The 56,746-nt window shown below is 55.3% G+C and carries 44 protein-coding genes; 8 read left to right on the top strand and 36 right to left on the bottom strand.

What is annotated here, in order from left to right; translation table 11 throughout:
- The 3 genes from HU811_RS04360 to kdpF form a co-directional block, all read right to left on the bottom strand.
- Positions 1-1,105: HAD-IC family P-type ATPase (locus HU811_RS04360; protein ID WP_186654243.1), on the bottom strand; the 1,105-nt coding region annotated here is incomplete at its 3' end.
- A gap of 10 nt (positions 1,106-1,115) precedes the next feature.
- Positions 1,116-2,810, bottom strand: coding sequence for a potassium-transporting ATPase subunit KdpA (kdpA, locus tag HU811_RS04355; RefSeq protein WP_186654241.1), 1,695 nt, complete (start codon positions 2,808-2,810; stop codon positions 1,116-1,118).
- An 8-nt stretch (positions 2,811-2,818) separates the two neighbouring features.
- Positions 2,819-2,908 (bottom strand): K(+)-transporting ATPase subunit F, encoded by a 90-nt coding sequence (kdpF, locus tag HU811_RS04350; protein WP_092397685.1) that lies wholly within the window; start codon positions 2,906-2,908, stop codon positions 2,819-2,821.
- A 405-nt stretch (positions 2,909-3,313) separates the two neighbouring features.
- Here kdpF and eat point away from each other — a divergent pair, with 405 nt between their 5' ends.
- Positions 3,314-4,678 (top strand): ethanolamine permease, encoded by a 1,365-nt coding sequence (gene eat, locus HU811_RS04345; protein WP_186654238.1) that lies wholly within the window; start codon positions 3,314-3,316, stop codon positions 4,676-4,678.
- Between the two features lie 119 nt (positions 4,679-4,797).
- On the top strand, positions 4,798-4,965 hold the full coding sequence (locus HU811_RS04340; protein ID WP_014337248.1) for a DUF2897 family protein: 168 nt from the start codon (positions 4,798-4,800) through the stop codon (positions 4,963-4,965).
- A 183-nt stretch (positions 4,966-5,148) separates the two neighbouring features.
- Here the strand turns inward: HU811_RS04340 and HU811_RS04335 are convergent, their stop codons facing one another.
- The 28 genes from HU811_RS04335 to mtnA form a co-directional block, all read right to left on the bottom strand.
- The gene (locus HU811_RS04335) at positions 5,149-6,000 is read right to left on the bottom strand and encodes an urea carboxylase-associated family protein (protein ID WP_186654237.1); all 852 of its coding nucleotides are present in this window, start codon (positions 5,998-6,000) and stop codon (positions 5,149-5,151) included.
- Positions 6,001-6,254: 254 nt separating this feature from the next.
- A complete protein-coding gene (locus HU811_RS04330; protein WP_186654234.1) occupies positions 6,255-8,177 on the bottom strand; it encodes an acyltransferase family protein in 1,923 nt (640 codons plus the stop codon).
- Positions 8,178-8,414: 237 nt separating this feature from the next.
- Entirely contained in the window at positions 8,415-8,750 is a 336-nt protein-coding gene (locus tag HU811_RS04325; RefSeq protein WP_186654233.1) for a ComEA family DNA-binding protein, read from the bottom strand.
- Positions 8,751-8,864: 114 nt separating this feature from the next.
- Positions 8,865-10,859: a polysaccharide biosynthesis protein gene (locus tag HU811_RS04320; protein WP_186654230.1), complete on the bottom strand. Its 1,995-nt coding sequence runs from the start codon at positions 10,857-10,859 to the stop codon at positions 8,865-8,867.
- Between the two features lie 116 nt (positions 10,860-10,975).
- Positions 10,976-11,995: an MraY family glycosyltransferase gene (locus HU811_RS04315; protein WP_186654228.1), complete on the bottom strand. Its 1,020-nt coding sequence runs from the start codon at positions 11,993-11,995 to the stop codon at positions 10,976-10,978.
- Between the two features lie 48 nt (positions 11,996-12,043).
- Entirely contained in the window at positions 12,044-13,003 is a 960-nt protein-coding gene (locus HU811_RS04310) for a UDP-glucose 4-epimerase family protein (RefSeq protein ID WP_186654225.1), read from the bottom strand.
- On the bottom strand, positions 12,996-14,138 hold the full coding sequence (locus tag HU811_RS04305) for a glycosyltransferase family 4 protein (RefSeq protein WP_186654221.1): 1,143 nt from the start codon (positions 14,136-14,138) through the stop codon (positions 12,996-12,998). The genes HU811_RS04310 and HU811_RS04305 overlap by 8 nt, the downstream gene beginning before the upstream one ends.
- Before the next feature lie 198 nt (positions 14,139-14,336).
- Positions 14,337-15,473: a glycosyltransferase family 4 protein gene (locus HU811_RS04300; protein ID WP_186654218.1), complete on the bottom strand. Its 1,137-nt coding sequence runs from the start codon at positions 15,471-15,473 to the stop codon at positions 14,337-14,339.
- Positions 15,474-15,528: 55 nt separating this feature from the next.
- Positions 15,529-16,518: an EpsG family protein gene (locus HU811_RS04295; RefSeq protein WP_186654216.1), complete on the bottom strand. Its 990-nt coding sequence runs from the start codon at positions 16,516-16,518 to the stop codon at positions 15,529-15,531.
- 47 nt (positions 16,519-16,565) lie between these two features.
- Positions 16,566-17,852: a glycosyltransferase family protein gene (locus HU811_RS04290; protein WP_186654213.1), complete on the bottom strand. Its 1,287-nt coding sequence runs from the start codon at positions 17,850-17,852 to the stop codon at positions 16,566-16,568.
- A complete protein-coding gene (locus HU811_RS04285) occupies positions 17,853-19,259 on the bottom strand; it encodes a lipopolysaccharide biosynthesis protein (RefSeq protein ID WP_186654211.1) in 1,407 nt (468 codons plus the stop codon). It lies immediately after the preceding gene.
- On the bottom strand, positions 19,256-20,386 hold the full coding sequence (rffA, locus tag HU811_RS04280) for a dTDP-4-amino-4,6-dideoxygalactose transaminase (protein ID WP_186654208.1): 1,131 nt from the start codon (positions 20,384-20,386) through the stop codon (positions 19,256-19,258). Before rffA ends, HU811_RS04285 begins: the two co-directional genes overlap by 4 nt.
- 88 nt (positions 20,387-20,474) lie before the next feature.
- Complete coding sequence (locus HU811_RS04275) at positions 20,475-21,044, bottom strand: acyltransferase (protein WP_186654206.1); 570 nt, start codon at positions 21,042-21,044, stop codon at positions 20,475-20,477.
- 22 nt (positions 21,045-21,066) lie between these two features.
- Complete coding sequence (locus tag HU811_RS04270; protein ID WP_186654203.1) at positions 21,067-22,092, bottom strand: NAD-dependent epimerase/dehydratase family protein; 1,026 nt, start codon at positions 22,090-22,092, stop codon at positions 21,067-21,069.
- Positions 22,093-22,163: 71 nt separating this feature from the next.
- Positions 22,164-23,441, bottom strand: a complete 1,278-nt coding sequence (tviB, locus tag HU811_RS04265) for a Vi polysaccharide biosynthesis UDP-N-acetylglucosamine C-6 dehydrogenase TviB (RefSeq protein WP_186654201.1) — start codon at positions 23,439-23,441, stop codon at positions 22,164-22,166.
- Between the two features lie 151 nt (positions 23,442-23,592).
- Complete coding sequence (locus tag HU811_RS04260) at positions 23,593-23,988, bottom strand: transcriptional activator RfaH (protein WP_186654199.1); 396 nt, start codon at positions 23,986-23,988, stop codon at positions 23,593-23,595.
- Between the two features lie 572 nt (positions 23,989-24,560).
- Positions 24,561-25,625, bottom strand: a complete 1,065-nt coding sequence (locus tag HU811_RS04255; RefSeq protein ID WP_186654198.1) for an LPS O-antigen chain length determinant protein WzzB — start codon at positions 25,623-25,625, stop codon at positions 24,561-24,563.
- 180 nt (positions 25,626-25,805) lie between these two features.
- Positions 25,806-26,030: a LapA family protein gene (locus tag HU811_RS04250; RefSeq protein ID WP_186654197.1), complete on the bottom strand. Its 225-nt coding sequence runs from the start codon at positions 26,028-26,030 to the stop codon at positions 25,806-25,808.
- Positions 26,031-26,056: 26 nt separating this feature from the next.
- Complete coding sequence (ihfB, locus tag HU811_RS04245) at positions 26,057-26,353, bottom strand: integration host factor subunit beta (protein WP_003199243.1); 297 nt, start codon at positions 26,351-26,353, stop codon at positions 26,057-26,059.
- A 146-nt stretch (positions 26,354-26,499) separates the two neighbouring features.
- Positions 26,500-26,778, bottom strand: a complete 279-nt coding sequence (locus tag HU811_RS04240) for a hypothetical protein (RefSeq protein WP_186654195.1) — start codon at positions 26,776-26,778, stop codon at positions 26,500-26,502.
- Positions 26,779-27,057: 279 nt separating this feature from the next.
- Entirely contained in the window at positions 27,058-28,752 is a 1,695-nt protein-coding gene (gene rpsA / locus HU811_RS04235) for a 30S ribosomal protein S1 (RefSeq protein WP_014337228.1), read from the bottom strand.
- A 120-nt stretch (positions 28,753-28,872) separates the two neighbouring features.
- Complete coding sequence (gene cmk / locus HU811_RS04230) at positions 28,873-29,562, bottom strand: (d)CMP kinase (RefSeq protein WP_186654193.1); 690 nt, start codon at positions 29,560-29,562, stop codon at positions 28,873-28,875.
- The gene (locus tag HU811_RS04225; RefSeq protein WP_047226310.1) at positions 29,559-31,766 is read right to left on the bottom strand and encodes a bifunctional prephenate dehydrogenase/3-phosphoshikimate 1-carboxyvinyltransferase; all 2,208 of its coding nucleotides are present in this window, start codon (positions 31,764-31,766) and stop codon (positions 29,559-29,561) included. The genes cmk and HU811_RS04225 overlap by 4 nt, the downstream gene beginning before the upstream one ends.
- A gap of 28 nt (positions 31,767-31,794) precedes the next feature.
- Positions 31,795-32,907: a histidinol-phosphate transaminase gene (gene hisC / locus HU811_RS04220; protein ID WP_186654189.1), complete on the bottom strand. Its 1,113-nt coding sequence runs from the start codon at positions 32,905-32,907 to the stop codon at positions 31,795-31,797.
- A gap of 13 nt (positions 32,908-32,920) precedes the next feature.
- Positions 32,921-34,015, bottom strand: coding sequence for a prephenate dehydratase (pheA, locus tag HU811_RS04215; RefSeq protein WP_003199233.1), 1,095 nt, complete (start codon positions 34,013-34,015; stop codon positions 32,921-32,923).
- Positions 34,015-35,100 (bottom strand): 3-phosphoserine/phosphohydroxythreonine transaminase, encoded by a 1,086-nt coding sequence (serC, locus tag HU811_RS04210; protein ID WP_076385786.1) that lies wholly within the window; start codon positions 35,098-35,100, stop codon positions 34,015-34,017. Before serC ends, pheA begins: the two co-directional genes overlap by 1 nt.
- A gap of 233 nt (positions 35,101-35,333) precedes the next feature.
- Positions 35,334-37,997, bottom strand: a complete 2,664-nt coding sequence (gene gyrA, locus HU811_RS04205) for a DNA gyrase subunit A (RefSeq protein WP_047226307.1) — start codon at positions 37,995-37,997, stop codon at positions 35,334-35,336.
- Positions 37,998-38,443: 446 nt separating this feature from the next.
- Positions 38,444-39,520: an S-methyl-5-thioribose-1-phosphate isomerase gene (mtnA, locus tag HU811_RS04200; protein WP_092397633.1), complete on the bottom strand. Its 1,077-nt coding sequence runs from the start codon at positions 39,518-39,520 to the stop codon at positions 38,444-38,446.
- Between the two features lie 106 nt (positions 39,521-39,626).
- Here mtnA and HU811_RS04195 point away from each other — a divergent pair, with 106 nt between their 5' ends.
- The 5 genes from HU811_RS04195 (at position 39,627) to HU811_RS04175 (ending at position 44,616) form a co-directional block, all read left to right on the top strand.
- Entirely contained in the window at positions 39,627-40,958 is a 1,332-nt protein-coding gene (locus HU811_RS04195) for a TRZ/ATZ family hydrolase (RefSeq protein ID WP_186654186.1), read from the top strand.
- Positions 40,959-41,019: 61 nt separating this feature from the next.
- Positions 41,020-41,718 (top strand): bifunctional 2-polyprenyl-6-hydroxyphenol methylase/3-demethylubiquinol 3-O-methyltransferase UbiG, encoded by a 699-nt coding sequence (gene ubiG / locus HU811_RS04190; protein WP_047226304.1) that lies wholly within the window; start codon positions 41,020-41,022, stop codon positions 41,716-41,718.
- A 4-nt stretch (positions 41,719-41,722) separates the two neighbouring features.
- Positions 41,723-42,394 (top strand): N-acetylmuramic acid 6-phosphate phosphatase MupP, encoded by a 672-nt coding sequence (gene mupP, locus HU811_RS04185; protein ID WP_047226303.1) that lies wholly within the window; start codon positions 41,723-41,725, stop codon positions 42,392-42,394.
- A gap of 192 nt (positions 42,395-42,586) precedes the next feature.
- A complete protein-coding gene (locus HU811_RS04180) occupies positions 42,587-43,327 on the top strand; it encodes a YciK family oxidoreductase (RefSeq protein ID WP_186654184.1) in 741 nt (246 codons plus the stop codon).
- Between the two features lie 362 nt (positions 43,328-43,689).
- Complete coding sequence (locus tag HU811_RS04175; RefSeq protein ID WP_092397627.1) at positions 43,690-44,616, top strand: GGDEF domain-containing protein; 927 nt, start codon at positions 43,690-43,692, stop codon at positions 44,614-44,616.
- Positions 44,617-44,894: 278 nt separating this feature from the next.
- On the opposite strand, the gene HU811_RS04170 is transcribed toward HU811_RS04175, so the two are convergent.
- Together HU811_RS04170 and HU811_RS04165 are read right to left on the bottom strand one after the other, a co-directional pair.
- Complete coding sequence (locus HU811_RS04170) at positions 44,895-45,665, bottom strand: iron-containing redox enzyme family protein (protein WP_189673988.1); 771 nt, start codon at positions 45,663-45,665, stop codon at positions 44,895-44,897.
- A 79-nt stretch (positions 45,666-45,744) separates the two neighbouring features.
- The gene (locus tag HU811_RS04165) at positions 45,745-48,204 is read right to left on the bottom strand and encodes an EAL domain-containing protein (protein WP_186654246.1); all 2,460 of its coding nucleotides are present in this window, start codon (positions 48,202-48,204) and stop codon (positions 45,745-45,747) included.
- Positions 48,205-48,504: 300 nt separating this feature from the next.
- Here HU811_RS04165 and HU811_RS04160 point away from each other — a divergent pair, with 300 nt between their 5' ends.
- The gene (locus HU811_RS04160; protein ID WP_186654178.1) at positions 48,505-53,169 is read left to right on the top strand and encodes a deaminase domain-containing protein; all 4,665 of its coding nucleotides are present in this window, start codon (positions 48,505-48,507) and stop codon (positions 53,167-53,169) included.
- Between the two features lie 10 nt (positions 53,170-53,179).
- Here the strand turns inward: HU811_RS04160 and HU811_RS04155 are convergent, their stop codons facing one another.
- Genes HU811_RS04155 through trhO form a run of 3 tightly spaced genes read right to left on the bottom strand, consistent with a single transcriptional unit; the run spans position 53,180 to position 56,570 of the window.
- Positions 53,180-54,997: an ABC transporter ATP-binding protein gene (locus HU811_RS04155; protein WP_186654175.1), complete on the bottom strand. Its 1,818-nt coding sequence runs from the start codon at positions 54,995-54,997 to the stop codon at positions 53,180-53,182.
- Positions 54,990-55,592, bottom strand: coding sequence for a DsbA family protein (locus tag HU811_RS04150; RefSeq protein WP_171061403.1), 603 nt, complete (start codon positions 55,590-55,592; stop codon positions 54,990-54,992). The genes HU811_RS04155 and HU811_RS04150 overlap by 8 nt, the downstream gene beginning before the upstream one ends.
- Positions 55,593-55,628: 36 nt before the next feature.
- On the bottom strand, positions 55,629-56,570 hold the full coding sequence (gene trhO / locus HU811_RS04145; RefSeq protein ID WP_092458466.1) for an oxygen-dependent tRNA uridine(34) hydroxylase TrhO: 942 nt from the start codon (positions 56,568-56,570) through the stop codon (positions 55,629-55,631).
- Between the last annotated feature and the right edge of the window lie 176 nt (positions 56,571-56,746).

The raw sequence follows: 56,746 nt of genomic DNA, 5'->3' as shown, positions 1-56,746 counted from the left end.
GCTCGGGTTGCGAATGCAACCCCCGCAGGTACTCGACAATGGACTTGCCCTCCGCCGTGTCGTCGGCCAACGAAGCGAATAGCGCACCTTCGCTCAACGCCTCGACGCTCACACCAGGCGCGGCGTGAACCGCGGCACAGCGACGATTGCCGAAGGTGATGGTGCCGGTCTTGTCCAGCATCAGCACATGCACGTCCCCCGCCGCTTCCACGGCGCGGCCAGACTTGGCGATCACGTTCAGGCGCACCAGTCGATCCATCCCGGCGATGCCGATGGCCGACAACAGCCCGCCGATGGTGGTGGGAATCAACGTCACCAACAGCGCCACCAGAAACACCAGCGGCAGATTACCGTTGGCGAAATGCGCGAACGGCTGCAGCGTCACCACCACCAACAGGAAGATCAGCGTCAGGCCGATCAGCAGAATATCCAGCGCCACTTCGTTGGGTGTCTTCTGGCGTTTGGCGCCTTCGACGAGGGCAATCATGCGGTCCAGGGTGGATTCGCCGGGGTTACTGGTGACGCGCACCAGCAGCCAGTCGGAGACCAGGCGCGTGTTGCCGGTCACGGCTGAACGGTCGCCGCCGGATTCGCGGATGACCGGGGCCGATTCGCCCGTAATCGCCGCCTCGTTCACTGCTGCGATGCCTTCGATCACTTCGCCGTCACCGGGGATCATCTCCCCTGCTTCGACGCGTACCACGTCGCCCTTTCGCAGGCTGGTGGCGGGTATGACCTCAAAGCCGTTGGCCGTCTGGCGGCGTGCGCTCAGGCCCTCGCTACCGGCCTTGAGGCTGTCTGCCCGGGCCTTGCCGCGACCTTCGGCCAGGGCTTCAGCAAAGTTGGCGAACAGCACCGTGAACCATAGCCACAGGGCAATTTGCGCGGCGACAAAAGTCGGCACGCTGCTGTCCGGAACGAAACACAACACCGTGGTGAGAATCGCGGTCAGCTCCACCACCAGCATCACCGGGGCGCGGTGCAACTGACGCGGATCGAGCTTGACGAAGGCTTGCACCAGCGCCGGCCGCCACAAGGCCGAGATCGCGGTTTTCGGTTGCTCCGGCGCCTTGGCGACGACGGTTTTGCTCATTGGCATATTCATCATCAGATCCTCAGAAACCCAGGCTCAGGTGTTCGGCAATCGGCCCAAGGGCCAGGGTCGGCAGGAAAGTCAGGCCGCCCACCAACAGGATGGTCACGGTGAGCAGTGTCACGAACAGCGGGCCGTGGGTCGGAAAGCTGTTCGGGCCGATCGGCGCGGTTTTCCTCAGCGCCAGGCTACCGGCCAAGGCCAGCACCGGCAGGATGTAGCCGAAACGACCGATCAACATGCCCAGGCCCAGCATCAGATTGTGAAAGGGTGTGTTGGCACCAAAACCGGCGAAGGCCGAACCGTTGTTCGCACCCGCCGAGGTGTAGGCATACAACAACTGGCTGAAGCCATGGGCGCCAGGGTTGCTCACCGCTGCAGCAGGCCCGGGCAGGCTAGCAGCAATGGCCCCCAGCCCCAGCACACTCACCGGCATGACCAACAGGGTCACCACCAGCAGTTGCACTTCCCTGGCAGCGAGCTTCTTGCCCAGGTATTCCGGGGTACGACCGATCATCAATCCAGCCAGGAACACCGCGATCAGCACGTTCAGCAGCATCCCGTAGAGTCCCGCGCCGACGCCGCCGAAAATGACTTCGCCAACCATCATGTTCACCAGCGAGACCATGCCGCTCAGAGGATTGAGGCTGTCATGCATGCCATTGACCGAGCCGTTGGATGCCGCCGTGGTGGTGACGGACCACAGCACCGTGGCCGTGGTGCCAAAACGCGCCTCCTTGCCCTCCAGTGGCGCGGTCTGCTCCACGGCCACATTGTTCAGCGCCGGGTTGGGTTGGGATTCGGCCCACAACGACGTGGCGCCGCCGATCAGAAACAGTGCGAGCATGCAGGCGATGATCGCCCGACTCTGGCGCAGGTCCTTGACGTAGTGGCCGAAGGTGAACACCAGCGCGGCAGGAATCAGGATGATCGACGCGACTTCGAACAGGTTGCTCCAGGCCGTCGGGTTCTCGAAGGGATGCGCCGAATTGACGCCGAAGAAGCCGCCGCCATTGGTGCCCAGTTGCTTGATCGCGATCTGGCTGGCGGCCGGGCCCAATGGAATCACCTGGTCCGCGCCCTGCATCGTCACCCCGTGCACATAGTGCGCGAAGGTTTGCGGCACGCCCTGCCACACCAGGAACAGGGCCAGCAACAGGCACAGTGGTAACAATCCGTAGAGGGTGGCGCGGGTCATGTCGACCCAGAAGTTACCCAGTGTCGCGGCGGATTTGCGCCCGATCCCGCGACACAGCGCCACCAGCACGGCCAGGCCGGTGGCAGCGCTGACAAAGTTCTGCACGGCCAGGCCAAGCATCTGGCTCAGGTAACTCAACGACGCTTCGCCGCTGTAGGACTGCCAGTTGGTATTGGTGGTGAAACTCACCGCCGTGTTGAATGCCTGGGTCCATTCCATACCCGGCACTTTTTCGGGGTTGAGTGGCAAATGCCCCTGTAACAGCAGGATGGCGAACAACAATGAAAAACCGGCCAGGTTGAAGGCGAGCAGAGCCAGGGTGTATTTCTGCCAGCTCTGCTCCACTGCCGGATCGACGCCAGCCAAGCGATAGCAACCACGCTCAACCGGGCCAATAATGGGTGAAAGCCAGGTGCGCTGCCCCTCCATCACCCGATAGTAAAAACGCCCCAGAAACGGTGCAGGCATCAACACCAGCGCAAAGAAGGCGAGGATCAGCCCGTAGTCATAACCGTGCATAACCACTCCTAGTTCCGATCCGCGCGCAACAGCGCAACCAGTAGATAAATGAACAGCGCCGCTGCCAACAGCAGCGACACCCCGTCCAGAAGGCTCATGGGATTTCTCCGTGGTACGGCGTCATGCCGTGTGTGGAGTGATTGTCGGCAGGGAGGGTGTAAAGGAACGAGATCGAGAGAGGGGTTGGGAGATAAAGAATGTGTAAAAAAGAGGTTTGTGGTTGGCTGGGCGGGCCTCATCGCGAGCAGGCTCGCTCCCACATTTGATCTGTTGTGAATAGCGAATTTGCCTCCACTGACGATCCCCTGTGGGAGCGAGCCTGCTCGCGATGAGGCCCGCCCCGGCGCTGACGCTCCGAACTGGAGCACAAAATCAGGCCATCAGGCAGCGAACATCCCCGATACGACACAATTTCACCCATTACGACCACAGCCGCCACACTGGCACGCCCACTGCACTGCCCCACCCCAGCGCTTTTGCTATGGATCGAGGGGGAGCCACCGATGAACACACAACTCAAACCCACCCTGGGCACCCTGCATTTATGGGGCATTGCTGTCGGGCTGGTGATCTCCGGCGAGTATTTTGGCTGGAGCTACGGCTGGGGCGTTGCCGGAACACTGGGCTTTCTGGTGACATCATTCATGGTCGCGGCCATGTACACCTGCTTCATCTTCAGCTTCACCGAGCTGACCACCGCCATCCCCCACGCTGGCGGACCGTTCGCCTATAGCCGCCGGGCCTTTGGAGAGAAAGGTGGGTTAATCGCGGGCCTGGCCACACTGATCGAATTCGTCTTCGCACCACCGGCCATCGCCCTGGCCATCGGTGCCTACCTGAACGTGCAATTCCCGGCCCTGGACCCGAAACACGCGGCGGTCGGTGCCTATATCGTGTTCATGACCCTGAACATCCTTGGGGTAAAACTGGCGGCAACCTTCGAGCTGATCGTCTGTGTGCTGGCGGTGGCAGAGCTGCTGGTGTTCATGGGCGTGGTCGCCCCGGCGTTCAGCTTCAGCAGCTTCGCCTTGAACGGCTGGGCCGGTTCCGACGTGTTCGGCGCGCCGGCCATCGCCGGAATGTTCGCCGCCATCCCCTTCGCCATCTGGTTCTTCCTGGCCATTGAAGGCGCCGCCATGGCCGCCGAAGAAGCCAAGGACCCGAAACGCACAATTCCCAAGGCCTACATCAGCGGCATCCTGACCCTGGTGTTCCTGGCCATGGGCGTGATGTTCTTCGCCGGAGGCGTGGGCGACTGGCGCACCCTGTCCAACATCAACGACCCGCTGCCCCAAGCCATGAAAACCGTAGTCGGCGAAAGCTCCGGCTGGTTGCACATGCTGGTATGGATCGGCCTGTTCGGTCTGGTGGCGAGCTTCCACGGCATCATCCTCGGCTACTCGCGGCAGTTCTTCGCCCTCGCCCGCGCCGGCTACCTGCCCGCCTCCCTCGCCAAACTGTCGCGCTTCCAGACCCCGCACCGCGCCATCATCGCCGGCGGCCTGATCGGCATCGCGGCGATCTACAGCGACGGCCTGATCAACCTCGGCGGCATGACCCTGACCGCCGCCATGATCACCATGGCGGTGTTCGGCGCCATCGTCATGTACATCATGAGCATGCTCAGCCTGTTCAAACTACGTAAAACCGAACCCAACCTGGAACGCACCTTCCGCGCCCCGGGCTACCCGATCATCCCCGGTATCGCCCTGGTACTGGCAGTGGTGTGCCTGGTGGCGATGGCCTGGTTCAACGCGCTGATCGGGCTGATCTTCCTTGGCTTCATGGCAGTGGGCTTCCTGTACTTCATGCTCACCGCGCAACTGCGCGCCGATGCCCCGGCCGATGCCATGCTCACCGGGCTTTGAGGTGAATCCGGCACAACGGGCGTAGTATGGAACCACTGCGAACAACTTTCGCTCATAAGTGGTAGGGGCGATGGACAGGCGAAATCTTCGCCGTCCCTCGCCCCCTCAAGGAGAACCCTATGCCCTGGTATGCCTGGTTAATTCTGATCGTTGCAATCGGCTCGATCGTGGGTGGCTTGATGATGCTGCGCGACACCGCCCACAAGGTCGAACTGACAGACGAACAGCGCAAGCGAGTTGCCGAACGCAATGCCGAGATGGATGCGAAAGAGGCCAAGGACCGTTGAGCTGCACGCCGCTTTTGTGGCTGTTGGGCCTGCCGTGTAGGAGCTTGTCGAGTGCAACGAGGCTGCGATCTTCCCCCTCTCAATTGAGTCTGGAGCGAAGATCAAAAGATCGCAGGCTTCGCCAGCTCCTACAAAGTCCAGCGGGAGCAAGCTCCCTCGCCACAAAAACCAGCACTTGCTACATCACTGTTCCCAATCCGCCTTGGCAATCTGCAAGCCATGCAGCCCCTTGTACGCGGCCCGCTCAGGCTGGCTCCAGCCCGCCAGCAATGAATCCTCCAATCGATAGATCTCCACCCCCAGCGGACGACAGACGCTAAGGGGGTCCTGCGCATCCGGCCCCCACATCGCCAGCGACAGATCGCCGCCGGGGCAAGTGGACAAGGCACACAGCAAATCGATCTCGGCAAAAAACTCCAGATAATCGCCCTTCTTCGCCGGACAGGCCTTCATGAAGTACATGTCGTCATGATTGAGCCCAGTACATTGGAAAATATTCAGCACGTCATGCACATCGAACTCGGTCAGGCCATGGGGCAATACCGCACGGGTCAGGTTCGAGTGGCAATGGTGATGGAAGTCTTCGCCAGTGAGCATTTTGTTCACGTACGGGTCGCAACGTGTCCCCAGCAGATCATGCAACCGCCCGCCATGCTCGTCGATGCCGTAGCCGGCCAAGCTGTCATCAGTGATGGTCACCAGCGGCCGCAGGAACGGCAGGTTCGACCACAGCCGATCATGAGTGCTGACGTGGGCGCCCTGAAGCTGGCGCGTGCGCGCAGCCCAAAGGCGTTCCCGTGGATCGTGGGCATTCCACACGTTGAAGTCCCCCACCTGCGGGCCCACCGGAGTCGTAACGCGAAACACATGACCGGCGGGGACGTGCCAAGCGCGACCGGTGCGGATGGGTACCTCGAATTGCTCGATCAGGGTGCGCTTGTCCTGCTGCGTGCGGATGCGGTCGTAGAAGGGTTTGTCCACTTGCAGGGCTGTGCCTTTGCTGACTTGGTAGGCGGCGGGGTAGTTTTTGTGCATGGGGTGGGTCCTTGATCGATGGCGGGTCTCAGGGAATCAAAACTACAAACTAACCACTCGGAATCGTCGAGATAAAAACTCATCACGTCACATCCTACGCCCTGATCCGCGGTTGGCCACGCAGGGACGGCGACCCAAGCGCAACCGTGCAATGCCTGCTCCTGATGGTTTGAAGCACGAAGGTGCGCCGTCCTCAGGTTGGGTAGATACCTACATCAAATATACTCAACTCGCAAAATCATCACTGACTTTATTCACATGCTCAGTATTATATCCAACATGGGTTTCGCAGAAATCAAAGAACCATCAAGAGAAAGATGGGTAGCGTCAGAATATAGAATTTTTCCATCCCTAACGGTCTCGCATACACCATCACGACAAAGTGCGGAGGCAGCATCAATATAGAAAGTATTGGGGTGCATACTAGCGAATTTTTTCAGAGTCTTATTTATTTGGAAAGAGGAAGATTCTTCGAGACTGAATTTAAGCAATGCCTCACAACCTTGCACTACATACCTTGGACGCAGGAGACAGGAGGCAACATTAACTTTTTCATACAAAAATGGTTGACTGCCGACAATGAAAAATGGTCGATCACCTATATCCATTCGCGCCCGAAGAAGGATATCCTCAATCACTTCTGAATATTCCCTTTTACCATCACGCTCTATGTTTTTCCCTTCATGGTCGGCAATTTTATTGCTGTACCCACCCCAGCTTAGCGCAAGTATGAAAGGTAGATCATTGCCCTCCAACTTCGACAACGCCTTGGCGTAAGTATCTTTGCAATCCTGCCTAGGGACATTATTTAGGATCCTTGTATATTCCTTCGACAGAATACATCCATGTCTAAATACTCCACTGACCGCTAGGCCCCTGCCTTTTAGTTCGTTATCTATCCCACTGGCATACTGCAGCGCATAGCTATCGCCTGCCATGACGCCCACTTGCCGGCCTTTTGCATCGCCGAGTATTGGCTCCAGACTGTAGCCGTAACCACCATAGTTTTTTGTATGGAAATTGACCGGATCGGCTGCGAACCTCAAGTACTCTGCCGGTATGCGGGACGTAATACCGGACCGTTCAATAACCAGTACGGATCCGAAGGCAAGCGTAGCTACCGATGCCGCGACAGCAGTCAAACCAATCGGTTTCATGTATTTCCACTTACCCATGAACAATCGTTCAACGCTAAGGTACAGAATTGCACCCACGAGAATCGAAGCCGCTAGCAACACCAGCTTCTCCGGGAGCGTTATCAATCTAAAAACGTAATATTTGTAGAAAACGACTATTGGCCAATGAACAAGATAGACTGAATATGAAATAAGCCCTATCGCCACCAATGCCCGAGTACGAAGTAAAGCGCCCGTTGCCGACCTTCCTGCGTAGATGAACGCGGCAGCACCAAGGCACGGAATCAGCGCTCGCAGTCCCGGGAAAGGCGAGCTTGAGTCTAGAAAAAATGCTGAAAAGACAATGAGAACAATACCTAAACCAGCGATAACTGACTCAATATTGGAGTCAAGACGGTGCTTCGAGACGAATACCAACAGAGCACCGATCGACAGTTCGAACACTCTGAAGGGCATCATAAAATAGGCAGCAGAAGAGTCGTATCCCAGCATAATTTGCGATGCGGCGAGGGACCCGATAGTCATCACCGCCAACAGCAGCGCAAGGAATTTGTCTGATACCTTCAAGGCTGCCCATAGAATAAATGGCCAAACTACGTAAAATTGCCATTCAGCAGCTAGTGACCATGTATGCAACAGTGGCTGCGTTTGTGCGGAGGCATCAAAGTAACCTTGGTTTAGCCAAAAATAGAAGTTAGAAGCGGAGAAAATCGCGTACTTTGCGGAGTCTGCGAGACTGATGAATGCTGCCGGATCCATCAATACATACCCGGCCCCCATAGCGCCTCCAACAGTGACAACGAGCGCGGGGTGCAATCTAAGTAAACGGCGGGCATAGAAATCAAAGAATGAAAACCGGCCAGCGCCTATTGCATTGCGAATGACTTCGGTAATCAGATAACCCGAAATGACGAAAAATACATCAACACCAACAAAACCACCTGGCACGCCTAAATCGAAGTGGAACAGCAATACAAGAATAACCGCTAATGCGCGAAGTCCATCAATATCAGGTCTGTAATTTGTATTTTTGCTATGCATGAATCCCTTTCTCCGGGCTCACCGGGGTCAAATTTGATGACGGGCGGATTCTACAAGCGAATGACCTTCGTGTCAGGATCAAACTACCAAGTCCTTATCCCGCCCAACCGATTGAACGACAGTTCGGCCGGTCTTTATAGGCCAAAATCATTCTGTTCGCGGTAGCCACCTTGAGTCCAGGCCCCCACAGTGTAAAAAGGCCAGTCATCTCGACCGGCCCCTTTTCACCGTTACATCTCAGTTCACTTCCAGCTTCTCTCGATTCCTGTCGAGAATCGCCTTGCCAATCCCCTTGACCTCCAGCAGCTCTTCCACCGATGAGAAGGAGCCATTACTCTCACGATACGCAACAATCGCCTCAGCCTTGGCCCTGCCTATCCCCGCCAACTCGCGTTGCAGCGTAGCGGCATCCGCCCCGTTAAGATCCACCTTGACGCTTTGCAGTTTAGCCGAAATGTCCAATGCCTGCGGGGTAGCCGTCGTCTCGGGCTTGACCGTAGGCGCAGCGATAACAGCTATAGAAGCGCTGGTCAGAAGGGCAAAAACCAGAGAGTAGAAATAGCCTGTACGCATAAATGACGCTCCATGACATCGTTAAGAGAGAAGCAGCTTTTCCGAAGCTGCTTCTCAAACTTAGGCGACGATAGGGGACTGTCAAAAGTGTGTACGTTACAGAGTGTGTAACAATCAGGGTTCGAGGCGGCGCTGCTGATAGATCCAGTCGACGATCTCACCGTCCGGGGCGTAGCCACTGACGGTATCGCGCAGCAACTGACGGACTCTCGCGTAGTCATCGTGTTCTATGGCAACCAGCAGCTCCGCCAGGCGGGCCTTGAGCACATCCCAGGGCAGGTGATCTTCGTTGGCACTCATGATCATAGGGTGCGAGGTTGCAACGACGTTATCGCCAATCAGCAACTCCTCGTATAGCTTCTCGCCAGGACGCAGACCTGTGAACTCGACTGAAATGTCACCATGAGGGTTCTTTTCCGAACGTACACTCAAGCCGGACAGGTGAATCATCTTCTCCGCCAGCTCGACAATCTTCACCGGCTCGCCCATGTCCAGTACGAATACATCCCCACCCAAGCCCATGGAACCCGCCTGAATCACCAACTGAGCGGCCTCGGGAATGGTCATGAAATAACGCGTGATCTTGGGGTGCGTAACGGTTAATGGGCCGCCGGACTTGATCTGCTTATGAAACAGCGGGATAACCGACCCTGACGAGCCCAGTACATTGCCGAACCGGACCATGGTGAAGCGGGTTTTATTAACCCGCGAGACATTGGATTTATCGCCAAACAGCACTGGCGCCAGTTCACGGCTCAAGGCTTGCAAGGTCAGCTCTGCAAGGCGCTTGGTGCTGCCCATTACATTGGTCGGGCGCACCGCTTTATCCGTAGAGATCAGCACGAAATTCGATACGCCTGCCTGCAACGCAGCCTGTGCCGTATTCAACGTGCCTATCACATTGTTCAAGACGCCTTCGGCGATGTTGTGTTCGACCATCGGCACATGCTTATAGGCGGCGGCGTGATAGACCGTGTCGACATTCCAGGTCTTCATCACGTCCAGTAACTTATCCTGGTCCCGTACCGATCCAAGAATGGGTAACAAACGAAGAGATAACGACTCCCGAATAATTCGAGGTTCAAGTTCGGACAGAATGCTGTAGAGATTGAATTCGCTATGGTCGAAAAGCAACAGCGTGGTTGGCTTGAGCGCCAGTATCTGCCGACAAAGCTCAGAGCCAATCGACCCTCCTGCCCCTGTAACCAAAACCGACTGACCTGTAATGCAATGCTCCAGCAATTCGTCTTGTGCTGGAACCGGGTCTCGTCCCAGCAGATCTGCAATATCCACTTCCTGAATATCATCGACCTTAACCCGCCCGCTGGCCAGATCCATGAATCCAGGAACACTTCGCACGTGTAAAGGAAAACCTTCAAGCAGCGTCAGTATCTCCCGACGTCGCCCTCGAGAGGAGGAAGGAACTGCGAGCAAAATTTCTTGCGCGCCGGTAGTATCGATCATTTGCTGGATATGCTTAGGCTTATAGACTTGCAACCCGGCGATTACACGGTCAGCAATGCTACTATCGTCGTCAATGAACGCAACAGGTCGCATCACCCGGCCCATGCGCAGCGCAGCGACTAGCTGATTGCCGGCGGAACCCGCACCGTAGATAGCTACCTTGGGCAAACCATCGTCGCGATTGGTGAAAGGAACATGCTGTGCGGCGCTGAACCAATCTCCCAGGAAATACTGACGCATCATCAAACGCAAACCACCAATCATGATCATGCTCAACCACCAGTAGTTGAAGATAATCGATCGTGGTACCACGGTTTTGTGGTTGCTGTACCAGAACACCACCAATGCCAGCAGCAAGGCCGAGAGACTGACGGCCTTGCAGATGGTAATCAGCGCATCGTTACCGAAATAACGCATCACGGCGCGATACATGCCAAAGCGGATGAAAATCGGAATGGCGATGACTGGAGCAAACGCGAACAGCCAAAGATGGGTTTCAATCGGACTGGTCAATGCTTCGATCCCCAGTCGCACGACGAACGCCAGCCATAAGGCAAGCCATACCAGAACAATATCGGCGGCTACCTGGATTGCCCGCTTATGACGCCTAGGCAAGCCCAGCATGGTTGTTCTTAATTTACCCATAGACCTTTCGCGCACCTTCGCCAGCTCCTAAAAACAATTTGGTTCTTATTGCCGTTGCTACGCCATCCAGCATTCGACAACTAAATTAACCGAAAACGCGATTTTTTGACCGACAGTCAGGAATCCTCAAGTTTACCTGCATGGAATTTGATGGCCACTATAACTAGAGGAACATAAGCCACCACCAACGCCAACGCCCCATCCAGGTCCAGCAACGCCACGCAAGCAGCAACAGGCAACAGCCAAAGAAGATTGATCGCTACCACCGCCAATGTCACAGGCAGGTGGCGACCGTACCGGCGCGATGCAAACTGATAGGCATGACTGCGATGAGCCTCATACACCCTATCACCTCGCAACAAGCGCCGTATCAACGTGCAGGTGGCATCGACAATGAAAACGCCAAGCAGGATTAGCCATACCCAAAACAGTTTAGGTGAAAACCAAGCTGCTTGTAACGAAAGCAACCCCAAGGTGATCCCAAGAAAGCCGCTACCCGCATCACCCATGAAAATTCGCGCAGGAGGAAAGTTCCAATACAGAAACCCTGTCACAGCTGCCGCGAGAGCCATAGGAGCGACCATCAAGCTGTCAAAGCCGGAAAGCCAATACAAAAAACATGCCCCAAGACACACGCAAATAGCCTCGACGCTAGCAATACCGTCGATACCATCCATGAAATTATAGAGGTTGAGCATCCAGACCAAATAAAAGGCCGCGACGATATGGCCCGCCCATCGTAGATTCACCACTATCCCAGCCACGTCGATAGCCGGAAGTCCACCTAACCAGAACAACGCCCACATAGCCGCACAAAAATGCCCCAGCAGTCGCCATCGTGCTGCGATATGACCATGATCATCAAGAAAACCGAGTATCGCGACCCCGCCCCCCGCACCAAGCACCGCGAACATAAAGTCCATTGACAACTCGCCCGCCCCCCAGAAAAGAGGGACTGTCATCAGGAAACTCAACACAATCGCCACCCCACCTCCCCGGGGAGTTGGCACTGAATGCGAGCTTCTGGCATTCGGGACATCAATCAAACTGCGGCTCAATGCATAGCGCCGTAATATCCACGTTAAAAAAAGCGAGATGAATGCGATAGCGAACATCGACCAAAGCAGAAACGTCATTAAAAAACTCCCTTCGTCGGCCCCTTTTTTCGGGGCTTCAACGCAAAACTAATCGGAACCTGATCTAAAAGCTTCTGCAGTCTTCGCTAAGCCTTCATCAAGGGTTGTACTCGGGCTCCAGCCAAGCAACTCTCGGGTCTTACGAATATCAACCTGAAGAGAGCCACTCAGTCGCTGAGCTATATCTTTCCGCCCCACTAGCCCAGCTCCGATATCCAGAAGAATAGAGGGTACTGATATTAGCCGAGCGGGCTTACCCAGAGCCTTGCCCATACGTATTAACAACTCAGTAGTCGATACATCCTCACCATCACTTACCATAAACGTCTGATTAGCCGCACCTGGATGATCCAAACAAATAATAATTAAATCGATTAAATTATCCAAGGACACCAAGCTACGCTTATTATGGATAGCACCAAATGGTAGAGGAACACCCTTATTCAACCAACTCATCATACTGTGGAAATTAGCCTTTACGCCTGGTCCGTAGACTATAACAGGGCGAATGATTACCACCTCGATTCCGAGTTCCTCCGCAATACCTCTTAAGCCTTGTTCAGCCTCCATTTTAGAGATGCCGTACGGATCCTTTGGTGCGGGAATATCATCGGCCTGATAGGGGCGACCAAGAGGAGTGCACTCTCCATTAACCTTTATCGAACTTATAAATATAAAACGTTTTACGCCTGATTCAGCAGCCTTTCGCGCCAACGCCAGAGTAAAATCTACATTCACTTCACGAAAATCAGCCAGCGGATCTACTGAGGTGTCTTTCATCACGTGAACACGCGCCGCGCAATGAACAATTGAGCTCACATTATCAAGAGATAACTCCGCTACCGCGTTCCTCTCAGAAACAGTCGAAACTGAAACTTCTGGAGGAAAGCTCACATTTTTCTGTCGAACAACCGCAATAACCTGCTTACTCTGACAAGTCAAAAGACGCGAAACTAACGCAGCCCCAACGAATCCGGTAGCGCCTGTAACAAGAACTCTTTCATTCATGATTAGACGCTCGCTCCAGCTTTGAATAAATATCCAGATGTTGCTGCACTACTTTTCTCAGGTCGAATTCGCCCTCGGCTAATGCGCGTCCTGCTGCCCCCATACTTTGCCGCAGGACAGAGTTTTCGATCAACAACTGTAGACCGTCTGCCAACGCTAAGGCATTGCCCATAGGAACCAATAAACCTGTGACATCAGGTTCAATCGCATCACGGCAACCAGGTACGTCGGTGGTGACGACAGCACGCCCACAAGCCGCGGCCTCAACCAAGACCTTCGGAAGGCCTTCACGATAGGAAGGTAATGTTACCAAATTGACATCGGTGAACAGTTTTGCAATGTCTTTACGGTATCCCAATAATTCGATCAACCCCTCCTCGCGCCAAGTAGAAATTTCAGCTTCGGTAATAGTAGTGGGGTTGCCTGGGTCAATGTCACCAATTAACTGAAAACGTGCTTTGACCCCTCTTTGATAAAGAATACGTACAGCCTCAACAAACTCCAGCACACCTTTGTCTCGCAAAAGACGGGCGGCGAGACAGACCACAGGGAGCGAATCCAGTCGCTCTGGTTCAAACGAATATAAACTAAGGTCTACACCGGACCCTCGAACCATCTCGACCTTGTCGGGGTCCAAGACACCGAGACCAATTAACAGGTCGCGATCATCCGGGTTTTGGAAAATAACGCGCAGGTTTCTCTTACCTAATGCTACCTTATAAAAAAAACTCACAACCTTGCGCAGCAAAGTTGCTTTACTCCCCTTCGATAGGAATAAATACCCTAATCCTGACACAGCAGCCACTACGCCTCTCACCGGCGCCAATCGAGCAGCTATTCCACCATATATAACTGGCTTGATTGTTACTAAATGCAAAATATCCGGCCTGAGACGCCACAGCAACCGCCAAATACAAAACAGCGCAAAAAACTCAAAAAAAGGATTACTTCCACTTCGAGATAAAGGTAGCAAGTGATGGGTAAAACCCTCGTCAGTAATAAGCTTTACGGCCTCTCCATCCATAGTTGCAATGTGTACTTTGTACCCTGCTTTCCTTGCACCCTGGGCAACGGCTAAACGATGCGAAATAAAAAAGGCTGGATCATTCACAATCATCAAAAATATATGTGTCATCAGTACACACCTAGCCAAGCTTTAAACATCAGTACGCCTCATAAATGATGCTACGATTCAAGGAGTCTCTGGAAAATTGTCTTCCGGCCTCATAAAACCTGAATAGATACGGTAGTGCACCCGACAAAGCTTGTATTCTTCGACCATGTCTCGGCTACTCTATTACCCTGATAACCTATCGAACGAAGCATTCCAACCTCAGTCACTCTCCGGGCAGATTTGCTCGTAGACCACCTTGAAACGACACTTGGCAGAGCTCAGAGTGAAGTTTTCGTAAACCCGTCTTTGCGCCTTTTCACCCAAGTCCAAACGGTACGCTGCTTCGGCCGAAACCAACTGCCTCAATCCATCAGCTAAGGCTTGCGGGTTTCGCGGCTCCACCACCACTCCGGTATCCCCAATCAGAAACGCCGCATCTCCTACATCAGTGGTCACGCAGGGCAATCCCATGGCCATCGCTTCACCCAGAACGTTTGGAAATCCTTCCGTTCGAGAATGCAGGCAAAACACGTCCATCGCTTTCAAACAACAAGCTACGTCCTGCCGCTCGCCCAACAAAACAAAACGGTCAGAATATCCGGTGCCTTCAATTTGCTCCATTATCACCTTATTTTGCGGATCAAGGTCACGGCCAACCAGCAAAAACCTCAAATCTGGGTAGTCCGCTCCCAACAATGACGCCGCAGCAATAAAGTTCTCATGATCTTTGGCTGGATTGTATCGACCAAGGCTCCCGATGACCAAATCAGTAGGAGAAAAACCACAAGCCATACGAATGGCTGCCCGTTGATCCATTGAGGCTACCAACACTTCGGGATCGAACCCGTTAGGTATAACCATCATTCGTTTACTATCATAGCCAATTTGCACATGTGCTTTTCTTGAGGCGTCAGCAGCGCAAACGATTAACTTAGGAATCGAGTAGGACAGAATAGCGCACACCCTACGAATTCCCCTAGTCGCTTTACTCACTCCACTACTGATATTCGTACTTCGAATGCCCCATATTACATTCCTGATACCAGATAGACGAGCAGCTATTCCACCGATTAAATCGGCATGATACATCCACGTTTGAACAATATCGGGTTTTAGCTTACGAAAAATACGACAAAGGCTGAAAAGCACCCTCGGAAAATCGAGCATCCCTTTCATTTCCAAAGTGGTGACCTGCACCCCGCTGTCTCGAATCATCGGTCCGAGTTTACCAATATCAGTTAATGAGATGATGGAGTGCATCTGTTTTTCGTCATCTTTAAATGATTTTGAAAGCCGGAAAAGCATAAGCTCTGCCCCCCCGACATTTAACCCTATTATTACATGTACCACTTTCATAAGACCCGCACCTTTAGTCCCCTCCGCTTGCCATTTAAATCAAGCAAGCGCTAGGCTACATATAATTTTCTACACCCCAACCAAATCCAGGTAAAGAGAGCCTTGGAAGCCACTGCATGACAAAGTAAAAACAAAAAAGCAGATAATAAAAAGCCCGCCGCCAAGACGTTAGACGAAGACCAGATACCAAGACCAAAATTAGCGCACTTTCAAATATACGACCTGATACAGGTAGAAAAAAATAAACAGCCAAATAGAAAACCAGCATTCCTACCTGAAAACTATTTTCCTTTAAAAAGGTCTTCCCTTGCAAAAAATAAACTGCGGCGATCGCGGACCAATATATAAAACCTAATCCGCTAACCTCTAAATTATTCTCACCATAAACCTCCGCTTGGCGCGCTCCTAAACTGGAGGCTAGCCAAAGAGCAGAAAAAGCAGCGGTGCCACCCACTAATACAAAAAGAGCGACTCGCAAACCGGATGAAAATCTGAGCAGCGCAAACACCACACTGCAATAATATATCACCACAACAAAAAAGAATGATGCATGTATAAAAGGGGTCAAAAGAATCAGCACATTACGCGCAGCTCCGCCTCTGGAGAACCACCCAAGTAAAAAAACGGCGACGGCCAAGCCTTGACGAAGATGAATGACATAATTCTTTAGAACTTGAGGAAGAATTAAAAAAAGCAACAAAATAAAAAAGAACTTACTATCAACTCTCAACAATAGATAAGCAGACAAAAGAGCCGATATAAATACAACAATCCTCACTACATCTTCGTCCTCACAGAAGAACGAAAGCATTACATTGATCAGCAGCCAGACTGGTTCATTTGTAAAAATGTAAGCAGGTCCCTCCCCGAATCCTCGAGCGAAAATTTCCGCTGCGCTAGAGGCATAACGTAGATAGTTTTCTCTATCAACAAAAGCATCGACAGGGAGGGACGCCAGAGCGAATGCAAATATCAGCGCCAGAATCAAGCAGCCCCAAGCATAACGAGGCGTAGAGTTAAACTTATATATATTTGCATCCCCCACAGTAAAAACACCCTCTAACAAATAACAATATTTATAATAGTGATTAATCAGTCAACAGACCTCACCACCTGACTTAACTTACGCCCCTTAATCCTCCAAAACAGGGAAAAAAGAACTACGCTGCTAGTATATAAAAAACGGAAGAAGGGCGAAGATTTTCTACATAATGGTGAGTTCAGCATAGCAGAAGGCTTGACCTGCTCGAAATTTTCCACGCACGTATCTACAGAGAACATCTCTGCCTTTTTCACATGCGCCTCACTCAAAATCATCTTATCAGTTTCATTATATGAACTAAAATCAACAAATATATCCACCGCACTTCTCTTTGGATAGAGGCCGTCTTCATTGTAAGAGAAGCCCGGAATCTCACTCAAAAATCCGTACGTGGTCGCTTCATTAGAGTTCTCGATCCCAATAATTGATGGAACACCTAACCCCGCCGCTTCAATCAATGCAGTACCCGACCCGACAAATATATCGAACTCAGATACAACTTTAGAAAACTCAGAATAATCAAGACTCCCTCTCAGGAAAACAATATCTTCGAGGTGTAGATTTCTTATTTTCTCAGCTATAATCTCCTCTGTCGGCCCATACCCATAGATATCATACCTGACAGTAAGACCTAACCTCCTAAGTTCATTAACAACATCCAGCATCCATAAATTGTAAGTTTTAAAATCCACAAGTCGCCCGACAGAACCTAAGTTGAGAAACGGACTAAAGCGCTTGATTGGCAACGTTGAAAGCCCTTCCACAACCCCCAGCGGAAACAAGCCGACATTACTAAAGTCTTTTCCTGAGAGTTTCGAATATAAATCTACCATCTTTTCATTAAAGAACATCAAGGCTTGTGCGGCGTGTAAATAATAGAAAATCTCACGATTACTTCTTTCAAATAAAGGTAACCGGGGAAGACGCGCTCCCCAAGAGAACTCCATCGAGTGATAAAGCCCCATTGTGAGACCTAAATCGACTTTCAAGACCGACGCCAAGCGCAGCACCATGTGTGCACAAAAGCCGTTTGAGACATGGGCACAGTTAATTCCGTTAAAAATCTCTTGCACCACTGAGCGTCTTAACGGATAAATCAAAGAAAACTGATAGATAATTGCACTAGAGGGAAGCCTGAAGGGAGATCGTATTATCTCATCGAGGAAATATACTTCTGCACATGCCTTAGCTCGACTCACAAGCTCAGGATGACTTTTACTCTCAGCTGAAAGTATTAGAAACTTAGTTACCAGCCCGCGTTTTTTTCTACCTTGAGCCATTCTTACATAAAAAGTTTCAACACCACCGAGCGCTAAGGAACCGTGCACAAATAACATTTATATTCGACCTCTTATAAAACCGTACAACAATCTCACCTGCGCCTTGTACCCCAGCATACACAAACACAATACTGCTACCCAAGCGATATAAAGTCCATAACCCAAGGCATCACCAATCAGCGCACTTATAACACACAGTGCGACAACGAAAGAGGAGAAAACATAAAACTTCGCATTTGAAAAAGAGACCCATACTCTATTAGACACCTCCGTCTTGAGTACTAGATATAGAGAAAAAGCAAGAGCAGTGGATGCTGCTGCTCCTCCAGCACCAAATACCGGTATCAAATAATAGTTGAAACCCAAGTTCACCAGAACACAGACAAGAGTAATAACCGGGAGAAACTTAGTTCTCTTTGAGATACTTATTCCAATACCAGAGACCTCTGTTATCATTATATACAGCGGAGGAATCATACAAGCGGGAAGCATGAATCTAGCTGAAACGTACGCTTCTGGAAGCACGTAGACTACAACAAACGAACACAGCGCAATTAGGCAAATCAGAACAAGTGAAAATAGCTGAACAGATTCACTTATATTCTTCAATTTTACTTCGGCAGCGCCCTCGGAAACCCACTTGTAAATTACCGGATGCCACATCGTAGTGAATATCTGTTGAAACAATATGGCAGCCCCCGCCAAAGTTGACGCCACGGCATAAACGCCTAACTCAGACAATGACGAAAGTTCTTTAAGCATTATTCGATCTAGAAAGTTAAGCCCCCAAAAGGCAATGCCATTCAACATCAACGGAAAACCAAAATAGAGGAGCTCTCGCGTAGCCCTGAACTCAAAAACAAACTTCCTATCTTTTAAGTATTCATTTTTCAGATAGCCCAGCATAATCAACACAACCAACAACCAGCAGAGGCTCTGCATACCGGCTAGAAGAACAAAGCTTTTCTGGGCCGGGAACAAAAAAATACCAAAAACAAATATCAGAAATAATAGCTTAGGAAATACTCGAGTCAAACTGTACGCGAATGACAACTCTTTCATTCTAATAAAAACGGAGAAAAAACGTTCTAGATATAAAACAACAACAGCGAACGAAAATATCCCGTAAAGCAATAAACTATCCAAATCGAACAACCAGTAAGACAACTGCTTTGCATACATACCGGCCAGGGCCATACTTATTAATAATGCAAAAAAACCCGGCATCATACAGACTCGAGCGAGATTTACCTTATCATCTACCTCATTAAAATTTCGAACATATGATTGATCAAGACCGAAGGAAAAAAACACTACTATCAGCGACAATGAGAGCTGAAACAAGGAAACTCTACCCACATCTTCAGGCGGAAATAGCCATGCAAGTATAGGTAAAGTAATAAGACTTAATGCAGCTCCAAGAGCAATCCCTACCGCATAAACAGAGACCGTTCGGAAGTTCAACGAAAGAACCTCTGAATAGCACCAATCACTTGGGCTACATCGCTCTCAGAGATGCCGTACCAGATAGGTAAGCGAATAAGTTGCTCGCTCCCTTGTGTGGTATGCACATCTTCTCCATGAAAACGACTGTAACGTTCCCCGCAAATGGCTGAATGAAGAGGAACATAATGGAAAACCGCATGAACACCTTGCTTCGCAAGATACTCTAGAAGATTGGTCCTGACTTCCAGATCAGCTACTTTCAAGTAAAACATATGAGCATTATGCTCGCATCCAAGAGGAATCACTGGAAGAGAGATTTTACCTTCCACTGCTAGGGATTGAAGCCCTGCGCTGTACTGAGCCCACGTCGTCAATCGATTTTCTTTAATAGCAATAGATTTTTCCAACTGCCCCCAGAGAAACGCCGCTTGGATATCTGAAGGCAAATAACTACTTCCGATATCTACCCAGCTATATTTATCAACCATTCCGCGGAAAAACTGGCTTCTATTTGTACCCTTCTCGCGAATGATTTCAGCACGACTGACGAACTGCTGATCGTTGATTATCAACAGCCCTCCCTCGCCACCACTTGTATAGTTTTTTGTCTCATGAAAGCTGTACGCTCCCAAATGACCAATACTTCCGAGTGCTCGACCTTTATAGGTAGATCCTTGACCTTGAGCCGCGTCTTCAATAACGTAAAGGTTATGCCGCGCGGCGATATCCATAATGGTGTCCATTTCGCAAGATACGCCGGCATAATGAACGGGCACTATTGCTCTTGTTTTTTCTGTGATAGCACATTCAATGAGACGCTCATCGATATTCATGGTATCTGGTCTGATATCCACAAATACTATCGTTGCCCCTCTCAAAGCAAAGGCATTTGCTGTGCTGACAAATGTATAGCTAGGCATTATCACTTCGTCGCCCGGCTGGATCCCCACGAGTATTGCGGCCATTTCCAATGCATGGGTGCAGGACGGAGTCAACAAAGCCTTCGCACAAGAAAGTTCTTTCTCGAACCATTGGTGGCATAGACCGCTATAATGGCCATCTCCTGAAATTTTAGTGCTACGCATAGCGGTCAATACGTGCTTCTCTTCATTTCCGGTATAGGGAGGCTTATTAAACGGAATCATACTTTGCCCATTAATTAATTTAAATTAGCTATCAGCAACATTAAAAAATACACAACGGATTGTTTGACAGGCAAACAAATCCGCCATTTCAAGATTGCAAATCAGTCTCTGAAACGAATATTTTTTCCAACATTAAAAGATCGCGCTTTCTTTCCTTGATTCGCCTGGCAGGGGCGCCAACATAAATACCCCACGCGTCTGTGCTCTTGGTGATCAGAGTCATAGCGCCTATCGAGCAACCTTCTTGGACGGTTACTCCTGGAAAAATCACAGAGTTAGCACCAACAATCACATGTTTCTTCAACTGGACCGCATCAAATTTTTCATTTTTGAACTTCTTGGGTATCAAAGAATTAGTCAATGTTTCGCCGCTGTAGTCATCGGACTGTGCAAAAATTTTCACACCATAGGCCAACGTGCAAAAGTCTTCTAAGATAACCCCCGGCTCCCCTCCGGCGATCAAGCACATTGGGGTAATGTGGTTATACCTGCCTATGACGACATTGCCAGAGATAACGCAGAAATCATCAATACGCGAGTAATCACCAACTTCTATACTTTCCGCATTATAGATAGAGGCCTTGTCACTAATTTTTACATCTTTACCAACTCGCTTGAATCCCAGCGCCTGCAATTCAACAGAATTAAGATAAGCCATGATAATAATCTTTAGCTAATGATCACTTTAAAAAACTGATATACCAAGGCATGGCATGCGCGACACCTCGTTCAATATCAAATTCTGGTTGATAACCCAATAAACCGGTGATTTTACTAATATCCGCTTGAGAATGCCGTACATCGCCCTCACGAAAATCGCGATATATTGCATTCTTACTGTAATTTACATCATTTTTTTTCAGTTCACTTTGAAGTACAGTGAATAGCATATTCAGATCGGTACGCCCACTAACAGCAACGTTATACACTTGATTTAATGCATCTTTATTAGCAGTGGTTGCTGCCAACAAATTGGCTTGGACTGTATTTTCTATAAAGCAAAAGTCACGACTGGTTTTCCCGTCACCGTTGATAAAAACATCGTCATTTCTTATCATCGACGACGTCCACTTCGGAATTACTGCCGCGTAAGCGCCCGCCGGATCTTGGCGCTTTCCGAATACATTAAAATAACGTAGACCGATGCTGTTGAACCCATAGCAACGTGCAAAAACGTCGGCATACAGTTCATTCACATACTTAGTCACGGCGTAAGGTGACAACGGTTTGCCAATCACATCCTCAATCTTAGGTAGACCTGGATGATCACCATAAGTAGAACTGCTTGCGGCATAGGTAAAACTCTCAACCTTAGCGTCTCTGGCTGCCACCAGCATATTTAAGAAGCCATCTATATTAGTGGCATTGGTAGTAATGGGGTCGTTTAGCGAACGAGGTACCGACCCAAGAGCAGCTTGATGCAGTACATAGTCCACACCGGAACAGGCCTGCTCACAGCTCTTAAGATCCCGTATGTCTCCCTCAACAAATCTGAACCGCTCCCATTGCTGAGCCGTTACTTCACGCTTAACTTCATCAAGGTTGTGCTGATGGCCGGTTGCAAAATTATCCAGACCGATCACACGCTGATCAAGTTTTAGTAGTGTTTCCAGCAGGTTTGATCCGATGAATCCGGCAACCCCCGTAATCAGCCATTGCTTTGGAGATAACGGGAGAGTTTTCAGCAAGGTTTCATAGCGAGTCATAAAATTCTATTCATAGTTAGAAAGTGTACAACACCCGAGTAACCCCGGGCATTGGCCTATTTGAATTTTATTTAAAGGCGAATATCGGAATCCGAGCTAGCCAGCAAATACTTAAGGTCATATAGAACATGTTCTGCCTTACCAAAACTGCGAATGGTTTCAGCCCCCATATCCCGAAACTCATTATGTGCGACCGCAACAACAATACCATCGTAAGTGTTAGTTATCGGTTCGGATACTGGGGTGATTGCATATTCATGCTCAGCTTCAGCAACGCTGACCCACGGATCATAGACATCTACTGCAATATTGTACTCGGCCAGTTCAGCAACGATATCGACGATACGCGTATTGCGCAGATCCGGGCAGTTCTCCTTAAATGTCAAGCCCATGATCAAAACACGGGCACCATCCACATGAATTCGGCGTTTTACCATCGCTTTCACCAGTTGGGAAACAACATATGCTCCCATACTGTCGTTGAGTCGACGGCCAGCAAGAATGATTTCAGGGTGATAGCCAATAGCTTGAGCCTTATGTGTCAAGTAGTACGGGTCGACACCAATGCAGTGCCCCCCCACTAGACCCGGCCGGAAAGGTAGGAAATTCCATTTAGTACCGGCAGCTTGAAGAACGGCCTCTGTGTCAATCCCCATTTTATTGAAGATAATTGCAAGTTCGTTTATAAGAGCGATATTGAGATCACGTTGCGTGTTTTCGATAACCTTCGCAGCCTCTGCGACTTTGATACTGCTGGCCTTGTGGGTGCCGGCAGTGATTATCTGATTATAAAGAGCATCCACCAGATCAGCTATTTCCGGGGTAGAACCGGAAGTCACCTTTTTTATTGTAGTAACACGATGTTCTTTATCCCCTGGATTTATACGCTCCGGACTGTACCCCACAAAAAAGTCGACATTAAAGACAAGACCTGAAATTCGCTCCAACACAGGAACACATTCTTCCTCCGTTGCGCCTGGATAAACAGTGGATTCGTAAATGACAATATCATTTTTCTTAAGGACTTTACCGATAGTCTCGGAAGCCTTGATCAGCGGGGTAAGATCTGGCTGATTATATTGATCAATTGGTGTGGGCACAGTCACGATAAAAGTGTTGCACTCACCTAACTCACTTACAATAGAGCTATAGCCTAGATATTTGGCTTGATTTAGTTCAGCATCGCTAACTTCAAGCGTAGAGTCATGTCCGGATTTCAGAGCGTCTATACGAGGTTGGTTGATATCAAACCCAACCACCGGACGAATTTTTCCAAACTCCACAGCAAGCGGCAACCCCACATAACCAAGGCCAATAATAGCAAGTTTAATATCGTTCAATTGATGCATAGTCAAAGCCTAAATTATCGAATGAATGAGTCTGATCGAACTAAAAACATGCATCTATGCATGCTACCGCCCCAAGGTTAACCGTCGACTCCCTACGACGCTGATTCATGCTTTCCGCACCCGAATCCGTTCGGGTGGTCCGGTTACATACCTATGTATAATGAGAAAGCTTTGAGCACTTGACATGAAAGTTACTCATTAGCTCTTCGCGGTGTTGTAATTTCAGGACGACAGAGTTAGCTACCGGCAGCGGTCGCCCCCCAAAACTCACAATATGACTAACCCCACGGATCGAACGCAAAGGAGACCAATCGGTATTGGCTGGAAGATTTATGAATAGGTATCCTGGAAATAGTGACTCTTGGACGGTCCGGGGCTGTCCTCGTACGATTCGAACACGACGGCACACGGGACGAGTACACGCATAGCCATGCCGCTGCAGATTTTCTTCAGCTTGATGATCCTGCCTGGGTTTACACTGCACCTGATACCAAGCCTTCTGCCGACTGCAGAGAGCGGATTCGCTGATTGCATTGCGAATGTTCATGTCCATACTCTAATCACTAACGCTCAACATCCACCCCACCACTCATTTGCGGAACGTCCTTCACTGGCTGGGCTGGAGAGACCAGCTCTTCAGGTCCAGCTTGGTAGCTCCACAACATCGAGCCAGACCTCTACCAAGCGCGTTGAACCTCCAGATGAATAGATTATACAACTAAAGGGGAAAAATCCTTAGCCACAATCATCTGCGCGCAGAGCTTCCTAACCAACGACAGTTAAATTTCTTGCTTCGGTACGCGCTTAAGCTGAGTTATTGGGAAGAAATGAACATCGCATTCACCACAGATCGCCATCAGGCGAAATGATTGGAGAGCGCTTAAGGATAGGCATCGGCCTACACAAATTTGATTTGATCAAAGAGACAGGGCGCCTAGCAGGACACAAACGCCCCCCCCCTACAGAGATCGCAGCCCCCCACCCTAGCCTAGCTTTCGCACCTTCCAAGCCGTATCTGGAATAGGTGCGATTTCGCGAGGAACATGAAAACAAAACTTAAGGAGTTGCGCCTCAATCCGCGATAATCGCCTCAAGAGGAATTCGGCCATTTACTGTCAGCTACGAACGTACAGCTACTACGCCCGACGCTGTTGATAGCCGAATAACTAAAAATCGAATCAATGCTATAAACCCACCTAATACAAGCCCAGCAATAAAACCCACCACAAGAATAAAAGATTTTCTTGGCTTTATCGGACTTTCTGGTACTTCAACACTTCCATCCTGCCGATACACCCAAAGACTGTCGCGATCGACGTTCAACTTCCTGTAAAAGTTGTATCGCATTTGCAAGGCGCGCAAATTGGATATAAAAGCGTCGTCTGAAGAGCGAGACTCCAAGGCAGCAACCTCCGCCGCCAATGCCTTGCTTCCCCGCTGATAATCCAGCTTATTACCCGTTTCCACGGTGATGTCCACTGCGGCAGTCGTGCTCACGGCAGGTGTAGTCAAACCAATGGATTCAGCGATCTTCAGAGCCTCGCGCAGCTGTTGAATGCGATCCTCACGTATACGCTGAGCATTCTCTCGCAAACTGACAATTCGCTGCTCCAAGTTGCGCGCCCTCACCGCCGCTTCGGTCGTAACGTTTTTTACCAACTCTGCCTCAGCGGCTTCGGCGGCATGCTGCACATATGTCCTAGCCCACTCCGTAGCTTGCAGGGGGTTCTGCCCTTGAACTGTTATGGAAAAGCGATCCGAATTACTCTTACCCTGCTTAACCACTAATTCCTTAGAGAAACGTTCATATAAACGATCCATCGCCCCCTTGCGCTCAGCCTCGGTAAGCGAAGGCAGATAGACCTCATTAAAAAACTTTTGACGAAGGGACTCCCCTTGCAGGTTCCGGGTGAACACAGAATAAACATGCTTAATCGAATAAAGATCTAACTCTGTACTTTTCCCACGACCATAATTCAACTCAGCAATACCATTCTGAGTAGGCGGCATGATAAAAAGCTTGGCTTCATAGACAGGCTTGCTGAGAAACGCATAAAAGCCCGCGCCAACAGTGACCAGAAGAGTGACACCCAGAATCAACCATTTCTGAGCCCAGAGCCCCCGGACCAGTTCGATCAGATCAATTTCATCATCGCGATGCGCATCAATACGATCATTTTGCATGGGAAGCCTCGCTTGGCATCGCGTCCGTAGACACACCAAACGCATCAAAAGGCAAGACGGGCAAGGCCGCGTCGGACATGGCGGCAAACTGAGTTAGATTAAATACGAACAAAACGCACCCAAAAGTCAGAAAAATTGTAGACAGTGATCCTTACCAAGACTGCTGGGCCACACATCCATTTATTTCAATCGCCTACGCGCTCCCATGAACCACGCGAGCAACGGGCCAACCATCATACCAGCGAGAAGTGACACTAGCACGCAAACTGAAACAGGAAGTTGCGGGGCCGACCAGCCCAGGAACAACAGCGCGACAGGCTGGGTATTTTCAAGCACGAACAGAACGATGGCTGCAGCCACTAGCAATGCGAGCACGACAAGAGCAAAACGTTTAAAGCTGCGCATGAATTTCCCCTTGCATAAACGCCTCCTTACAGCTCATCCCCCTCCTCCTCATTGACACGATCCCGCAGCTCTTTGCCCGGCTTGAAATGCGGGACGAACTTCCCGTCCAGGCTCACAGACTGACCAGTTTTCGGATTGCGGCCCACACGCGGGGCGCGGTAGTGGAGGGAGAAGCTGCCGAAGCCACGGATCTCGATGCGATCTCCGGTCGCCAGGCACTGGGACATTTGCTCAAGCATGGTCTTGATGGCTAGCTCTACATCTTTGGATGAGAGTAGCCCTTGATGGGTGACAATTCGTTCGATCAACTCCGACTTCGTCATATTTTTCCCTTCTTTTTCAAGCAGCTAGGAAAATCGCTTGAAAAGGTTTTAGCATGACCGGAGGAATTTGAACAGCCCGAGTATTGACATATCTTCATCCTGTCGTATTTGCCCCGTTTCCGCACAAGCCTGGCGCTTGAGCGCATTCAGCGACAAATGACCAACATCGTGCGGGTCAGGTAACCCGCCGGATTGAAGCCGAAAGGGTATTGATCTTCGTCCTTGGCATCATCGGAGCGGGTGATGACTTTGTATCCGGCGCCCTTGCACTCCTTCGCCGCCCGCTTGTGGCATTTTTCCCAGCCCGACCCCAGGCCGGAACAATCGACCTCGATACCACTGACGCCACGCACCGCATGGGTCTTGGCACTTGTGGTGCAACCCACCAAGGTCAATACGGCGAATACCAGGATGAGCCTGTTCATTAGTCTCCTTAAATAGCCAGCACCCGACCTGGGTGGCGTCCGACCTGACGCTATCGCGAGCAGGCCCACTCCCACATAGGCCCGGGGAGACGAGGGCATCTGCAGTCTAGCCTTGAATAGGTGATTGATCTGCTTAAAGAAACAGACAGTTGGGTTGCAGGATTGGTTTCACCACTGAGTCAGATGGCGGTGCTAACTTAAAAACAGGCCAGGCTTTCCCGAATCACGCCCACAAAAAAGGGCGACCGAAGTCGCCCTTTTTCTATGGTTTGACAGAACTCAGTTCTGCTTTTCCATTTGTGCACGCAGCAGGTCGCCCAGAGTGGTAGGACCAGCAGCAATGTCAGAGGTAGCTGGCTTGTCGCGCAGGCTCTGGATTGCTTCTTTCTCTTCAGCATCGTCTTTCGACTTGATGGAGAGCTGGATTACGCGGCTCTTGCGGTCAACGCTGATGATCTTGGCTTCTACTTCTTCGCCTTCTTTCAGAACGTTGCGCGCGTCTTCAACGCGGTCACGGCTGATTTCGGAGGCTTTCAGAGTAGCTTCGATATCGTCGGCCAGGGTGATGATGGCGCCTTTAGCGTCAACTTCTTTCACGATGCCCTTAACGATTGCGCCTTTGTCGTTCTCTTGAACGTACTCGGAGAACGGATCGCTTTCCAGTTGCTTGATGCCCAGGGAGATGCGCTCACGCTCTGGGTCAACCGACAGGATAACGGTGTCCAGCTCGTCGCCCTTCTTGAAGCGGCGTACGGCTTCTTCGCCCACTTCGTTCCAGGAGATGTCGGACAGGTGAACCAGACCGTCGATGCCGCCGTCCAGACCAATGAAGATACCGAAATCGGTGATCGACTTGATGGTGCCGGAGATTTTATCGCCCTTGTTGAACTGGCCAGAGAAATCTTCCCATGGGTTAGATTTGCACTGCTTGATGCCCAGGGAGATACGACGACGCTCTTCGTCGATGTCCAGAACCATGACTTCCACTTCGTCGCCGACTTGTACGACTTTCGAAGGGTGGATGTTCTTGTTGGTCCAGTCCATTTCGGAAACGTGTACCAGACCTTCAACGCCTTCTTCCAGCTCAGCGAAGCAGCCGTAGTCGGTGAGGTTGGTAACACGAGCGGTGACGCGGGTGCTTTCTGGGTAACGGGCTTTGATAGCAACCCATGGATCTTCACCCAGTTGCTTGAGGCCCAGGGAAACACGATTGCGCTCGCGATCGTACTTCAGAACCTTGACATCGATCTCGTCGCCAACGTTGACGATTTCCGAAGGATGCTTGATACGCTTCCAGGCCATGTCGGTGATGTGCAGCAGGCCATCGACGCCACCCAGATCGACGAATGCGCCGTAATCGGTGAGGTTCTTGACGATACCCTTGACCTGCTGGCCTTCCTGCAGCGATTCCAGCAGAGCTTCACGCTCGGCGGAGTTCTCGGCTTCCAGGACACTGCGACGGGAAACGACAACGTTGTTGCGCTTCTGGTCCAGCTTGATGACCTTGAATTCCAGCTCTTTACCTTCCAGGTGCGTGGTGTCGCGCACTGGACGAACGTCAACCAGGGAACCTGGCAGGAACGCACGGATGCCGTTAACGTCGACAGTGAAGCCGCCTTTAACCTTACCGTTGATAACGCCCTTGACCACTTCCTCAGCTGCGAAAGCCGCTTCGAGAACGATCCAGCATTCAGCGCGCTTGGCTTTTTCACGGGACAGCTTGGTTTCACCAAAGCCATCTTCAACCGAGTCCAGCGCAACGTGAACTTCGTCACCGACGTTGATGTTCAGTTCGCCAGCGTCGTTGTAGAACTGCTCAAGCGGGATGAGTGCTTCAGACTTCAGACCAGCGTGAACGGTTACCCAGCGAGCTTGGTAATCGATATCAACGATAACACCGGTGATGATGGAGCCTGCCTGAAGGTTCAGGGTTTTCAGGCTTTCTTCAAAGAGTTCCGCAAAGCTTTCGCTCATTTTAATTCCTGTTGATTAGGGCGAAGAATACGCCCGCCTCCACACCCCAGACGGTGTGGGTTAGTTTCATATAAAAGAAGCACCGCAGGACTATGACTGGTCCCCTGCGGAGCTTCCTGGTCACCCGGCGATATCGCGGATGGCGATTTCGCTCATGATGCGTTGCAACACCTGGTCGATGGACAACTCCGTGGAATCCAGCTGTATCGCGTCAGCCGCCGGTTTGAGCGGGGCTACTGCGCGCTGGGTATCACGCTCGTCGCGTGCACGGATCTCATCTAGCAGACTCGACAGACTAACATCCTCGCCTTTGCCCTTCAACTGCAAATATCGGCGACGAGCCCTCTCCTCGGCACTGGCGGTGAGGAAAATCTTCAGCGGGGCATCGGGAAACACCACGGTACCCATGTCGCGCCCATCGGCCACCAATCCTGGCGGCTCCTGAAAAGCGCGCTGGCGCTGTAGCAATGCCTCGCGCACCGCCGGCAGCGCGGCGACCTGGGAGGCCCCGGCCCCCACGCTTTCGGTACGAATAACATTGCTGACTTCGTCACCCTCCAGAATGATGCGCTGCAGCTGACCGTCGGTCGCCGCGATGAACTGCACGTCCAGATGCGCAGCCAGGGCCTTGAGCAGTTCTTCATTGGTCAGATCGACGCCATGATTGGCGGCGGCAAACGCCAGCAGGCGATACAACGCACCCGAATCGAGCAGGTTCCAGCCCAATTGTTTGGCCAGTATTCCGGCGACGGTGCCCTTGCCTGAACCGCTTGGGCCATCGATGGTGATGACCGGTGCCTTGATGTTCACGACTGTGCCTCTTGTGCTACTCGAATACCGACCTGGGCACACAGCGCCAGGAAGTTCGGGAACGACGTCGCGACGTTGGCGCAATCATGGATGCGGATCGGCGCACTGGCGCGCAAAGACGCAACACTGAAAGCCATGGCGATACGGTGATCACCGTGACCATGGACTTCGCCGCCGCCGATCTGGCCGCCGTCGATGATAATGCCGTCCGGCGTCGGCTGGCATTTCACGCCCAACGCGATTAGGCCATCAGCCATCACCTGGATACGATCCGATTCCTTGACCCGCAGCTCTTCGGCGCCGGTCAGCACGGTGCGCCCTTCGGCACAGGCCGCCGCCACGAACAGCACCGGGAATTCGTCGATAGCCAGTGGCACCAGCGCTTCGGGAATCTCGATACCCTTGAGTTTAGCTGCTCGTACGCGCAGATCTGCAACCGGCTCGCCGCCCACTTCACGCTGGTTTTCCAGGGTGATGTCAGCGCCCATCAGGCGCAGGATGTCGATCACGCCGGTACGGGTCGGGTTGATGCCCACATGCTCGAGCACCAGCTCGGAGCCTTCGGCAATCGAAGCGGCCACCAGGAAGAACGCCGAGGACGAGATATCGCCCGGTACTTCAATGTGGGTCGCGGTCAGTTTGCTGCCGGACTCGACGGAGGCCGTGGCACCGTTGACCGTGACCGGGTAGCCGAAGCCGCGCAGCATGCGCTCGGTGTGGTCGCGGGTCGGGGCCGGCTCGGTGACCGTAGTCTTGCCTTCGGCATAGAGACCGGCCAACAGCAGGCAGGATTTCACCTGGGCGCTGGCCATCGGCATGGTGTAGGTCAGGCCCTTGAGCTTGTTGCCACCGCGAATGGTCATGGGCGGACGACCTTCGGCCGCCGTCTCGATCACAGCACCCATTTCCCGCAGGGGGTTGGCCACGCGATTCATCGGCCGCTTGGACAGCGAAGCGTCACCGGTCAGGGTGCTGTCGAAGTCCTGGGCGGCCAGCAGGCCGGACAGCAGGCGCATCGACGTGCCGGAGTTGCCCAGGTAGATCGGGCCCGGGGCAGGCTTGAGGCCGTGCAGGCCGACACCATGAATGGTCACGCGACCGTGATGCGGGCCTTCGATGACCACGCCCATATCGCGGAACGCTTGCAGCGTCGCCAGGGCGTCTTCGCCTTCGAGAAAGCCTTCCACTTCGGTCACGCCTTCGGCCAGGGAGCCGAGCATGATCGAACGGTGGGAAATCGATTTATCGCCCGGTACACGAATACGCCCACTCAGGGAGCCACCAGGTTGTGCCAGGAAAATCAGATCGTTGGAGTTCATAGCGTCCACATAGGCCCGACGGGCCAGGATTTTACTGAAATGCTCGCGGGCCACCCTGGCGCGTGTGAAAACGCCCAGCAATTGGTGCCCGTCCCCTGCATCGACCGCGTCGCGCAAGGCGTCGAGGTCGCTGCGAAATGTATCGAGTGTGCGCAGGACAGCTTCGCGGTTGGCGAGGAAGATGTCGTGCCACATGACCGGGTCGCTACCGGCGATTCTCGTGAAATCGCGGAAACCGCCGGCAGCGTAACGGAAGATCTCGAGATTTTCATTGCGTTTGGCCAATGAATCCACCAAACCGAACGCCAACAGGTGCGGCAAATGGCTGGTGGCGGCCAATACTTCATCGTGGCGCTCGACCTGCATGTGCTCGACGTCCGCACCCAGCTCGCGCCACAGACGGTCCACCACCGCCAGCGCAGCCGGATCGGTCTGGTCCAGTGGTGTCAATATCACTTTGTGGCGACGAAACAGTTCGGCGTTGGAGGCTTCCACCCCGCTCTGCTCGGAACCGGCAATCGGATGACCGGGCACAAAGCGCGCCGGCATCCCGCCGAAGGCTTCGGTGGCCGCCCGCACGACATTGCCCTTGGCACTGCCGACGTCCGTGAGAATCGCCTGCCCCAGGTCCATGGTCGCCAGGCGTGCCAGCAGCTTCTCCATGGCCAGGATCGGCACGGCCAACTGGATCACGTCCGCACCCTGGCAAGCAATCGCCAGGTCGTCCTCGCAGCGATCCACCACCCCCAGCTCCACCGCCAGCCGGCGTGACTGCGGGTCTAGATCGACACCCACCACTTCACGACACAGACCGCTTTCGCGCAGGCCTTTGGCGAACGAGCCGCCGATCAACCCCAGACCGACCACCACCAGGCGACCGATCATAGGTGCAGCAGGTTGCAGTGAAGTGACATCAACCACGAGCCAGAACCTTGCTCAACGCCTCAAGGAAGCGGCTGTTTTCCGCTGGCAGGCCAATGGTGACGCGCAGGTGGTTCGGCATGCCGTAGTTGGCCACCGGACGCACGATCACACCCTCGCGCAGCAAGCCCTGGAACACCGGAGCTGCGTCACGGCCCAGATCGACGCAAATGAAATTGCCTTTCGAGGCAATCCAGCTCAGGCCCAGCTCACGGAACCCGGCTTCCAGCTGCTGCATGCCAGCCTCGTTCAGGCGGCGACTTTCGTCCAGGTAGGCGTCGTCCCCGAGCGCAGCGCAGGCAGCGGCCAGAGCAAAGCTGTTGACGTTGAACGGCTGACGCACGCGGTTGAGCACATCAGCCACCACCGCGGTGGACAGGCCATAGCCAACCCGTAGCGACGCAAGGCCATAGGCCTTGGAGAACGTGCGCGAGACCAGCAGGTTCGGGTAGGCCGCGAGAAAATCCAGGCCATCGGGCAAATCGCTGCCTTCGGCGTATTCGATGTAAGCCTCATCCAGCACCACCAGCACATGCTCGGGCACGTCCTGGAGGAAGTCGTCCAACGCCTGGGCGTCGAACCAGGTGCCGGTCGGATTGTTTGGATTGGCGATGAAGACTACCCGCGTGTTGGCGTCGATGGCCGCCAGCATGGCGGGCAAGTCGTGCCCCCAATCCTTGGCCGGCACCACATGGGCGTCGGCGCCGACGGCCTGGGTGGCGATCGGGTAGACCGCAAACGCATGCTCGCTGAACACGGCGTTGAGGCCCGGCGCCAGATAGGCACGCGCCACCAGCTCGAGAATGTCATTGGACCCGTTGCCCAGAGTCACCTGACTCAGCTCGACGCCACAGCGCTCGGCCAGCAGGCTTTTGAGAGCGAAACCGTTGCCGTCGGGATAACGGGTCAGCTCGGCCAGCTCGTCACGGATCGCCTCCAGCGCCTTGGGGCTCGCCCCCAAAGGGTTTTCGTTGCTAGCCAGCTTGACGATGCTGGCCGGGTCCAGATCCAGCTCACGGGCCAATTCGTCCACCGGCTTGCCTGGAACGTAAGGCGAGAGTTGTTGCACGCCTGGCTGAGCCAGAGCGAGGAAGTTGCCACTCATTAGCTATCCGCCCTTAAAGAACTGCTTTGGGGTAGGAACCCAGCACCTTGAGTGCCACTGCTTCCTGACTGATTTTTTCCAGCACACCTTTTACCAGCGGATCGCGGTGGTGGCCGACAAAATCGATGAAAAACACGTAGGTCCATTTACCGCTGCGCGACGGACGGGTCTCGATCCGTGTCAGATCGATACCATTGTCATGGAACGGCACCAGCAGCTCATGGAGCGCGCCAGGCTTGTTGCTCATGGAGACGATGATTGATGTCTTGTCGTCGCCGGTGGGCGGCACTTCCTGGCTGCCAATCATCAGGAATCGCGTGGAGTTGTCCGGACGATCCTCGATTTTTTCCGCCAGGCGGGTCAGGCCATAGAGGCCGGCCGCCATGTCGCCGGCGATTGCCGCCGAGTTCCACTCACCCTTGACCCGCTTGGCCGCCTCGGCGTTGCTCGACACCGCCACACGCTCGACATTCGGATAATGGGCGTCCAGCCACTTGCGGCACTGGGCCAGGGACTGGGCGTGGGAATAGATCCGGCTGATGCTGTCGGTCTTGGTGTTCTCGCCCACCAGCAGGTGATGGTGGATGCGCAGCTCGACTTCGCCGCAGATCACCATGTCGTGCTCAAGGAAACTGTCCAGCGTGTGGTTGACCGCGCCTTCGGTGGAGTTTTCCACCGGCACCACGCCGAAGTTCACCGCGCCCGCCGCCACTTCACGGAAGACTTCGTCGATGGCCGCCATTGGCTTGCTGATCACGGCGTGGCCGAAATGCTTCATGGCGGCAGCCTGGGTGAAGGTGCCTTCAGGGCCCAGGTAAGCGACTTTCAAAGGCTGCTCAAGGGCCAGGCACGAAGACATGATCTCGCGGAACAACCGCGCCATTTCTTCATTGCCCAGAGGCCCCTTGTTGCGCTCCATGACGCGCTTGAGGACCTGCGCCTCACGTTCCGGGCGATAGAACACCGGCACTTCGCCTTCGGCCAGGGAGGCCATTTTCACCCGCGCCACTTCCTGGGCGCAGCGCGCGCGCTCGCTGATCAGTTCCAGGACCTTTTCGTCCAGGGCATCGATGCGCAGGCGCAGCGCCTTGAGTTCTTGCTCAGACATCAACCATGTTCCTTCTCGAACTCTGCCATGTAGGAAATCAGCGCATTGACCGCGTTGATATCGACGGCGTTGTAGATGGAAGCGCGCATGCCGCCGACCGAACGGTGGCCCTTGAGGTTCAGCAGCCCGCGCTCGTCGGCACCGGCCAGGAACGGTTTGTCGAGACGGTCGTCGGCCAGGCGGAACGGTACGTTCATCCACGAACGATCGGTCTTGTTGATCGGGTTGCTGTAGAGGCCGCTGGCATCAATGAAGTCATAGAGCGTGCGCTGCTTCACTTCGTTGAGCTTGCCGATGGCCTCGACACCGCCCTGCTCTTTCAGCCATTCGAATACCAGGCCGGACAGGTACCAGGCCAGGGTCGGCGGGGTGTTGTACATCGAGCCGTTGTCGGCCGCGACCTTGTAGTTGAGCATGGTCGGGCACAAGGAACGGGCGCGTCCCAGCAGGTCTTCGCGAATGATGCTGACCAGGATGCCGCTCGGGCCGATGTTCTTCTGCGCGCCGGCGTAGATCATGCCGAAACGGGAGATGTCCACAGGGCGCGACAGGATATCCGAAGACATGTCAGCCACCAGGGGCACGTCGCCGGTTTCCGGGATCCAGTTGAATTCCAGGCCGCCGATGGTTTCGTTCGGCGCATAGTGAACGTAGGCCGCGTCCTTGGACAGGTTCCACTCGTTCTGGCCGGGAATGGCGAAATAGTCGTAGGGCTTGGCGGTGGCCGCGACATTGACGTGGCCGTAGCGCGAAGCTTCTTCGATGGCTTTCTGCGACCAGATCCCGGTGTCGATGTAGTCAGCCTTGCCGCTTTCAGGCAGCAGGTTCAGCGGAATCTGCGCAAATTGCTGGCTGGCGCCGCCCTGCAGGAACAGCACCTTGTAGTTGGAGGGGATGTTCAGCAGATCACGCAAATCCTGCTCAGCCTTGGTGGCAATGGACACGAACTCATCGCTGCGATGGCTCATTTCCATGACAGACAGGCCCTTGCCATGCCAGTCGAGAAGTTCACCTTGGGCACGCTTCAGGACCGCTTCAGGAAGCGCCGCCGGGCCGGCACAGAAGTTATAGGCTCTCTTGCTCACATCCAATCTCGCTCTGATCTGGTGGTCACATCAATCTTCAATCAACACATGACCCAAATGTGGGAGCGAGCCTGCTCGCGATAGCGATGTAACAGTCAGCATCCATGTTGAATGTCAGTCCGTCATCGCGAGCAGGCTCGCTCCCACAGTTGCGCGTCATGTGCAGTGTCACAAATTTTCAAACGGGACAAACAACAAGGGGGCGAATCTTCATCCGCCCCCTGCATGCCCGCTTAGTCCTGCGGTTCTTCTTCGTCTGCGGCAGCGTCGAGCGGTTGGTCGCCGGTCATGTCGTCAACGTCGGTAGCAAGAGTACCGTCGAACGCCACGCCCTCCTCGCCTTCCAGCTCCTCGCCTTCGACTTCCGATGGCTCCTGCACCCGCTCAAGCCCGACCAGCGTTTCATCGCTGGCCAGCTTGATCAGCGTCACGCCCTGGGTGTTACGCCCCAGGCTCGACACTTCGGCCACCCGCGTGCGCACCAGGGTGCCCTGGTCGGAGATCAACATGATCTCCTCGCCATCGAGCACCTGGACAGCGCCGACCAGTCGACCGTTACGGTCGTTGCTGACCATGGCGATCACGCCCTGGCCGCCACGCTTGTACTCAGGGAACTCGCTGATAGCCGTGCGCTTGCCATAACCACGCGCCGATGCGGTGAGGATCTGGCTGCCTTCTTCGGGGATCAGCATGGAAATCAGCTTCTGGCCTTCCGGCAGGCGCATGCCGCGCACACCACGGGCGGTACGGCCCATGGCGCGAACGTCGGACTCCTTGAAGCGAGTGACCTTGCCGCCGTCGGAGAACAGCATGACTTCACGCTCGCCATCGGTGATGGCAGCGGAAATCAGCACGTCACCTTCGTCCAGCTCCAGAGCGATCAGGCCGACACTGCGCTGACGACTAAAGGATTCCAGCGGAGTCTTCTTCACGGTGCCCTTGGCGGTGGCCATGAAGATGTAGTGACCTTCGGTGTATTCCTCCACCGGCAGCATGGTGGTGATGTATTCATCACTGTCCAGCGGCAGCAGGTTGACCAGCGGACGACCACGGGCGGCACGAGACGCTTCGGGGATTTCGTAGGTCTTGAGCCAGTACACCTTGCCCTTGCTGGAGAACAGCAACAGCGTGGTATGGCTGTTGGCAACCAGCAGGTGAGCGATGTAGTCCTCGTCCTTGACGCCTGTGGCCGACTTGCCTTTGCCGCCGCGACGCTGGGCCTGGTAGGCGGCCAGCGGCTGGGTCTTGGCGTAGCCGCCGTGGGAAATGGTCACCACGCGCTCTTCTTCCGGGATCATGTCACCCAGGGTCAGGTCCAGGCGCGCATCGAGAATCTCGGTGCGGCGCACGTCGCCGTATTCGGCGCGGATCACTTCCAGTTCTTCGCGGATCACTTCCATCAGGCGCGTGGCGCTGTTGAGGATGCGGATCAGCTCGCCGATCTGGTTGAGGATTTCCTGGTATTCAGCCAGCAGCTTCTCGTGTTCCAGGCCGGTCAGGCGGTGCAGACGCAGCTCCAGGATGGCTTGCGCCTGTTCCGGGGACAGGAAGTACTTGCCGTCGCGCAGGCCGTATTGCGGGTCGAGGTTTTCCGGACGGCACGAATCGGCGCCGGCACGCTCGACCATCGCCACGACGGCGGTGGATTCCCAAGGCGTGCTGATCAGCGCTTCCTTGGCTTCCGACGGTGTTGGCGAGGCCTTGATCAGGGCGATGACCGGGTCGATGTTCGACAGGGCAACGGCCTGACCTTCGAGGATATGACCGCGCTCGCGGGCTTTGCGCAGTTCGAACACGGTGCGACGGGTGACCACTTCGCGACGGTGACGCACGAAGGCTTCCAGCAGGTCCTTGAGGTTCAGGATCCGCGGACGGCCGTCGATCAGCGCGACAATGTTGATGCCGAACACCGCTTGCAGCTGGGTCTGGGCGTAGAGGTTGTTGAGAATCACCTCAGGCACTTCGCCACGACGCAGCTCGATCACAACGCGCATGCCGTCCTTGTCGGACTCGTCACGCAGCTCGGTGATGCCTTCAAGCTTCTTCTCTTTCACCAGCTCGGCGATCTTCTCGATCAGACGGGCCTTGTTCAGCTGATACGGAAGCTCGGTGATGACGATCTGCTGGCGGCCACCGACCTTGTCGATGTCTTCGATGGTCGAGCGGGCGCGCATGTAAATGCGACCACGGCCGGTGCGGTAGGCTTCGATGATGCCGGCGCGACCGTTGATGATCGCGGCGGTCGGGAAGTCCGGACCGGGGATGTACTGCATCAGCTCATCGACGGTCAGCTCGGGATTGTCGATGAGGGCCAGGCAACCGTCGATGACTTCACCGAGGTTGTGCGGCGGGATGTTGGTCGCCATGCCCACGGCGATACCGCTGGAGCCGTTGACCAGCAGGTTCGGGATACGGGTCGGCATGACCGCCGGGATCATTTCGGTGCCGTCGTAGTTCGGCACCCAGTCCACGGTTTCTTTATGCAGGTCAGCCAGCAGTTCGTGGGCCAGCTTGGTCATGCGCACTTCGGTGTATCGCATGGCCGCAGCGTTGTCGCCGTCCACGGAACCGAAGTTGCCCTGGCCGTCTACCAGCAAGTAGCGCAGGGAGAAGGGCTGGGCCATCCGGACGATGGTGTCGTACACGGCGGTGTCACCGTGGGGGTGATACTTACCGATCACGTCACCGACGACACGGGCTGATTTCTTGTACGGCTTGTTGAAGTCGTTGCCCAGCTCGCTCATCGCGAACAGCACGCGCCGGTGCACGGGCTTCAAGCCATCGCGCGCATCCGGCAGCGCCCGCCCGACGATTACGCTCATTGCGTAGTCGAGGTAGGACTGTTTCAGCTCGTCTTCGATATTGACCGGGAGGATTTCTTTGGCCAGTTCGCCCATGAGAAGCCTGATTCCTTTTTCTGGTGAAACCTCGTCACATCCAGATGGGACGAACGAAGCTCGCCGCTGCAGAACAAGTGCCATGCAGCGACTTACGACAAATCAACGAGTTATGCCATGGATCTGCGCAGTAAAGGCTACCTCGCGAGGCAGCCCTGGAAACCGCCGGATGTTATCACAAGAGCCGCCACGCACCTATCCCCCTGATGCGCATGGAGCATAGTTAGTTGACCGGTGACAGGCTGATATGGGACGAGAGGGGCTTAGAGGCTTGCTGAAAGCAGATTTGAGGTGCAATTCAGGCTCATTTGCTGACTTTAGGGCTTCATCGCGAGCAGGCTCGCTCCCACAGGGGATCTGCGTATGCCGAAGATTTCGGTCACAACACCGATCCAATGTGGGAGCGAGCCTGCTCGCGATAGCGGCAGATCCGACACTCAAAGCCTTCAGTGCAACCGCTTGCGACACATCAACTGCGCCATCTTCGCCGTATCCGGGCGCTCGACGATGCCTTTCTCGGTGACAATGGCGTCGATCAGGTCCGCCGGGGTGACGTCGAACACCGGGTTGAAGGCATCCACATCCGCCCCGACCCGCTTGCCGCCAACCTCCAGCAGTTCGCGCCCGTCGCGCTCTTCAATCGGAATGTCTTCGCCGCTGGCCAGGTTCATGTCGATGGTCGAACTGGGCGCCACCACCATGAAGCGCACGCCATGGTGCATGGCGCAGACCGCCAGTTGATAGGTGCCGATCTTGTTCGCCACATCGCCGTTGGCGGTAATGCGGTCGGCGCCGACGATCACCCAGGTCACGCCCTTGGTTTTCATGATGTGGGCGGCGGCAGAGTCAGCGTTAAGGGTCACCGGGATGCCCTCATTGGCCAATTCCCACGCGGTGAGGCGCGAGCCTTGTAGCCACGGACGGGTTTCGTCGGCATACACGCGCTCGACCATGCCCTCAAGGAACGCCCCCCGGATCACCCCAAGGGCCGTGCCGAAGCCACCGGTAGCCAGGGCGCCGGTATTGCAATGAGTCAGGATGGCCTGGGCGTTGCCTTGATGCTTGCGGATCAGATCGACCCCCAACTGCGCCATGGTCAGGTTGGCTTCGCGGTCGCTTTCATGGATTGCGATGGCTTCGGCCTCAAGGGCCGCCAGCGGTTCGGCATGCTCTTTCAAGCGTCCCAGCCGGTCGCGCATCCGGTCCAACGCCCAGAACAGGTTCACCGCCGTCGGCCGGGAGTCGGCCAGCAAGGCAAAATCGGCTTCCAACGCTGTTTGCCAGTCGCCACCCTCGGCCAAGCGCGCCCGCGCTGCCAGCACCACGCCATAGGCCGCGCTGATGCCGATGGCCGGCGCGCCCCGCACCACCATCGAGCGAATAGCCTCGGCCACGCCAGCCGCCGTGGTATAGGCGATCCAGGTTTCCTCGAACGGCAAAATACGCTGATCCAACAGATAGAGGGCGCCATCACGCCAATCGATGGCCTTCACCTTCTCCGCTGCCAACAGTCGATCGCGCATCCCACACCCCGCACTCATGAACAAAAGCCGCCGATTATAGCGATCCCTCCGCGAAGACGCTCGGGTATACTTCGCCATCCCTTATACGCCATGGAACCGTTCCACGATGCCCAAGCCTGCCGTTGCGCTCGACTTATTACTGCTACCGACCTGGTTGGTGCCTGTCGAACCCGCCGGCGTCGTGCTCAAGGAGCATGGCCTGGGCATCCGCGACGGCTGCATCGTGTTCATCGGCCCACGGGCAGAAGCCCTGAAATGTGATGCAACCGAGGTCCGCGAACTGCCGGGCATGCTGCTCAGCCCCGGATTGATCAACGCCCACGGCCATGCGGCGATGACCCTGTTCCGCGGGCTGGCCGACGATCTGCCCTTGATGACCTGGCTTGAACAACACATCTGGCCGGCCGAGGGTAAATGGGTCGATGAAGATTTTGTCCGCGACGGCACCGACCTGGCGATCGCCGAGCAGCTCAAGGGCGGCATCACATGTTTCTCGGACATGTATTTTTACCCCAAGGTTGCCAGCGAGCGTGTGCATAACAGCGGTATCCGCGCACAAATCGCCATTCCGATCCTCGATTTTCCGATCCCCGGTGCCGCCAGCGCCGACGATGCCATTCGTCAGGGCATCGAATTGTTTGGCGACCTCAAACACCATCCACGGATCAAAGTGGCATTCGGCCCCCATGCGCCCTACACCGTCGGCGACGAGAACCTGGAAAAAATCCGAGTGATCGCCGAAGAACTGGACGCGGCCATTCATATGCATGTTCACGAAACCGCCTTCGAAGTACAGCAGGCTGTGGATAACACCGGTGAGCGACCGATGGCCCGGCTGGGACGACTGGGCCTGCTGGGGCCGCGCTTTCAGGCGGTACACATGACTCAGGTCAGCGATGAAGACCAGGCTTTGCTGGTAGAAAGCAACTGCAGCGTGATCCACTGCCCGGAATCGAACATGAAGCTGGCCAGCGGTTTCTGCCCGGTGGAGCGCTTGTGGCAGGCCGGGGTCAATGTCGCGGTCGGCACTGACGGGGCGGCGAGCAACAACGATCTGGACCTGTTGGGCGAGACGCGTACCGCCGCGTTGCTGGCCAAGGCCGTCGCCGGTTCGGCCACGGCCCTGGACGCCCACCGGGCGTTGCGCATGGCCACGCTCAATGGCGCCCGGGCACTGGGCATCGAAGCGACCGTCGGCTCGCTGGAAGTCGGCAAGGCCGCCGACCTGGTGGCCTTTGACTTGTCGGGGCTGGCCCAGCAGCCGGTCTATGACCCGGTGTCGCAACTGATCTACGCCACCGGTCGCGACTGCGTGAAACATCTGTGGGTGGCCGGCAAGCCCTTGCTTGAGGACGGCCGCCTGACCCGTCTGGACGAATCGCAGCTCAGTGCCACGGCGCAAGCATGGGGTCGTCGCATCAGCGGCCACAACGAATAACCAGACCCCTTGAGCCACGGTTCGGGGCCTACGATTTTTCAAGTTTTTCGAGGATCTGCACATGAGCAACGTCGACCACGCCGAAATCGCCAAATTCGAAGCCCTGGCCCATCGCTGGTGGGACCGTGAAAGCGAATTCAAACCGCTGCACGATATCAACCCGCTGCGGGTCAACTGGATTGACGAGCGCGTCAGCCTGGCTGGCAAGAAGGTGCTCGATGTCGGCTGCGGCGGCGGCATCCTCAGCGAAGCCATGGCCCAGCGCGGAGCGACGGTGATGGGCATCGACATGGGTGAAGCACCGCTGGCGGTCGCGCAACTGCATCAACTGGAATCCGGCGTCAGCGTGGAATACCGGCAGACCACCGCCGAAGCCCTGGCCGAGGAAATGCCCGAACAGTTCGATGTGGTCACGTGCCTGGAGATGCTCGAACACGTACCGGATCCATCATCGGTCATCCGCGCGTGCTTTCGCATGGTCAAGCCCGGTGGGCAGGTGTTCTTCTCCACCATCAACCGCAATCCGAAGGCCTACCTGTTCGCCATCATCGGCGCCGAATACATCATGAAGCTGTTGCCACGCGGCACTCACGACTTCAAGAAATTCATCCGGCCTTCGGAGCTGGGGGCCTGGAGCCGCATGGCCGGGCTGACCGTCAAGGACATCATCGGCCTGACGTACAACCCCCTGACCAAGCACTACAAGCTGGCCGCCGACGTTGATGTCAATTACATGATCCAGACCTTGCGCGAGGAGTAAGTCGATGCGTCTCAAAGCGGTTCTCTTCGACATGGACGGCACGCTGCTCGACACCGCGCCGGACTTCATCGCCATCTGCCAGGCCATGCGTGCCGACCGCGGCCTGCCTCCCATGAACACGCAGCATATTCGCGACGAGATTTCCGGCGGCGCCCGGGCGATGGTCGCGGTGACCTTTTCCATGGACCCGGAGTCGCCAGGTTTCGAGGAACTACGCCAGGAATTCCTCGACCGTTACCTCAAGGGTTGCGCGGTCCACAGCCACCTGTTTGACGGCATGGCCCAGGTGCTGGCCGACATTGAAGCGGCCAACCTGATCTGGGGGGTGGTCACCAACAAACCGGTGCGCTTTGCCGAGCCGATCATGCAGCAACTGGGCCTGGCCGAACGCTCGAAAGTGTTGATCTGCCCCGACCATGTAAAGAACAGCAAGCCGGACCCCGAACCGCTGACCCTGGCGTGCAAGATGCTCGACCTGGATCCGGCCAGCGTATTGTTCGTGGGCGACGACCTGCGGGACATCGAGTCTGGCCGCAGCGCCGGCACCCGGACGTGCGCGGTGACCTATGGCTACATTCACCCGGACGACAACCCGAACCATTGGGGCGCGGATGTGGTGATCGATCACCCCTCGGCGCTGCGTGAAGTGCTGGATAACGCATTGTGCAGTTGTTGAGCTGACCGAATCGGCGCTACCGCTCTTGTGGCGAGGGAGCTCGCTCCCGCTGGATCGCGAAGCGGTCCCTGATTCAGTTGACGACGGCTTCGCCGCCGAGCGGGAGCAAGCTCCCTCGCCACAAAAAGCTCACTCGCCATGACAGTTCTGTGCCACAGGAACCGTGCTGCTTTTAATTGTTGAGGTTTTTTTATGTTTGAGTATTCCGCCCGCCCCGACCTGCTCAATGGCCGGGTCATCCTGGTCACCGGCGCAGGTCGCGGCATCGGCGCCGCAGCCGCCAAGGCCTATGCCGCCCACGGCGCTACTGTATTGCTGCTGGGCAAGACCGAAGCCAACCTGACCCAGGTCTACGATGAAATCGAAGCGGCCGGGCATCCACAGCCGGCGGTGATCCCGTTCAATCTCGAAACCGCCCTGCCGCATCAGTACGATGAACTGGCGGCGATGATTGAAACCGAATTCGGCCATCTGGACGGCCTGCTGCACAACGCCTCGATCATCGGCCCGCGTACGCCGCTGGAGCAGTTGTCCGGCGAGAACTTCATGCGGGTGATGCAGGTGAACGTCAACGCCATGTTCATGCTCACCAGCACCTTGCTGCCGCTGCTCAAGCTGTCCAAGGACGCCTCCGTGGTGTTCACCTCCAGCAGCGTCGGGCGTAAGGGACGGGCTTACTGGGGCGCTTATGGCGTCTCCAAGTTCGCCACCGAGGGGCTGATGCAAACCCTGGCCGATGAAGTCGATACCGTCGCACCGGTGCGCGCCAACAGCATCAACCCCGGCGCCACCCGCACCAGCATGCGCGCCCAGGCCTACCCGGGGGAAAACCCGCTCAACAACCCTACACCTGAAGAAATCATGCCGGTTTACCTGTACCTGATGGGACCGGATAGCACCGGTGTCAACGGCCAGGCATTCAACGCGCAGTAACCACTCGCCTTGACGTCGCGTCGGTTTACCGTCGCGACGTCCCTGCCCCCCCATACGTAGCCAGGCGAACCGCCAAGCCCCTGTCACCCAGTGACGACAGGGGCTTGGCGAACCCGGATCAATCCATTGATTCCTAACCGGTTTTTATTCTACTGAACCGAATGGCACGACTTTCGCTCTAAAGATCCTCAAACACGCCATGTTCGGCGGGAATGGATGTTGAGATGAGACTTATGCCTGCCAGGTAAAGCGGACTAAACTCAAATCAGATGTCCTACGGGACTGAAGGACCAGTACGACGCGCCGCCCAAAGCCGCCTCGCCCAACCTGTCAGGACAGATTCGCTTAGGGGCCCACGCCATATGAAAACGCCAACCCAGATCAACGCGATTGATTTCGACAGCGCCAAACTGCAGCGCCTGGGCTTTGGCCAGCCATCACCGCTGGTGGCACGCTCTGTCAATCTTTCGCAGTTGCGTCAGCAGCTGAGCCAGCAATTGCAGACCAGCCTGGAGCCGCAACGGATCCTGGGGCTGTTTTTCCGTGAAGTTCAGCGGCTGGTGCCGCTGGACGCACTGATCTACCGCCACAGCCCCAGCGATCTGCGTCTGGAGCTGGGGCAACGCGGGCATCACACCCTCACCTATAACCTCAGCCATGAAGGCGAGTATCTGGGCGAGCTGGTGTTTCGCCGTAACCAGCGCTTCACCGAGACCGAACAGGCCGACCTTGAGTCCGTGTTGTCGACGCTGCTGTTTCCATTGCGCAATGCGCTGCTCTACCGCGCCGCGACCCAAAGCGCCCTGCGTGACCCACTGACCGGCACGGGCAATCGCATCGCCATGGACCAGACGCTGATCCGTGAAGTTGATATGGCCAAGCGTCATTTGCAACCGCTGTCACTGTTGATGCTGGACATCGATCATTTCAAGCGCGTCAACGACATTCATGGGCACGGCATCGGCGATGAGGTATTGAAGGGCGTGGCCGAGGCCATCAAGAATCAGCTGCGCAATGTGGACATGGTGTTCAGGTTCGGTGGCGAAGAATTCCTGATTCTGCTCTCGAACACCAGCCGGGATGCCGCGGCCATGGTCGGAGAACGGCTGCGTCATGCCGCCCAGGCGCAGGATTATTTTGCCGCAGGGACGCGGATCGAACTGACGGTGAGCCTGGGTTGCGCGACCCTGCTGCCGGGTGAGTCAGTCGAAAGCCTGCTGCGCAGGGCCGACAACGCGTTGTACGTGGCCAAGCGCGAGGGCCGTAACCGGCTGGCGATGGCGGGGTGAAAACCAGCAATTACAGATTTTGTGAACACCGTCGAAAAATGTGGGAGCGGGCTTGCTCGCGAAGATGTCGGTAAATTAAAGATCTTTACAACTGACCCTCCGCTTTCGCGAGCAAGCCCGCTCCCACAGGGGTTGAAGGTGGGTTGGAGCCAGCGCTCACCCAAAACAATTGTGGGAGCGAGCTTGCTCGCGATGGCGATCAAGCAGTCAACCTCCCCGTTGACTGTCGTGACACCTTCGCGAGCAGGCTCGCTCCCACATGGGTTGGCTATCGGGTATCAGCTCCCGGCCAGCGCCAGACGCTCACGGGTCGGTGAGGTTTTCCCCACGGACTCCGATTGCTCCAGTTGCATGCAGCGTTCCAGGAAGAGGTACATGTAGTCGTAGCTCTTGCAGACAGCTTGGCGCAGCTCGGTCTGCAGAGCCTTGCTCGGGTTCATGCCCGCCAGGGTGCAGATGATTTCCAGGGCTTCCCAGGGATGGGCATCATCGTACTGGGCGTGCATCTTCAGCCACTTCATGGCTCGCTTGCGGTCTTCCTCGGCGAAAGCCGCCGCGTAGACGCCACTGGAACACACCAGTGCCGACCACTCCCCGGTTGCCCCCTCGATGGCATAGTTGGTCGCGGCGATCGCCACGATCAGCGAGTCCGAAGAACTCGTATGCCAGCACCAGTGGCTCAGCGCATGAAGTTCGGGTGGCACTTGCTGCGCTTGCAGGTCCTCCAGGGTCACGCCATGGGCGGCGCTCCAGTTGACCCAGTAATCGGCATGGTTGAGTTCGACACGAATGTTACGCATCAGCCAGCGACGCGCCATATCCTCGCCGGGGTGGCGGGCAAAGCGTGTCTTGGTGAGGTTCTGTGCCATGTATAAAGCGAACTGTTCAACGACCGGCCAACCACCAATAAGGTAGTGGCGCATGGTCTTGGCGCTGAGCTTGTTATCGCGCATGCGTTGATACAGCTCGTGTTCGACAACCCGGCGTTTGCTCTCGCTGCAATCGGTAATGAGCTGTTGTGCCCATTTCGGATAGCTTGTGGCGTCCATGAGCGGGCCTGTTCGGTTGAATGTGTCGATCACTGTCGGGCTCCTTTTGATTGTGATTTTTTCCGGATCAACAAGAGGTTCAGCGGAACGTGCCGGGGGCCTTGAATAACAGCGGCTGCGGCCGGGCCGGCCTACATTGCAACGTATCACAGGTAAACAATTGCGGGCGTTCAATCACATACCCTTGAGCGTAATCCACCCCGATCTCCAGCAACGCCTGCTCGATCTGGGCAGTTTCAACAAACTCGGCAATCGTGCGCTTACCCATGACGTGGCCGATGTGATTGATCACCTCGACCATTGCACGGTTAATCGGGTCGTCCAGCATATCCTTTACGAAACTCCCGTCGATCTTCAGGAAGTCTACAGGTAAATGTTTCAGGTAAGCGAATGAAGACATTCCGGCACAAAAGTCATCCAGCGAGAAGTAGCAACCCAAGCTCTTGAGTTCATTGATAAAGCGGATGGCGCTGCCCAAATTTGAAATAGCACTCGTCTCTGTTATTTCAAAACAAATCATTTCTGGTGGAATCGAGTAGGCCGCAAACTGTTTACGCAGGAAATCAAGGAATGCCTGATCTCCGATAGTTGTGCCTGACAGATTAATCGCACACATGGCCATCGGTCCCTGCCGCGAATCGTTCAGGCACTGACGGATGATCTTGAAGACATTTTCCACCACCCAACGATCCAGAGACGTCATCAAGCCATAGCGTTCCGCAGCGGGAATGAAGCTGTCCGGCAGGATCATCCTTCCGGCTTCGTCATGCAGGCGCAACAGAATCTCGATATGCCCGCCGCCATGGTCGCCCGGCCCCAGCGCGGCGATTTCCTGGGCATAAAGACAGAAGCGATTCTCCTCCAGGGCCATGTGCAGGCGCTGGACCCACGCCATCTCGCCAAAGCGCAGGGACAGTTCCGAGTCGTCGGCGTGATAGACCTGGACCCGGTTACGGCCCTTTTCCTTGGCCATGTAACAGGCCATATCAGCAGCGCGCAGGGACGCCTCCAGCGTCATTGGGCTCTGGGCGATATGCACCAGGCCAATGCTCACCGTGGTTACGAATGGACGGCCCTTCCAGACAAAGTGCAGGTTCTGTACGGTCTGGCGCAAGCCGTCGGCGATCTTTTCCGCGGCCTCCGGCGAGCAGTTCTCCAGCAGAATACCGAACTCATCGCCCCCCAATCGGGCCAGGGTGTCGTTTTCCCGCAATCCCGATTGCAGCAACGCGCAAATATGACGCAACAATTCGTCACCCGCCGCATGACCACAGGTGTCATTGACCAGCTTGAACTGGTCCAGGTCGAGGAACATCAATGCATGACGCCCCACCTGGCGCGTCAGATTGTGCAAGGCTTGTTCAAGGCGATACTCAAATTCCCGGCGATTGGCCAGGCCGGTCAGGGCATCGTGGGTGGCCTGCCATGACAGGTTGGCGATGTACTGGCGTTCCTGGGTCATGTCGTGCAACACCAGCACCGCTCCGCTGACCTTGCCGGCATGGCGGATCGGCGCGCCCACCAGGGTGACGGACACCGTGCTGCCATCCAGGCGCTGGATCAACTTGGAATGCTCGCTGCCGCCACCGAGCCGGCCGCTGAGAATATGTTCGATCAGGGTCAGCCCCTCACTCTGGGCGTTGTCATCGAGCAAATTGAACAGGGCGGCCAGAGGCAGTCCCGTGGCGTGCTCGGCCTTCCAGTGAGTCATCGCTTCGGCGGCGGGATTCATGTAGGCGATTGCCCCTTCCACATCGGTGGTGATCACGCCATCGCCAATGGACTGCAAGGTGATCTGCGCCCGCTCCTTTTCCAGTTGCAAGGCGTTGGCGAAGCCCTGCCGCTGGGCCAGCAGTTTATGCGTGCGCAACAGCGCCAGCACGATCAATCCCAGGGCCGTAGCGAAGTTGGTCACCAGCAACAGGCGCAGGATGAAGCGCGAACCCTCTCCCAGCGCATCGCTGAAAGCTTTGGCTGCCGGGGTGACGGAATCGTTGATGGCAAAGATTTTCGCCTTCCAGCCGCGAATATCGGCCTCAGACGCCTGACCTGCGGAAATCCGGCTGTGCATCTGGCGGGCGACGTCATCCAGTTCAATCAGGTAGCCGTCGCCCACCGTCCAGAGATCGATAGCCTCTTCCAGGTAACTGAAGTGCCGAAAATTCAGGTAGAGCCAGATCAGACTGGACACGTCGTCCGGGTGGTTGCCGCCCTTGAGGATTCCCGCCCGTGCCGCCTCCAGATCCGGCGGCTGACGGTCCAGGGCCACCCGCAGCTCATGCCCGCCCTCAGGTACGGCGATAGCCCGCTGATACTTTTGAAAGATTGTTTCGTCGCGACTGTCGGCATAAAGATTGAGGTAGTAAATGGCGTCTTTCTGGCCCTTGGACCAAAGGCTTTCCCCCGCCACGTAGCCGCGCACCGCAGACAACACGTAAAGACTGACACCCCCCAACAATGCCTGAAACAGGACGACGGCGATAAAAGGCCAGACGATGCCCAACAACCGGGGGGTTCCGAGAGTCCGCGCTTGAGTCATGAGATCCCTTGCATAGGCGTAGGCGATCAGCATTCAGACCGCTCATTCCCGCAAGACTAGGAGGCGTAGCAGCTCCCCGCAAGAGGCCGGACACTATTTGACACCCCATGCCCTTGGATGCCTGGGACAAGAGGGGCGATAAAACCCTGGTAATTGCCAAACACCGTTACAACTTTCCTGCCCGCCATACCTATCTACCACCCCGGGTTTGCCTGGACTGTTTTGATACGGACCTTCTCTAGACCTTGCACTTTATCGAGGCATGTAGAGAAACGTTCGTTAATCACTAGGAACCTCCATATGCAATCTACCGCCGCCCCCGGCCTTTCAACGAGCCTGAGCCCGACACCCTCTTATGCCGAAAAACATCAGGGTTTGCTGGGCGATTACGAGGCCATGTTATCGCTCGTTCGAAACCATCAGACACCGCTGCTGACGTTGGCCGACAGTCTGGTCAAGCCCAGGCTTTGTTCACCCATGGCGTTGGAAAATGAAACCGGACAACGAGCATTGCACACGCTCATCCAGGACAAAAACTATCAGGCGTTGTGCAAAACGCTGAGCGCCCCTCATTACCACTTGATCGTCACTTTAAAAGACGGCAAAGCCATCTACGAGACACTTTCAAGGAACAGAGAAACCACCATTCAGATTCCACTGAACAACGCTCCCTCTTGGAACGGCCTGCGTGCACAGGTTGAAAAAACTGCTCGACTATTGGGTGGGCAAATTCGTTTCGACGGCCAAGTAACATTTGCACAAATGACCTGGTTTTACGGTATTACCCCCTGCAATCCGCAAAACACCGAGCAACGCAACGCCACGATAAATGCGCTGGAAGAGAAACGCGCTCACCACACGCTGGGACTTGGACATGGAATAAACATCGACGCCTTGAGCCCCCACACTGAAAACCTGATCACTGACACAGTACGTCAATTCCTGCCTACGCCGCACACCCCATTGCTGGCCTACCTCGGCGCTTTGGATATCGACACATTGACGACGACGCAAATCCGGGCGAAGCCTTCGGCGTATCTGGACGCTATTGTGCAATCGACGAACGCCCGGAAACTGGCAACCAGGTTATTGCAAGCGCTGGGCTGGTTCGGCGGCAGACCCGGTGAGGACACGGCTGCGGGGATATGCGCCAAGTTGCTCGCCCACGCCATTCGTCTTTGGCTCGAAAACGGCCAAAACAAGAGCCCGGACAGTATCGCCGGTTACCCGTGGCAACATTCGTCCAACTGGGGGAAAAGCTATGGGCAGATTCGGGCCGAGTTCGAGGCGCATCTGCTGTCTTCAAAACGCGCCGCGACAGTGAACGAATCCATTCTGCTTGCGTGTCTTTATCAACCCTTGTTCCCGCCACACTTCCAGATTCGCGATATACCGTCGCAGCTGCCTTATCGAAGCTCCACCGTCTGGGTGAATTTTGCCCATGGTGTGTATCTTGCTGACGCGATCGACCCGACGTTGCTGCAAAGACTGAGTTTCCAGCAACTGGTCGACTTCCCTGGCCAATACGCCAGTGAAGCCACGGCTGATGACCTGAAACTGGTCACCCTGACAAGGTTGAAACCCATGCTGGAATGGGCCGTGACAAACGGCCTGGTTGCCCATAAGGCCGACGGGCACTACACCCTGCCGGAGATACAAACTGCTGTAGAAAAGCTTGACTTCACCATCGATAGCTTGACCCGGGCGGTCAACTGGCTGGATAGCCGCCCCCCCGAGAGGCTGAACATTGCCAGGCTTAAAATGGCGAAGCTCTTCGCAGACGGCCGGTTCGTGACGGATGGCAGGAAGCTGGTGAAAGAGGCCAGCACGTATGCCGCCCCCGTGACTCGACTCAGTGGCCCCATTGGAAGACTCGCCCCCCAAACCTACACATTCGCGGATGTGTATGCATCCGGCCAACTCACCGAACATAAATGGTTCGTCACCCGGCCCGATGGAAAAGTCATCACCGATGTCTGGTTCAGGATCGACCACGATGCAACCCTACAGACTAACTTTGCCGGGCCCGGTTTTACCGCCATTCCCCAGCAGAACCGAACGCTCCCCGATATCGAGCAAACGTTCAAAACCCATTTCGACATCTACCTCAGCTTCATCAGAAGCGCCTATCGCACGTTAATCATCCATCTGCTCGCATCACTGCCCCTGGCTGATCGCCAAGCCCTGGAGCAGGGCGTGATAAAGGTCTACAGCCTCAGAAAAGAAACCACGGGCATTGAAGCCAGCAATGAAACCGAAGATAAGACACTGCCCCTGCGCGCGCGTAATGGCTTCATTCTGGAAACGACGAGCCAGCGCAAAACCTCGTACTACGAACTGCTCCCGCGGGCTGGGGTGATCCGCCCACGACCGGATATTGAGCCACACCATCTCGGCGCAGAGCGCAAAATCGAACACTGGAGAGTCAGCCGCGGCTCAGCGGTGAGTGTGGATGTTCTTCGCCATAAAACCCTTCCGTTCGATTGGGATGCCCATGTAAACGGCACTGTCCCCGGCGCTCACGCAGAATGCCAAGCCATCTTGGACCCGCTTGGCGTCACGTTCGGTGAATCGAATATTAGCGACACCGACCATAGCCTACCGCGGACATTGGAATCGAAAATCACCTTGGACGTGGCCTGCTACATTGCCGAGAAGCTGCTTTTCGTTGACGAAAAACAGCTCTACGACCGTTGTTATGGCGAAACTGAATTCGACCGTCAAAAGGCCAAGCGTGAAAAAACCCTGGAAATCATAAAAATGTTTGTGCCCTTCTGGGGCAGTATCGAAGACCTGGCTTCGGGAGACCGTGATCGCCTGGTGAGTGGAGCCTTTGGCCTGTTCACTGATTTTGTTGTCTTCGCCCGGCCCATCGGCAAGTTTGCCTCAGGCTCGCTGAAGTTGGTCAGCGCCGCGGGCAAGTTGAGCATTGGCAAAGCGCTGCCTGCCTTTGCAACGCTCACAGGTAGTTTGCTCAACGCCACCCTGAACCCGCTCGACGGCATTGCCTCCTTGCTGCGAGCAGGCAGCCAGAGCGTGTACCGGTTCGGCAAAAAGGGTTACCTCAGTCTCAAGACATTGTCCGGGCGCGCCGGCCAATACGATTTCGTCCAAGGCATGAGTCAGGTCACGGATCCGGGCCGCTGGCGTCCACTGACAATCAATGACCAATTGAGCACGGTGCGCGGCATTGACGATGTTCCTGTGCGCAACACCGCAGCCACAGGCAGCGCTGATTACCGGTTGATTGACCCTTTATCGTCCCGGCCCTACGGCCCTGAACTGGGCGCTGAAGTGTCACCGGGCCGCTCCCACTTCAGCACGCGAGCCCAAACCGATAGCGAAGTCCTTGTCGAGTTGCCAGAAAATGCCCGCGTACGAGAGGTGCTTGAAGTCGATGGCGGCCGCCTCTTTTATGTGGATGACGTGCCCTATCGTTTGAAGGCGGGAACCCTGCGCCGCATCAGCCACACGGATGACAGCCCCCCCTTGAGGAAACTTGCGTGCCGTGTCCGGCGTGCGCCAGACGAGGTGTGCAAGACCCGTTATATATTGCCGGACCAGCCTGCCGAGCGCCCACCCGCGGGCGAGTTCAGCACCGAGTTAAGCTGGGCGCCCTGGTTTGGTGACGCGATTTTCTATCCCTCCACGCCCAAGCATCCCAACGATCGCGCCCTGCTCGCCTTCGAAGGGAAAATCTATGAACTCAAGGACGGCAAGCTCAACACCTACAAAGGCAAACCGCAATGGATCGGTCTCTCCAGCAGAGTCCCCATCCCCAGAGAAACCATTACGGCGACCCTGGAATTTCAAACCGGCCTTTACGGCAGCATCAAAGTAACCGGTTCGGCAGAAAAAATTGACGATATCCATCAAACCGGCGCGCTCATCATTCCCTCGATCGATGAGCACTTCACGTACATATTCACCCGCTTGAACACGGATGATTATTACATGACCCGATTGCTCTCCACTGAGAGTGTCGAGTCTCCTCTGAGCCTGAAAAGGCTTGGTCCAAACGACCTGACGCCCGGCTCTTTGGGAGAAGAGCTGCAACGGGTTTATATCGGTTCGCTGAATGCCAACAATGCCGCGCGAATCTACGGAAGAGACCAGGTCGAACGGGCACTGGACAAGATCGATGAAATTTCGATCCCCATTGGCGCACCGAGTCATCCGCCCTCCAATATGAAGTGGCTGAAAGTCAGTACCTACCCCGCCGAGGCGGTGTTATTCGATCGTCGCACCAGAATGATTGTCTCTGATTTACCTAACGGGGCAGCCGTGTGGCAACCCACCACACAAGCACCCGAAGCCATACAGAAATCAACCGCAAACATCTTCAACGCGCTTTTTACATCCCCCTCCATTGCAGGCCCGTCTCAATCAACCGGCCGAACGGTGACCATCCATGACGCCATGCAGGAACTGCAAAAAACCCTTCCAACCAAGAACCAAAAAAACATAGCTTTTGCCGACGTCATCACGGCAGCAGGAAACAACGAAATATATGTCAGCGTTTCCGGAATCGAGGACTACACCCGGCACCTGCCCCTGTTCAAATCCCACAGCGGCCATACGCAAGTCACCTTCAAAGACGCCACTTACTTTAATGTTGATGGCATCCGGAACGCGATTGACCCTGCGTCCCTCACCCTGAGCGCCGATGGGAAATTGCTGGCGATCCCTCATCTGATGGACGCTCCGGGCACTTCGGACAGGCTCAGTCGAGTGACCTCCGCAGACAGTGAAAGCAAGCTGATTGCCTACATCAGCGAAAAGTATCCAAACCCTGAAGACATCAAGTCGATCACGCTTGCCACCACCCTGCCTCCTTGCGAATCCTGCGCGATTGTCATGAAGGAGTTCGGTCATGAGCGCGGAGCCGATGCGTTGAACGTCATATGGGGACAGCGCCGTAAGCGTCCGGCAACTGAAATGAGTTCTTCAACCGAATCCGATTGATCCCCGGCGATCAATGCTGCTGCAGATGCCCGTAGAGCTTGGCGTATAACCCCCCGTCAGCAATCAGTTGCTGATGGTCGCCATCCTCGGCGATTTGTCCGCCGTCGAACACCAGCACCCGGTCGGCCTGCTTCACGGCCGACAACCGGTGCGCGATGATCAAGGTGGTGCGGTTGCTCAAGAACCGCGCCAGCGCCTGGTGCAGGTTGTACTCGGTGGCGGCGTCCAGCGCGGACGTGGCCTCGTCGAGGATCACCACCTTGGGCTCGGCCAGCACCATCCGGGCAATGGCCAGGCGCTGGCGCTGCCCGCCGGACAGACGCACGCCGGAACGCCCGACGATGCTGTCCAGGCCGTTGGGTAAACTCAGGATCGTCTGGTGCAGTTGGGCGATTTCCAGCGCTTGCCAGCAGGCCTCGTCCGTGCGCTCGCGACCCATGGTCAGGTTGGCCCGCACCGTGTCGTTGAACAGCGCGGGATGCTGCAGGACCACCGCAACATTGTCGCGCACGGTTTCCAGGCCGATTTCCTGCTGAGTCGAACCGCCGAAACGGATGGTCCCGGCCAGCGGCGTGTACAGCCCCAACAGCAACTGGACCAAGGTACTTTTGCCACCCCCGCTGGCGCCGACAATCGCGACTTTTTCACCGGGGGCAATCGACAGATTCATCTGGTTCAGCACCAGTTCGTCGCCGTAGCCGAAACTCAGCCCCTGAACTTCGATACCCACGGTGTCGCGTCCCTGGAACGGGTTAACACTGCCGGTGTATTGCGGTTCGTCGGCACGGGCCAGCAACTCGTTGATCCGCGACAATGCGCCCCCGGCGGCATAAAACGCGTACTGCAGATTGAGCAGTTGCTCCACCGGTCCGATCATGAACCACAGGTAGCTGAACACCGCCAGCATCTGGCCGATGGAGAGGTCGGAGAACAGGACGGTGAGCATCGCCGCTGCGCGAAAAATATCGATACCAAACTGAAACAGCAAACCGCTGGCGCGGTTCGAGGCATCGGTTTTCCACTGTGAGCTCACTGCGTAGTCACGGACCTCCCTGGCCCGCGTCCCCAATCGACCAAGGAAATAACCCTGACGGTTACCGGCACGCACCTCCTGGATAGCATCCAGGGTTTCGGTCAGGGCCTGGGTGAAGCGCGAGGTGCTGTCGTTCTCGAGCTTCTTGAGATGCTTGACCCGTTTGCCCAACTGCACCGTGGCGTAGATCACCAACGGGTTGAACAACAGGATCAGCAGCGCCAGTTGCCAGTGCATCCACACCAGAATGCCGGCAGTGCCCACCAGTGTCAGCATCGCCACCAGGAAACGACTGAGGGTTTCGCCGACGAATTTATCCAGGGTGTCCAGATCGGTGACCAGGTGCGTGGTCACGGTACCGCTGCCCAGGCTTTCGTACTCGCCCAGGGAAATACGTTTGAGCCGTTCGATCAACCGGACGCGAATGCGATAAACGATGTCCTTGGCCAGCCTGGCGAACAATCGCGCCTGCAGCACGTTGAACAGCAAAGCGCCGCATCGCAGGACCAAGGTCACCACCAGCATCAGGCCAATATAACCGGCCGCGCTTTGCCAGCCGCTCGGCAACGCATGGTTCATGACCTTCAATGCCGCGTCGCCCTGGCCCAGCAGCACTTCGTCCACCAGCAGCGGCAACAGCAGCGGGATGGGTACGCTGCACAGCGTCGCCAGCACGGCCACGCCGTTGGCGATCCACAGGGCTTTCTTGTGTTTAAGGGCCAGACGGCGGATTTCGGCCCAGCTCAAGCGGTCGACGCGTGGCGCAAGGGATACGTCATCCGCCCGGTCAGGCACAGGCCGCGCGCTCCAGCCAGCGGCCCAGCAGTGGCGACAACTGGCTCAGGGGCTGGTAGCCATTGGTAAGCAAGGCCAATTGACCGTCACGTTCGGCCAACAGCGTAGGAAAACCGGCGATGCCAAGATCCTGCACCCAAGTGAAATCTGCAGCAGTGGCCGCATGTTGCTCGGCGCGGTCAAATGCTGCGGCGAACTCGATGCGTGGCAGTCCGGCCTGTTCGGCCAGTTCCACCAGGACGCTGGCGTGGGTCACATCACGACCCTCGACATAAAACGCCTGCTGGATCAGCTTCAACAGCTTCCACGCCAGGTCCGGCGCCAGGCCACGGGCCGTCACCAGTGCCCGGCAGGCCGGTTCGGTGTCATAGACAAAACCGTCCGGCAACGCACCTTCAAGCTTGAACGTCTGGCCGGTGGCCTGGGTGACGGCCTGCCAATGCTCGAGGATATAACGTCGGGTGGTCGGCTCCAGGGCCGAACCGCTGCCGGTGCGCAAACCGCCCACCACCAGGTGCAGTTCTACCCCGGCGGCCTGCGCCTGCTCGACCAGTGCCTCGGCAACCGGCGCAAAACCCCAGCACCAGGAACACATCGGGTCCATCACATAGAGCAGGCGTGGCGCCATGGTTCAAGCCTCGGAAGGTGATTGCTTATAGTTGTAGCCGATCGGATGCGGCATGTTGCGGGCCTTGGCCAGTTCGATCTGCTTTTGCCGGTCGATGGCGCTGCGCCGGGTCTTTTCGCTCAGCTTATCCCAGCAATGCGGGCAACTGATGCCTGGCACGTAGTGCTCCGAAGCGCGGTCTTCTACGCTCACCGGTGTACGACAGGCATGACACTGATCGTAGTCGCCTTCGCTAAGGTCATGGCGGACGGTCACGCGGTTATCGAACACGAAGCAGTCGCCGCGCCATTTGGTTTCTTCCTGCGGCACCTCTTCAAGGTACTTCAGGATGCCGCCCTTGAGGTGATAGACCTCGTCGAAACCCTGGCCGAGCATGTAACTGGAGGCTTTTTCGCAGCGAATGCCACCGGTGCAGAACATCGCGACCTTCTTGTGCCGGGCCGGATCGAAATGGGCTTTGATGTACTCGGGGAACTCGCGAAAGCTGGTGGTCTTGGGGTCGATCGCGCCTTCAAAGGTGCCGATGGACACTTCGTAGTCGTTGCGGGTGTCGATCAGCAAGACTTCCGGGTCGCTGATCAGCGCATTCCAGTCCTGCGGTTCGACATAAGTGCCCACCTGTTTGTTGGGGTCCACGCCTTCGACGCCGAGGGTGACGATTTCCTTCTTAAGCTTGACCTTGGTGCGGTAGAACGGTTGCTCGTCGCAATACGACTCTTTGTGATCGATGTCGATCATGCGTGGGTCGTTCTTGAGCCAGGCCAACAAACCGTCGATGCCTTCGCGGGTGCCGGAAACGGTGCCGTTGATGCCTTCTTCGGCGATCAGCAGCGTGCCTTTGATGCCGTTGTCGAGCATGGCCTTGAGCAGTGGCTCACGCAGCTCGACGTAATCTTCAAGGGTGACGAACTTATACAGTGCCGCCACGACAATGGATGGTGTCATGGGTATTTCTCCAGGTGGCTACCCTCGCAAAGGGTGAACCGGATGCGAAAAAAAACGCGCCCTGTTAGGCGCGTGGCGGATTCTAACAAAAAACACGTGGGTTGCAGGACTGCAATCAAGGCCGGATGTGGCCCATTGGGTTGCGCCCTGTAGGAGCTGACGAGTGCAACGAGGCT

It is taken from the genome of Pseudomonas tehranensis (assembly GCF_014268615.1).
GTDB lineage: Bacteria > Pseudomonadota > Gammaproteobacteria > Pseudomonadales > Pseudomonadaceae > Aquipseudomonas > Aquipseudomonas tehranensis.
The sequence above is the reverse complement of the archived record's forward strand: the minus strand, read 5'-3'. Positions and strand labels throughout refer to the sequence as shown.

What these genes read in the sequence shown, in the direction of transcription:
- kdpA (WP_186654241.1), bottom strand. Translation starts at nt 2,810, where the DNA reads ATGCACGGTTATGACTACGGGCTGATCCTCGCCTTCTTTGCGCTGGTG.
- kdpF (WP_092397685.1), bottom strand. Translation starts at nt 2,908, where the DNA reads ATGAGCCTTCTGGACGGGGTGTCGCTGCTGTTGGCAGCGGCGCTGTTC.
- eat (WP_186654238.1), top strand. Translation starts at nt 3,314, where the DNA reads ATGAACACACAACTCAAACCCACCCTGGGCACCCTGCATTTATGGGGC.
- HU811_RS04340 (WP_014337248.1), top strand. Translation starts at nt 4,798, where the DNA reads ATGCCCTGGTATGCCTGGTTAATTCTGATCGTTGCAATCGGCTCGATC.
- HU811_RS04335 (WP_186654237.1), bottom strand. Translation starts at nt 6,000, where the DNA reads ATGCACAAAAACTACCCCGCCGCCTACCAAGTCAGCAAAGGCACAGCC.
- HU811_RS04330 (WP_186654234.1), bottom strand. Translation starts at nt 8,177, where the DNA reads ATGCATAGCAAAAATACAAATTACAGACCTGATATTGATGGACTTCGC.
- HU811_RS04325 (WP_186654233.1), bottom strand. Translation starts at nt 8,750, where the DNA reads ATGCGTACAGGCTATTTCTACTCTCTGGTTTTTGCCCTTCTGACCAGC.
- HU811_RS04320 (WP_186654230.1), bottom strand. Translation starts at nt 10,859, where the DNA reads ATGGGTAAATTAAGAACAACCATGCTGGGCTTGCCTAGGCGTCATAAG.
- HU811_RS04315 (WP_186654228.1), bottom strand. Translation starts at nt 11,995, where the DNA reads ATGACGTTTCTGCTTTGGTCGATGTTCGCTATCGCATTCATCTCGCTT.
- HU811_RS04310 (WP_186654225.1), bottom strand. Translation starts at nt 13,003, where the DNA reads ATGAATGAAAGAGTTCTTGTTACAGGCGCTACCGGATTCGTTGGGGCT.
- HU811_RS04305 (WP_186654221.1), bottom strand. Translation starts at nt 14,138, where the DNA reads ATGACACATATATTTTTGATGATTGTGAATGATCCAGCCTTTTTTATT.
- HU811_RS04300 (WP_186654218.1), bottom strand. Translation starts at nt 15,473, where the DNA reads ATGAAAGTGGTACATGTAATAATAGGGTTAAATGTCGGGGGGGCAGAG.
- HU811_RS04290 (WP_186654213.1), bottom strand. Translation starts at nt 17,852, where the DNA reads ATGTTATTTGTGCACGGTTCCTTAGCGCTCGGTGGTGTTGAAACTTTT.
- rffA (WP_186654208.1), bottom strand. Translation starts at nt 20,386, where the DNA reads ATGATTCCGTTTAATAAGCCTCCCTATACCGGAAATGAAGAGAAGCAC.
- HU811_RS04275 (WP_186654206.1), bottom strand. Translation starts at nt 21,044, where the DNA reads ATGGCTTATCTTAATTCTGTTGAATTGCAGGCGCTGGGATTCAAGCGA.
- HU811_RS04270 (WP_186654203.1), bottom strand. Translation starts at nt 22,092, where the DNA reads ATGACTCGCTATGAAACCTTGCTGAAAACTCTCCCGTTATCTCCAAAG.
- tviB (WP_186654201.1), bottom strand. Translation starts at nt 23,441, where the DNA reads ATGCATCAATTGAACGATATTAAACTTGCTATTATTGGCCTTGGTTAT.
- HU811_RS04260 (WP_186654199.1), bottom strand. Translation starts at nt 23,988, where the DNA reads ATGAACATTCGCAATGCAATCAGCGAATCCGCTCTCTGCAGTCGGCAG.
- HU811_RS04255 (WP_186654198.1), bottom strand. Translation starts at nt 25,625, where the DNA reads ATGCAAAATGATCGTATTGATGCGCATCGCGATGATGAAATTGATCTG.
- HU811_RS04250 (WP_186654197.1), bottom strand. Translation starts at nt 26,030, where the DNA reads ATGCGCAGCTTTAAACGTTTTGCTCTTGTCGTGCTCGCATTGCTAGTG.
- ihfB (WP_003199243.1), bottom strand. Translation starts at nt 26,353, where the DNA reads ATGACGAAGTCGGAGTTGATCGAACGAATTGTCACCCATCAAGGGCTA.
- HU811_RS04240 (WP_186654195.1), bottom strand. Translation starts at nt 26,778, where the DNA reads ATGAACAGGCTCATCCTGGTATTCGCCGTATTGACCTTGGTGGGTTGC.
- rpsA (WP_014337228.1), bottom strand. Translation starts at nt 28,752, where the DNA reads ATGAGCGAAAGCTTTGCGGAACTCTTTGAAGAAAGCCTGAAAACCCTG.
- HU811_RS04225 (WP_047226310.1), bottom strand. Translation starts at nt 31,766, where the DNA reads ATGATCGGTCGCCTGGTGGTGGTCGGTCTGGGGTTGATCGGCGGCTCG.
- hisC (WP_186654189.1), bottom strand. Translation starts at nt 32,907, where the DNA reads ATGAGTGGCAACTTCCTCGCTCTGGCTCAGCCAGGCGTGCAACAACTC.
- pheA (WP_003199233.1), bottom strand. Translation starts at nt 34,015, where the DNA reads ATGTCTGAGCAAGAACTCAAGGCGCTGCGCCTGCGCATCGATGCCCTG.
- gyrA (WP_047226307.1), bottom strand. Translation starts at nt 37,997, where the DNA reads ATGGGCGAACTGGCCAAAGAAATCCTCCCGGTCAATATCGAAGACGAG.
- mtnA (WP_092397633.1), bottom strand. Translation starts at nt 39,520, where the DNA reads ATGCGCGATCGACTGTTGGCAGCGGAGAAGGTGAAGGCCATCGATTGG.
- HU811_RS04195 (WP_186654186.1), top strand. Translation starts at nt 39,627, where the DNA reads ATGCCCAAGCCTGCCGTTGCGCTCGACTTATTACTGCTACCGACCTGG.
- ubiG (WP_047226304.1), top strand. Translation starts at nt 41,020, where the DNA reads ATGAGCAACGTCGACCACGCCGAAATCGCCAAATTCGAAGCCCTGGCC.
- mupP (WP_047226303.1), top strand. Translation starts at nt 41,723, where the DNA reads ATGCGTCTCAAAGCGGTTCTCTTCGACATGGACGGCACGCTGCTCGAC.
- HU811_RS04180 (WP_186654184.1), top strand. Translation starts at nt 42,587, where the DNA reads ATGTTTGAGTATTCCGCCCGCCCCGACCTGCTCAATGGCCGGGTCATC.
- HU811_RS04175 (WP_092397627.1), top strand. Translation starts at nt 43,690, where the DNA reads ATGAAAACGCCAACCCAGATCAACGCGATTGATTTCGACAGCGCCAAA.
- HU811_RS04170 (WP_189673988.1), bottom strand. Translation starts at nt 45,665, where the DNA reads ATGGACGCCACAAGCTATCCGAAATGGGCACAACAGCTCATTACCGAT.
- HU811_RS04165 (WP_186654246.1), bottom strand. Translation starts at nt 48,204, where the DNA reads ATGACTCAAGCGCGGACTCTCGGAACCCCCCGGTTGTTGGGCATCGTC.
- HU811_RS04160 (WP_186654178.1), top strand. Translation starts at nt 48,505, where the DNA reads ATGCAATCTACCGCCGCCCCCGGCCTTTCAACGAGCCTGAGCCCGACA.
- HU811_RS04150 (WP_171061403.1), bottom strand. Translation starts at nt 55,592, where the DNA reads ATGTGTTCCTGGTGCTGGGGTTTTGCGCCGGTTGCCGAGGCACTGGTC.
- trhO (WP_092458466.1), bottom strand. Translation starts at nt 56,570, where the DNA reads ATGACACCATCCATTGTCGTGGCGGCACTGTATAAGTTCGTCACCCTT.